Source organism: Catenuloplanes atrovinosus, from assembly GCF_031458235.1.
GTDB classification, from domain to species: domain Bacteria; phylum Actinomycetota; class Actinomycetes; order Mycobacteriales; family Micromonosporaceae; genus Catenuloplanes; species Catenuloplanes atrovinosus.
In genome coordinates, this window is record NZ_JAVDYB010000001.1 from 3359742 (window position 1) to 3416243 (window position 56502).

Here is a 56502-nt window from a genome sequence, read left to right on the forward strand (position 1 = left end):
ATACCGGCCGGCGCGCCGGTCCCGGCCCGCGACGGGGACCTGGTCGTCGACGTCGACGGGATTCCGCTGGCGCTGCTCACCTGGGTCGACGGCGAGGAGGCGGACGACCGGCGGCTGATCGGCACGACGCTCGGGCGGGTGCACCGGACGCTGCGGGACGTGCCGATGCCCGACGCCGAACGGTTCCACTGGGTCGACCCGCGCGCCGACCACCTGGGCCTCCGCCCGTGGGTGCGGCCGGCCGTGTCCGCCGCCGTCGAGGCCTACGACCGGCTCGGCCCGGAGACGTTGACGTGGGGGCTGCTGCACACCGACCCGAACCCGGACGCGTTCCGGGTGGACCGCGCCCGGGGCGTCTGCGGCGTGATCGACTGGAGCGTCGCCATGACCGGCCCGCTGCTGTACGACCTGGCGTCGGCCGTCATGTACGCGGGCGGCCCCGAGCACGCCCGGGACCTGATCGAGTCCTACCATGCGGAGCGCGTCGTGCCGCGGGCCGAGGTCGACCGGGCCCTGGGGACCATGCTGCGGTTCCGGTGGGCGGTGCAGGCCGACTACTTCGCCCGCCGGATCGCCGGCGACGATCTGACCGGCGGCGCGGACAACGAGCGCGGCCTCGCGGACGCCGGAGCCTGGTTCAGCGCGTTCGGCCGGTGATCGGCGGCAGCGGCAGCGGCAGGCCGGGCAGCCCGTCGATGCTGGTCGCGACGTGGTCCTTCGCGGCGAAGTACGCGCTGAGCGACTCGTCGTCCTCCCGTGCGAAGCGGCGGGCGTGCAGGTCCCGGTCGGCGTCGTAGGTCATGAACGGCACCGCGTAGCCGCAGGTGTCCCGGATCAGCGTCGCGCGGACCAGGATGATCGCCCGCAGGCCGTGCCGGGTGTCGTCGATGGCCGGGAAGCGCGCGTGCAGCGCCGGCCAGCGGGGATCGTCCCGGAACACCGGCTCACCCCGGCCGTGCACCCGCACGATGTTCGGCGGCCCGTCGAACGCGCACCACATGAGCGTGATCCGCCCGTTCTCCCGCAGGTGCGCGACGGTCTCCGCGTTCGACCCGGCGAAGTCCAGGTAGGCGACCGTGTGCGGGTCGATCACGGCCCACGACCCGCGTAACCCCTTCGGCGACAGGTTGATGGTGCCGTCCCCGGCCAGCGGCGCGGTCGCGGCGAAGAACATCGGCTGCGCCTCGATGAACTCCCACAGCCGCGGCGTGATCTCCTCGTACGTCTTCCCCATGCCCCGCAGCCTCGCGCATCGCCCGCACCCCGGACCAGCACCCGCGACGCCGACGTCCGCAAGGATTCCGCCAACCGGCCGACCGGGTAGCACCGTGGGGGTACGGCGGAATGAGCACTGCGGGGTGACGTGGGTGGGGTGAGGGCGGGCCTAGCGTGCGCGGCATGGCGGACGGCGTGCTGGTGCGAAGCATCGAGGCGGCGACGCCGCCCGGGCGGGACCGGGCGGTGGACGGGCTGCGGGCGGTGGCGATCCTCGGGGTGGTGCTGGGGCACTGGCTGGTGACCGCGATGGTGGTGACCGGCGACGGCGTGGGCCTGGCGAGCCCGCTGGCGCACCTCGGCGGGCTGGTCGCGGTCTCCTGGCTCCTGCAGACGCTGGCCGTGTTCTTCCTGGTCGGCGGCCGGGTCGCGGCGCTCGGGCACCGGGGGCGCGATGTGCCGTACCGGGCGTGGCTCGCCGGGCGGCTGGCCCGGCTGCTCCGGCCGGTGCCGGTGCTGCTGGCGGTGTGGGCGGCCGGCACGGTCGGGCTGGTGCTGGCCGGTGCCGGGGAGACGACCGTGCGCACCGTGCTGACGCTGGTGCTGTCGCCGCTGTGGTTCCTGCTGGTCTTCGCGGGCCTGACCGCGCTGACGCCGCTGGCCGTGCGCCTGCACCCGGCCTGGCCGCTGCTGACCGTGCTGGTGGTGGACGTGATCCGGTTCGGGTTCGACGGGCCCGCAGCGCTCGGCTGGATCAACCTGGCGGCGGGCTGGCTGGTCCCGTTCACGCTCGGCGCACGCTTTCCCTCCCGGCGGTACGGCTGGGTGCTGCTCGTCGGCGGTGCGGCCGCCACGGTGGCGCTGGTGCGCTGGGCCGGCTACCCGGCGTCGATGGTCGGCGTGCCCGGCGAGCTGTCCAATCTGAACCCGCCCACCCTGGCCGCGGTCACGTTCGGCCTGGCCCAGTGCGGTGCGGCGCTGCTGCTGCACGGTCCGCTCGACCGTCTGCTGCGGCGCTCGGCGCGCGCCTGGGCCGCAGTGGCGCTGCTTAACCTGTCCGCGATGACCGTGTTCCTCTGGCACCAGACCGCGATGATCGCGGTCACCGGCCTCGTACTGCTGACCGCCGGGCCGCTGCCCGGCCTGCACACCGCGCCGGAGACGCCGGCCTGGGCGGCGGCCCGACTGATGTGGCTGCCGCTGTTCGCGGCGGCGCTGGGCGTCTGCTGGGCGCTGTTCCGCCGGGCCGAGTCCCGGCCAGGTGCGCTGACCGGGACGAAAGGGCGGCCGGCGGCTATCCGGCGGCGGCCATGGAGTCCAGTGCCATGGCGGACTCCAGCGAGACCACCCGCGCGTTCTGGAGGGCCGTGACCTGCCAGCGTTCGTTCTGCCAGACGACGGCGAACAGCTGCATCACGTAGCGGGTGGGCAGCGGTGCGGACTCGCCGGGCAACAGGATGCCGGCGCGGTGGTGCACCACGCCGGCGCCGGGCGCGATGATCCGGGCGAAGCGCACCTCGCCGCGTACCAACTGGGAGCCCTTCATCACGGTGTCGAAGATGGGCTGCTGGGCCGCGATCAGGGTCTCGCGTCCCTTGATGACCGTGCCTTCGAACTCGACGAGTTCGGCGTCATCCGCGAAGTCGGCGTAGAAGCCGGCGGCGTCGCCCCGGCCCCAGGCCTCGCACATGCGGGCCGGGATGGCGTTCATCGCCTCGACGGATTGGTCCATGACATTCACCTCTCTGTGTGTGCGTCACCATCCTCACCGCGCTCCGCGCCGTGCGCCTTGACCATCCGTGCCCGGTTGCTGGACGTCAGCGCCGCGGCGTTGTAGCCGTAGGTGGACTTGAACAGCCGGCTGAAGTGCGCCGCGTCGGCGAACCCCCAGCGAAGGGCGACGGCGGCCACGGTACGGCCGGAGCCGGCCAACTCCGCGTGACAGCGGTCCAGGCGGCGCGTGCGGATCAGTGCGGCCACGGTCAGCGGCTCGTCCTCGAACAGCCGGTGCAGGCGGCGCACCGACATGTGGTGGGCGGCCGCCACCTTCGCGGGGCTGAGGTCCCGGTCGCCCAGCCGTGCCTCGATGTAACCGGCGATCCGCGCGCGCACGTCGTCGTCCGGTGCCGGGCGGTCGTCGCCGAGCTGGGCGGACAACGCCACCGAGATCAGCTCGATCACCGCGGCCGCCGAGCGCGCCTCGTCCTCCGCGCGGAACCCGCCGGCCAGCGTCCGCGTCATGTCCCGGGCCAGCGCGGACACCAGCGCGCCCGGGCCGCGATCACCGCGGATGCGCACGCCGGCCACCCGGGCCGCGTCCCCGGGCGCGAGCCGCAGCGCCCGGCGCGGCACCATCAGCGTCACGCTGCGGGTGGCGGTGCTGGCGAACCGGACGGGCCGCGCCGGATCGATCAGCACCAGGTCGGCCGGCCCCAGTACGGCGTCGCCGCCACCCTGCTCCACCCGTACGTGGCCGCGCGTCAGCACGTCGATCTGCCACATCCCGCCGTCCTCGCCCCGGACGGACCGCGCGTCCCGGAAACACTCCCCCTCCGGCGTGACCAGCTCGGTCAGCCGCATCGGGCCCAGGTCGCGGGTGGCGAGTGCGGCGCGGAACCCGTCACCGCCGGTGTGCCGGCCGGCTCGCAGCGGCGGCAGTCGGTTCGCGTCCAGCGCGTCCAGGAAGGCGTCACCGTCGGTCAGCGGGGTCACGCTCCGACCCTAACGAATTCCGGGATGATCGTCGGATGCCGATCTCCTTCGCGCGCCGGGCGGGCGTGCTCGTCGCGATCGCCCTGTCCGCGTTCATCTTCAACTGCACGGAGAGTCTCCCGATCGGCCTGTTGCAGCCGATGGCCGAGGATCTCGGGGTGTCGCTGCCCGCGGTCGGGCTGCTGGTGACCGGGTACGGCGTGGCCGTGGCCGTGGTGTCGCTGCCGCTCGCGCACTGGACCCGGGCCTGGCCCCGGCGCTGGGTGCTGGCCGGCGTGCTCGGCACGGTGGCCGTGGCGAGCCTGGTGTCGGTGACCGTGGTCGCGTACCCGGTGCTGTTCGGCGCGCGGATCGCGATCGCGGTGGCGCAGGCGCTGTTCTGGGCCGTGATGACCACGACCGCGGCCGGGCTGTTCCCCGCGTCCGCGCGCGGCCGGGTGATGGGCGTGCTGTCCACGTTCGCGACGCTGGCCATCGTGCTCGGCGTGCCGGCCGGGACCTGGCTCGGGCAGCGAACCGGCTGGCGGGTGCCGTTCGCGGTGGCCGGGATCGCGGCGCTGGCCGCGGCCGTGCTGATCGTGGCGCTGCTGCCGACCTCCCGCCCGGAGGACAGCCACGCCGCGTACGGGTCCACGCCGGACCGCCGGCGGTTCGCGGTCGCGCTGGCCACCACCACGCTCAGCGTGACCGCCCTGTTCACCGGTTACACGTACGTGACGGAGTACCTGACCGGCGCGGCCGGCTTCGCGCGCGAGCTGGTCGGTGCGCTGCTGTTCGTCTACGGCGCGGCCGGCCTGGCCGGGGTCGCGCTGGCCGGGCAGCTGCTCGACCGATGGCCGCGGGCCGTGCTGCTCGCCGCGCTGGGCGGGCAGGCGGTCGCGTCGGCGCTGCTCTACGCGTACCCGCGCGAGGGTTTCCTGGTGGTCGGCGGGCTGGCGCTGCTGGGCGCGGCCGGCCCGCCGGTCTTCATGGCCACGCAGGCGCGCATGCTGCAGTTCGCGCCGGGCCGCACGGAGATCGGCTTCGCGGCGAACTCGGGCGCGTTCAACGTCGGCATCGCGTGCGGCGCGCTGCTCGGCGGCGTGCTGCTGTCCGGCGCGGGCGTGCGGGTCGCGTTCCTGGCCGGCGCCGCGGTGGCGCTGGCGGCGCTCGTGCTGGTGCTCGCGGAGCCGCGCCCGCGCGTCCCCGGCCGGCTGTCCACCGGCACGGCCGGCTAGAGCAGGTCAGTCCAGGTCGGACATCCTCTGCTCCAGCACCAGTTCCAGGCAGCGCAGGCGGGCCGGGGAGAAGTCGTAGGGCATCTTGCCGGCGGCTTCGAGCACGCTCATTCCCCGCCGGCCGGGGACGGGGCAGGCCTCGTCGGTGGGTGGGTACAGGACGTCCCAGGCGTCGAAGAGGGCATCTTCCTCCTTGTCCAGGCCGGACTCCACGAAGGCGGCGTGCAGGGTGCGCTCGAAGGCGTTTCGCTCGGCGGCCACCTGCGCCACCCGTGGATCATCGACCGGGACGCTGTCGTCCAGCGCCTCCTCGGCGGCATCGATGCGGTCGGACTCCTCCCGCAGCGTGGGATGCGTGGCCAGGACGATGAAGCGGCCGGCCTGGACGGCCGCGCCGAGCGGGCCGAGGATTCGCTCGGTGACCAGCAGGGCGTCCAGGTCCGCCTGGCGCAGGGAGCCTTCGGGCAGGTTCCTGAGGCGCTGGGTGACGAAGTCGGAGAGCAGGCCCATCCGGCTGCCTACGGTGCGCATCCGCTGCACGGCGGTCCGTTGCCGCCGCAGTTCCGCCTCCTGGTCGGCGAGTGTCTCCTCCAACCGCTCCAGGATGCCCGCGATGCCGTCCTCGCCGTCCGTGCCGGCGGAGGCCGTGCCGGTGGTGAAGGCGTCGCGGATGTCGTCCAGGGCGATCCCGGCGTCGGCCATCTTGCGGATCCACAGCAGACGGATCATGTCCTCGTACCCGTAGCGGCGGCGGCCGTCACCGCCCCGCTCGGGCTCCGGAAGCAGGCCGATCTCGTGGTAGTGGCGGATCGCCCGTGGCGTGCTGCCGACGAAGGCCGCCGCGTCACCGATCTTGACATAGCGGGGTGACGTGAAAGACGCGTACATGAGCGGGGACCTTCCCTCCGGCGATCGGGACGTAGGTCCACTTGACCATATGCCGCTACGGAAGGTGCAACCCCGTACGCACTACACCGCCGGGAGCGTGAAGTTGAAGCAGGCGCCCTGGCCGGGGCTGCCGGTCGCCCAGATGTGGCCGCCGTGGCGGTCGATGATGCGCCAGACCGTGGTGAGGCCGATGCCGGTGCCGGGGAAGTCGTCATTGGTGTGCAGGCGGCCGAACGGGCGGAAGAGCTGGTCGGCCTTGTCCGAGGGGAAGCCGGCGCCGTTGTCGCGGATGTAGAAGACGCCGTCGTCGCAGCCGATCTCGATGCGGGCGTCCGGGGTGCGGCTGGTGAACTTCCAGGCGTTGCCGAACAGGTTGACCAGTACCACCCGGATCAGCTCCACGTCGCCGGACGCGGTCATGCCCGGGGCGATGACGGTGGTCACGGCACGGTCCGGGAAACGGAGCCGGAAGTCGTCGACCACCTCGGCCGCGACCGTGGAGACGTCCACGGTGTCGCGGCGGATGTCGCCGCGGCTGGCGCGCGCGAGCAGCAGCAGCGACTCGACCAGCGCGGCCATCCGCCAGGCCGCGCCGTGCACGCGGGTCAGGTCCTGGCGGGCGCGGTCGGAGGTGTCCGGGTCGTCGAGCAGTTCCTCGGTGAAGCCGAGGATGGTCTGCAGCGGCGCGCGCAGGTCGTGGGAGACGCTGCCGCTGAACGCCTCCAGCTCGCGGTTGCGCCACTCCAGTTCGTCGACCATGCGCGCGCGGGCCTCGGCGGCGTCCCGGGCGGCGCGCTCCTCGGCCGCGACGATCTCCCGGGTGAGCAGTTCCTCGCGGATCCGGCGGGACTCGTCCTGGAGGTGCTTGCGGCGCAGGTGGGCGCGGACGTGGGCGCGCAGCGTGCCGGGACCGTCGACGGTACGGACGTAGTCGTCCGCGCCGGAGGCCAGCGAGCTGAGCATCACCTCCCCGTCCTCCTGGCCCACCATGATCAGCGGGATGTCGCGCAGCCCGGGCACGCCCTTGATCCGCTCGCACGCCTGCCGCGCCTCGGCCACGGCCTGTTCCGTCGCGGTCGCGCCGAACGCGGGCACGGCCCCGAGCACCACGCAGTCGGCCGGCTGGTGGGCGAGCATGACCATGGCGTCGTCCGCGTGCCGCGCGTGCACCACCTCGTAGCCGTCCTCGCGCAGCGCCGCCTGTGCCTGGGCCAGGTAGGCGGGGTCGACGCCGATCATGAGGACCTTCTTCGGCCCGTGCATGCCGCGCGGCGCCTCGATCGGCAGCGCGGCCGCGGTCTGCCGGAGCACGGCGGCGAGCTTGGCCAGCAGCACCGCGAAGTCGTCCTGCTTGCGGACGAACGCGTCCGCGCCCGCGTCCAGGATCTGCAGTTCGGTGGCGTAGTCGTCGGAGGCGGTGAGCAGCAGGCAGGGCAGGTTGCGCAGCGCCGCGTCCAGGCGGATGCGGCGGATCACGGTGGCGCCGTCGATGCCGGGGAGCATGCCGTCGACGATCACCGCGCTGGGCCGGCGGTCCGCGGCGACGCGCAGGCCCTCCTCGCCGGTGCCGGCGGTCAGCACGGCGTACCCGGCGTCCTCCAGCGCCTCGGTGACCACGGCGCGGAACGTGGCGCTGTCGTCGATGACCAGCACGGTCCGCGCGTGCGAGGAGGGCGATCCCCGGCTGCGCAGCAGTTCCCGGCTGCGCGCGACGACGAGGTGGCCGTCGTAGGGCTTGCCGACGTACTCGTCCGCGCCGGTGGCGAGGCCGCGGACCCGGTCCTTCACCTCGGCCTCGCTGGAGAGCAGGATGCGCACGGCACCGGCCTGGAGCGGGATCTCACCGGCGTCGCGCAGCAGGTCGACGCCGTCCGCGTCGGGCAGCAGCACGTCCAGGAGGATCACGTCGAAGCGCTCCCGGTGGAACGCCGCGCGCGCCTCCGCGCCGGTCGCGGCCAGCACGGTGCGGAAGCCGGCCTCCTCGAAGACCTCGTGCAGGTCCATCCGTACGGTGAGGCTGTCGTCGACGATCAGCACGGTGGGGGCAGCGGTCATACCAGCGCCGCCAGTCGCTCCGCGATCTCGGCCGGCGGCAGCGACTCGGCCGCGGCGCCGAGTTGCACGGCCTCGCGCGGCATGCCGTAGACCACGCTGGTCGCCTCGTCCTGCGCGTACGTGCGGGCGCCGGCCCGGCGCATGGCCAGCAGCCCGGCGGCGCCGTCGCGGCCCATGCCGGTGAGCAGCGCGCCGGCCGCGGTCGGGCCGTACGCCTCCGCGACGCTCTCGAACAGCGTGTCGACGCTCGGGCGGCAGGAGTGGCGCTCCGGCGCGTCGCTGAGGTGCAGCGTGCCGCCGCGGACCAGCAGGTGGCGGTTGGGCGGCGCGACGATGATCCGCCCGGCGCCGGTCGAGACCGGGACGCCGCTGGCCGCGTACGACACCGGCCGGCGAACCTGACCGGCGAGCCAGTCGGTGAACGCGGTCGCGAAGGCCTCGTTCGCGGACAGGTGTTGCACGTAGAGGATCGGCAGCGGGAAGGTGACCGGCAGCCGGCTGAGGATCTGGGTGATCGCACCCGGCCCGCCGGTGGACGCGCCGATCACCACCAGCCGCGTGCCCGTGGCGCGGTTCGCCGGCTCGGTCACGGGCGTGGGCTCCGGCGCCGCCATCCGCCGCCGGGTCACCACCCTGATCCGGGAGACCACCTTCACGGCGGTACGCAGCCGCGCGCCCCAGGTGTGGTCGGAATCGTCCCCGCGCGGCTTCTCCAGCACGTCCACCGCGCCCGCGGCCAGCACGTCGTAGGTGCCGAGCGCCTCCCGCCGGGCCGCGGACGACACCACCAGGATCGGCGTCGGGCAACTCTGCATGATCTGCTCGGTGGCCTCCAGCCCGCTCATCCCGGGCAGCATCACGTCCATGGTGATCACGTCGGGGCGCAGCCGGCGGCACTTCTCCACCGCTTCCGTGCCGCTCACCGCCTCGCCGACGATCTGCACGCCGGGGTCGAGGGTCAGCGCCTCGCGCAGCGCCGCGCGCACGGTCGCCGAGTCCTCCACCACCAGCACCCGGATCACGCGGCGCCCACCAGGCCCTTGATGTAGTCCAGCAGTTCCTCCTGGTCGAACTCGCTCTTGACCACGTACGCGCTGGCGCCCACGTCGAAGCCGCGCCGCCGGTCCTCCGGCGAGGAGCGGGAGGTGACCAGGATCGCCGGGGTCTCGCGCAGCACCGGGTCGGCGCGGGTCAGCTCGACGAACGTGAACCCGTCGATGCCGGGCATGTCCACGTCGACCAGGAACAGCGCGTACGACCGGTGCTTCGCCCGCTCCAGGCCCTCCTCGCCGGACGCGGCCAGGTCGACCTGGTAGCCGGCCGACTCCAGGATGGACTGTTCCAGCATCCGGGTGGTGAGGGAGTCGTCGACGACCAGGATCGGCCGGCCCCGCGCACCGGCGGCGGACGGCAGCGCGACCGGCTCGGCCGCGTGCTGGGCGGTGGCCCGGCCGCCCGCCGCGACCAGGCCGTGCGGGTCCAGCACCGGGCGCGGGTTGCCCTCCGCGTCCATGGACAGCCCGCTGATCACCGGCCCGGCCGGAGCCAGCTCCGGCAGCGGGCGCACGATCAGCACGGACGTGCCGAGCAGCCGCTCCACGCACATCGCCACCAGGTCCGCGCCGGCCTTGACCACCACCGCGACCGCCGCGGTCTTCGCGGCCGGTGGCGTGCCGCCGAGCGCGCGGGCCAGCGGGAGGAACGGGATCACCCGCCCGTCGTGCGTGATCACCTCGGCGGCGGCCGCGGCCGCGACCTCCTCGCCGGTGAGCCGCAGGCAGGTCTCCACCGCGTCCAGCGGCACGGAGGCCAGCGATCCGCCCGCCTCCACGGTCAGCCCGTGCAGCGAGACCAGGGACAGCGGCACCACCAGTTCCAGGCGCGTGCCCTCGCCGGGCGTGGTGTCGATGCCGACGTCGCCGCCGAGTTGCTCGGCCACGTCGCGGACCGCGTCCAGGCCGATGCCGCGGCCGGACACGCCGGTGACGGACGCGGCCGTGCTGATCCCGCCGCGCATCAGCAGTCCCATCAGCGTGCGCGCGTCCGCGGGCTCGTCCGGCGCCAGCAGCCCCTGCGCCTCCGCGGTGCGCCGCACCGCGGCCAGGTCGAAGCCGCGCCCGTCGTCCCGGCACTCGAACGCCGCGAACTTGCCGCGGTGCGTGACGGTGACGGTCACGTGCCCGTCCGCGGGCTTACCGGCCGCGAGCCGCTCCTGCTCCGGCTCGATGCCGTGCGCGACCGCGTTGCGTACCACGTGTTGCAGGGCTCCTGAGGTCTGGCTCAGCACCTGCGGATCGAGCCGCAGCTCACCGCCGTGGCCCTCGAACACCACGCGTCTGTTGTGGACGGTGGCGGCGTCGTGCACGGCGCGGTGCAGCGTGGTCAGCACGGCGGCGACCGGGACCAGGCGCAGCCGCTCGGCCCGGCCGCGCACGTCGTCCAGCTCGCGTTCGACCTGTTCCACGGTCTCGGTGAGCTGCCGGCCGAGCGCGCCCAGCTCCGCGGTCAGCCGGGACGCCATCGCGCCGGCCTGGTCGGTGTAGCGCGGCTCGCCGCCGCCGTGGCCGAGCCCGGTGACCGGGTCGATGTGGGTGACCGCGCCGGTCCGGCCCACCCGCAGCTGGTCGGCGAGCGCGGCCGCGGCCCGGTGCGCGCGCTGCACGGTGGCCAGCTGCCGGCGGATCGGCCCGAACCGCGCGTGCGCCTCGTCCACGGCCTCCAGCAGCTCGTCCACGTCGGACGTCTCGCTGCGCACCGGCTGCGCCGCCGCGGGCGCCTCGGCGAGGGCGGGGACCTCCGGGGGGACGGCCGGCGGCTCCCGCGGCTCCGGCGCCTCCGCCCGGGGCGGCGACGTGCGTGGCGGCGACGTGCGCGCGGGCGACGTGCGCGGCGGCGGGGCCGGTGCGGGCGCCGCCGCGTCGCCGCCCAGCCCGTGGACCCGCGCGGTCATCGCGTCGGAGAGCGCGAGCAGCCGGGAGATCTCGGCCGGCGGGACCGGCGTCGCACCGCCCCGGAACGGGATGAGGATCTCCTCCAGCGCGTGCGCGTCGTCCGCGATCTCGGTCTGCCTGACCACGCGCGCCGCGCCCTTGAGCGTGTGCGCGGCCCGCAGCAGCCGTGCCACCGGCTCCGCGCCGCCCTGCTGCGTCAGGTCCAGCACGCCCTGGCTGAGCGCGTCGACCAACTCCCGGGCCTCGACCCGGAAGTACCGCAGCGGGTCCTTGCCGCCCGTCACTTCGCCGAACCCGCCGTCACCATCTTGAGCAGCGAGCCCGACAGCGTGGTCAGGTGGGCCGCGGTCTGCCGCGTCTGCGACGCGCTGGTCTCCGTCTCCCGGGTCACCCGCGCGGTGTCGGCCACCGCGGCGTTGACCTGTTCCACCGCGGTGGTCTGCTGTTTGGTGGACAGCTCGATCTCGCGCGCCGACTCGGTGGTGTTCCCGACCAGCGACACGATCTGCTGGAACGACGCGGTCACCTCGCCGAACTGCCGGGTGCCGGCGTCCACCGCCTTCGCGCCGGTCTCGGTCGCCATCACGGTGGTGTTCACCGCGCCGCGCACGTCGTCGATCAGCGCCCGGATCTCCTTGGCCGATGCCGCGGTACGGTCGGCCAGCTTGCGGATCTCGTCCGCCACGACCGCGAACCGCCGTCCCCACTCCCCCGCGCCGGACGCCTCGATGGTCGCGTTGATCGCCAGGATGTTCGTCTGCTCGGCCAGCTCGGACACCAGGTCGACCACGCCGCCGATCTGCTGCGAGCGCTGCCCCAGCTCCAGCATGTGCTGCACGATCAGGTCGACCTGCTGCCGGATCGCGGTGATCGACGACTGGGCCTGCTCGATCGTGGAGTCGCCGGACGCGGCCGCGGTCGCGGTCTCCTCCGCGATCTGCGCCACCCGCTGCGCGCCCTCGGAGATCTGCCGCGACGTGATCAGCAGCTCCTCGATGGTGGTGGTGATCTCGTTCATCGCGGTGGCCTGGTCCCGGGTGCCGGACGCCTGCTGCGCGGCCGCGGCCTCCAACTGTGCCGACGAGCTCTGGATGTGGCCGACCGCGCCGGCCACCTGCCGCTTCAGCGCGCGGTTGAGCACGATCGCGGCCACCGTGCTGAAGACCGTGGCGCCGATCGCGATCACGATGACCACCCAGATCGCGATGCTCGCGCGGTCCGACGCCTCGTCCTGCCGGGCGGACACGTCGTCGCGCATCAGGTTGTTGAGCGAGGCGATGTCGCGGTCGAGCACCTCCCGCTTGTCCGGGACCGTGGCCTCCCACCGCTCGGTCACCTCGGTGATCGGCACGCCCGCCTGCCGGGCCGCGATCACCGCGTCCAGCGCGGTCTGGTGCTCCTGCTCGGCGGCCACCACCGCGTCCAGCGTGGTCCGCTCCCGGTCCGTGGTCGCGCTCGCGCGCAGCTTGCCGATGCTCGCCGTGAACGCGGCCCGCGCGTCGCTCGCCGCGGTCAGGAACGTCTCGTCGCCGACCAGCAGGTAGCCCCGGGACGCGCTCGCCTTCGCCTCCGCGGACGCGCGCAGCGCCTGCGCCTCCACCAGGCCGTTGATGCCGAGCGTGATGACCCGGTCCTTCTCGTCCACGACCGTCTTCAGCGCGGCGATGCCCACCAGGCCGGTGAGCAGCGTCAGCGCGATGGCGACCGCGAAGCCGGCACCGAGTTTCTGACCGAACGTCCAGTCCCGTCCCACCGGAACCTCCTCAACTCTGCATCAGGGCTTGGATGGCGGCGCGGACGGCGGCGACGTCGACGATCGGCCGGGCGCCCTCCGGCCGCCGCACGATGCCGCGCAGGCAGCCGCGCGGGCCGTGCCCGACCTGCTCCTCGATGACATCGCCGGCCGGGATGCGCAGGTGCCCGTCGAGCGCCTCGAACGCGAGCGCGACCGGGGGCGCGCCGGCGGCCAGCACCAGCCACCGCGAGTCCGGCTGCGGCGGCTGGCCGAGCACGGCCGCGAGGCTGTAGACCGGCACGATCGAGCCGCGGAACCCGGCCACGCCGAGCAGCGCGGAGATCGGGCCGGGCAGCGGCGTGACGCGGCGGTTCGGGAAGAGGCCGGCGGACTGGGCCAGGCGCAGCGCGTACCGGCGGCCGCCGACCGCGATGGCGAGCAGATCCTGGAACTGCGCGACCTGCTCCCGCGGCGGGTCGGCGAACGACCGGTCGAACGAGGCGCGCAGCTCGCCCAGCCGTTCCCACATCTCGCGCTGGGCGGTCCCGCCGGCCCGCTCGGTGACGGAGGCGCCGTCCCGCTCGATCGCGCGGTTGCGGGCGGCGAGGTCGGCCATCTCGGCGGCCGGCGCGTCGGTGAGCGAGGTGCCCCAGGTGTCGCTCGGCGGGGTCCAGGTCATGACCGCGCTCCCACGGCCTGCAACTCGCTGCGGCAGAGCGCGATCAGTGACTGCCGGCCGAACCCGCCGCCGAACAGCAGGATCCGATCGTCCGTCTCGCCGCGCAGCAGCGTGACGGCCCGGTCCAGCTCTCGCGCCGCGGTCTGCCGGTCACCGGCCTGCTTGGCCAGCATGCCGAGCCGCATGCGGGGCATGGCGAAGCCGGGGTCCAGGTACGCGGCGAGCTGGTGGTGCCGGCCGGCGGCGGCCGGGGACGCGTCGCCCTCGTGGCAGACGCCGATCACGTAGTGCGCGTCCGCGTTGAGCGCGTCCTCCGCGACCAGGCGCTCGCACAGCGCCGCGGCCCGCCCGGTGTCGCCGGCGTGCGCGAGCAGCGCGCCCCGGAGCACCAGCACGCGCGGCAGGCGCGACTCCGGCGCGGGCACCGACTCGACCGCGGTCAGCGCCTCGTGGAACCGCTCCTCGCGGAGCAGGGAGAGCGCGCGTTCGTACCCGCGCAGGGGTGGGGCCGTGGGCGGCGTGGCGGGCGGGATCCGCGGTTCGCGCACGGCCGGCGCCGGTGCCATGGCCTGCTCGGTCCGGCGGTAGTAGAACGTGCCGTGCGTGTGCCGGACCTCCAGGCCCTCGGGGCGGCTGCCGAGCGAGTCGGTGTGGCCGAGGAAGAGGTAGCCGCCGGGCGCGAGCGCGCGGGTGATCCGGGCGATCGTGCCGCGCCGGACCTCGTCGGTGAGGTACATCAGCATGTTCCGGCAGAAGATCACGTCGTAGCTCTGGTGCGCCCACAGCACCGGGTCGTCGTTGACCACGTTGTGCTCCACGAACTGCACCCGGGCGCGCAGCCGCTGGTCGACCTCCACGCCGCCGTCGCGCGCGTGGAACCAGCGCTGCCGGATGCTGGCCGGCGTCTCCCGCAGCGACCAGCTTCCGTACCGGCCGGCGGCCGCGCGGCGCAGCACCGCGCGGTTGATGTCGAGCCCGACGATGGAGACGTGCCACTCCGACGGCACCCGTTCCAGCGTGACCGCGGCCAGCGTGTACGGCTCCTCGCCGGACGAGCAGCCGACGCTGAGCAGCCGGAGCGCCTTGACGGACGCGCGGGCCCGCATCCGGTCCGGGATAGCCACCTCGGCCAGCGCGTGGAACTGCTCGATGTTGCGGAAGAAGTACGTCTCGTTGATCGTCACGACCTCGGCCAGCGCGCGCAGCTCCGCCCGCTCCGGGTCGGCGGTGAGCCGGTCCAGGTAGTCGCGCTCGCTCATCCGGTGCTGCTCCGCGCGCGTTCGCAGCACCTCGGCCAGCAGGTCGTCACGCTTGGCGTCGAACGTCATGCCGAGCCGCTCGGCCAGCAGGCTCCTCAGCCGGTCCAGATCAGCCCGCATACGCCGCCACCGTCCGGGTCACGCCGTCCGGGTCCAGGAACATCAGCGGCTCCGCGTCCAGCACGCCGACCGCCGCGACCACGCCGCCCATCGACGGCGTCTCCCGTCCCGGCTCCGGGCGCACGTCCCGGACGCCGACCACCGCGCCGATCGCCAGCACGCCACCGGCCTTGGTGCTGATGAACCGTTCCGCCGCGGTGTCGAAGTCGCCGAGCAGCCGCCCCAGGTCCAGCACCGGTACGGCCGTGCCGCGCACCACGCTGACGCCGCGCACGTAGTGCGGGCTGCCGGCCAGCGGCTGGATCGGCAGCGGCCGCATGAGCTCCACGACCTCCCCGAGCGGCAACGCGCACAGCATCGTGCCGACGCGGAAGATCAGCGACAGCTCGGACACGGATTCAGGCTAAATGCCGCTTTATCACCATGAGACTGAAAACCAAGCAAAGGCCGTGCACGGGTACGGTTTACCGCTCCGCGTCCGGTTTCCTCGTGGCCGCATGCGGCGCTATCGTGCGCAGCATGAACGATCTTGACGGCGGGACGGCCACCGTGCGGCTGGTGGTCAGCGGGCTCGGCGCGATCGGCGGCTCGCTGCTGCGCCTGATCGCGGACCGGGACCACGGCGTGGACCTGCGCGTGGTGGCCGCGGTCGACTCGTCCGGCGCGATCGTCGACGACGGCGGCATCGACCCGGCGCGGCTCGCGGCGCACAAGGCCGCCGGCGGCCGGGCCGTCGACCTGCCCGGCGTCACCGTGGCCGGCACCACGGTCGGCGACGTGCTCGCCACCGGCGTCCGCGCCGACCTGCTGGTCGAGGCCGGCCCCGGCGACCTGGAGACCGGCGGCGCCGGGCTGGCCGCGGTCCGGGTGGCACGCGCGGCCGGGATACCCGTGGTGCTCGCCGCCAAGGCGCCGCTGGTACTCGCCTGGGACGAGTTGACCGGCCCCGGCCCGGCCGTCGCCTACAGCGCCTGCACCGGCGGGGCGCTGCCGACCGTGACGCTGCTGCGCGCCACGCTCACCTCCGCGCGCGCCCTCCGGGTCGAGGCCGCGCTGAACGGCACCAGCGCGTACGTGCTCCGGCTCGTCGAGGACGGCCTCGACCTGGCCACCGCGGTCGAGCGCGCCCAGCGGCTGGGCATCGCGGAGCCCGACCCGTCCTGGGACCTCGACGGCTGGGACGCCGCCTGCAAGCTGGTGCTGATCGCGAACGCCACGCTCGGCGCGCGCGCCCGGCTCGGCGACGTCGACGTCCGCGGCGTCTCCGGCGTCACCCGCGACGAGCTGCTCCGCGCCCGGGCGAACGGCCACCGCATCGTCCCGCTCGCCACCGCCGTGCCGGAGGCGGACGGGTGGCGGCTCGCCGTCGGCCCCGCCGAACTGCCCGACGCGCACCCGCTCGCCCGGATGGACCCGGAGGAGATGGGCATCGTGGTCCACACCGACATCGCCGGCCGCCTCGCCGCCACCACCCACGAGCCGGACGCGATCCCGTCCGCCGCGGCCGTCCTCCGCGACATCCTGACCCTCGCCCGCGCCGCCTGACCCGTCCCGCACCGCACGCTTCACCGCCGCCCCGCTACAGCGGGTTGGTGAGGATCAGGTCCGCGACGTGCTCGGGGAGGCCGGGGGCGAAGAGGCCGTGACCCATGCCGTCCACGATGGTCAGTCGCGCGCCGGGGACCAGCGGGGCCAGCGCCTCGGCGTGCGCGGGCGGGAACAGCGGGTCGGCGCTGCCGTGGATGACCAGCGTGGGGGCGGTGATGGTGGCCAGCGGCGCCCGGCGCGCGTCGGTCCACCGGCGGCCGGCCAGGTCGTGGTTGCGGGCCGCGCCCGGGTCGGTGGCGCGGGCGAGCGTGCGCTCCACGAAGGACCGGGCGGCCGCCTCGTCGAACGGCAGCTCCTCGCCGTGCAGCGCCCGCTGGGTGTCGAGCGGCGATCCGCCGCCAGTGGCCAGGTGGCGCAGCAGGGCCGGGGCCGGCGGCGGCAGTTCGCCCGGCAGTGGCGGCTGCCCGGCGAACGCGCGCGCCCACGTGGGGCCGGGGTCGTTCCCCATCGGCGACGTCATGATCGCGGTCAGCGACCGCACCCGCTCGGGGCGGTGCACGGCCAGCCACTGCCCGATCGCGCCGCCGAGCGAGGCGCCGGCCAGGTGCGCCGCCTCGACGCCGTGCGCGTCGAGCACCGCGAGCGCGTCGAGGGCGAGGTCGTCGAGCGTGTAGGGATGCGTGGCGAAGTCGCGGCACTCGGACAGCCCGGTGTCCCGGTGGTCGTAGCGGATCACCCGCCGCCCGCCCGCGACCAGCCGGTCCACCAGCGGCTCCGGCCAGCCGATGGACTGCGTGGCCGTGCCCATGATGAGAAGTGTCGGAGCGCCGTCGCCGCGCGACTCGCTCCACAGTCGAATCCCGGTCTGCATGGCCGCAGACGTTAGCCCGTCGCTGAGCTGCCGAAACACGCCACCACCGGCGGGTACGCATCGATGGCATGGGATAATGGAGTCCCGATTGACAACCGGTTGCCGCGCCCTTAGATTACCAATCGGTTATGAATGAGACGGAGCTCGACACCACGTTCGCGGCGCTGGCCGATCCCACGCGCCGCGCGATACTCACCCGGCTGGCCGCCGGCGAGGCCACGGTCACGGAGCTGGCCGCGCCGTTCGTGATGACCCAGCCGGCGATCTCCAAGCATCTGCGGGTGCTGGAGCGCGCCGGACTGGTCTCGCGCGACCCGGGCACCCGTCGCGCCCCCTGCCGGCTGGAGGCGCGTCCGCTGAAGATGGCGGTCGACTGGCTGGAGAACTACCGCGATTACTGGGAGGAGTCCTACCAGCGCCTCGACGCGCTGCTGAGGGAACTGACGGACGAGCCGTGACCGGCGTGGAGGTGGTCGCGCGCGGCGACCGGGAGCTCGTGACGACGCGCGCGTTCGCGGCCCCGCCCGCGCGGGTCTTCGACGCGTGGACCCGGCCGGAGCTGCTCGTCCGGTGGTACGGCGCACGCGGCTGGCGGCTCGTCGAGTGCGACGTGGACCTGCGCGCCGGCGGCGCGTGGCGGTTCGTCTCCGAGGGCCCGCGCGGCGCGCGGATGACGCAGCGCGGCGTCTACACCGGGGTCGAGCGGCCGCACCGGCTGAGCTGCACGGAGCGGTTCGACGACCAGTCGTACCCCGGCGAGACCTTGATCTTCCATGTGTTCCGCGCCGACGGCGCCGGAACGCTGCTCACCACCACGCTGCGGTACGCGACGCCGGCGGGCCGGGACCGGGTCCTGGCCTATCCGATGGCGCGCGGCCTCGGCGAGGGCTACGCCAGACTCGACACCCTGTTGGGAGAACACCCGTGAACTGGACGCTCGAAGTCGTCATCGTCCCCGTGTCCGACCTGGACCGGGCCAAGGAGTTCTACGCGGACCGGCTCGGCTTCCACGTCGACCACGACACCGACCTCGGGACCGGCCGCCTGATCCAGCTCACGCCGCCCGGCTCCGGCTGCTCCATCGTGATCGGTCACGGTCCGGTGCCGGAGATGCCGCCCGGCTCGCTCAAGGGCCTGCAGCTCGTCGTCCCGGACATCCGCAAGGCCCACGCGGAGCTGGTCGCACGCGGCGTGGAGTGCACCGGCGTGCAGACGGTCGGCGAGAATCCGCGCCCGGTGCCCGACCCCCTGGACAACGTCGGCTTCGTCTTCTTCAGCGATCCGGACGGCAACTCCTGGGCCGTCCAGCAGATCTCCTCCCGCGGCTGACCGGTTAGTCGATCAGCTCGTCGTAGTCGACGAGCGTGAGCGGGCCGTCGGAGAGGGACAGGTCCGCGCGTGGCACGCTGATCGGCTCGCCGCCGCTGGTGAAGGTGACCGTGCCGATCTCCGGGCGGCTGGTGAGCGTGCAGACCACCTGGCCGAAGGCGAGCACCTCGTCGCTGCGGTTGTACGCGGTCCAGTCGCCGATCTCGACGGTGGCGGCCGCGCCGTCCAGCGTCAGCCGCGGCGTGATCGCCGAGCCGGTGAGCGCACTGGTGTAGCCGTCCGCCTGCTCCTTCGCGTTCGGCCCGGCGAACAGGTCGGCGAGCTGCTCCGCGGCGTTGCGGCCGGTCGGCAGCCGGCGCTGGATGCGGGCGATCCGGCTGTCCTTGATCAGGCAGAGGCGCTCCACCGCGGAGCCGACGCCGGGCGCGGTGGGCGTGCCGGACCGGTACGGCCGCGGGTCGTCCGGCTCGCGCGGGGCGTCGTCGAGCGGGATGCCGCAGCCGGCCAGCAGCAGCGGCAGCACCAGCGCCAGGCGTCTCACAGGCACTCCGGCAGGTCGATCCGGAAGCGAGCACCGCCGCCGGGTCGGTCCAGCACCTCCGCGGTGCCGTGGTGGGCGGCCGCGTGCTGGGCGACCAGCGCGAGGCCGAGCCCGGTGCCGCCACCGTCCGCGCGCGACGAGCTCTGCGCCCGGCCGCGGACGAACCGGTCCCAGATCAGCGGCTTGTCCTCCGGGCTGACGCCGGGGCCCTCGTCGTCCACCTCGATCCGGCAGCGCTCCGGCCCGGCCGTGAGCCGCACCTCGGTGGCGCCGCCGCCGTACCCGGCCGCGTTGTCCAGCAGGTTGTCCAGCAGCTGCCGGATGCGCCGCCGGTCCACCGACCAGATCACCGGGCCCGCCACCACCGTCACGATGCCCGGGTCGAAGCCGTGGTCGCGGCAGGCCTGCCGGGCCAGCTCCGCCACGTCCACCTCGCGGCGGTCCGCGGGCCGGTCCGTGCGGGCCAGCTCCAGCAGGTCGTCGACCAGCCGCTGGAACCGGTCCACCTCCGCGACCACCAGGCCGGCCGCCAGCGCGGTACGGTCGTCGAGCGAGTCGCGCCGCCGGTCCAGCACGCTCGCGGCCGCGGCCAGCGTCTGCAGCGGGGAGCGCAGCTCGTGGCTGACGTCCGCGGCGAACCGGCGGTCCCGCTCCATCCGCGCGGAGAGCTGGTCGACCATCAGGTTGAACGAGGTGGTCAGCCGCGCCAGGTCCGGCTCCGCGGCCGGGTCCAGCCGGGCGAAGTGCCGGCCGGCCGTGATCTCCTGCGCCGCGTTCGCCACCCGGGTGAGCGGGCGCAGCACGTACCGGGTGGCGTTCCAGCCGATCAGCGCGCCGGTGCCGGCCGTGCCGAGCGCGACCACGGTCAGGATCAGCGCCAGCAGCCGCAGCGTGCGGTCCAGCTCGTCCATGGCGTCGATCTCGTAGAAGACCGCGCCGCCGCGCAGCGGCACGGCCACGACCAGCGCGGGGCCGCCGCCGGCGCGCACCCGCTGCACGCCGACCCGGCCCGTGGCCGCGTGCCGCTGGAGCTCGGCGGGGATCGCGGCGGTCAGGCCGAGGTCGGCGCTGCGGGCGTGCCACTGGCCGTCGAGCTGGAGGACGGCGCGGCGGCTGTCACCGGTGTCGAGCGAGCGCAGGACCGTACCGATGTCGGGGGTGGGGGTGTTGTTCACGCCCGCCTCCACGATCGCCGCGTCGTAGTAGGCCGCGCGGACCGCCGTGTTCTCCCGCTCGGTGATCAGCGATCGGCGCACCAACTGGTACGAGACGAACGCCATCACCAGCGACAGCACGAGCGCGCCGGCCGCGAACCCGGTCGTGACCCGCGCCCGCAGCCCGGCCCGGTCGAGAAACCTCATCCCGGCTCCGCCGGCACGTCGGGCTTTCCCGGCCGGACGGACCCCGCCGGCGACCCGGCCGCGGGCTCGCTCATGACACGAGGAGTTTGTATCCGAGCCCGCGCACGGTGACCAGGTGACGCGGCGCGCCGGAGTCCTTCTCGATCTTGGCGCGCAGCCGGCCGATGTGCACGTCGACCAGCCGCTCGTCACCGCCGTCGTAGCCCCACACCCGCTGCAGCAGCTGCTGCCGGGACAGCACCCGGCCGGCGTGCTCGGACAGCTCGCAGAGCAGCTGGAACTCGGTGCGGGTGACCGGCACGGTGGCGCCGCCGACGCGCACCTCCCCGGCCTCCGGCACGATTTGAAGATCACCGAACGTCAGCACCGGTACGGGATCGAGCGCGACCGGCCGGGCCCGCCGCCGCAGCGCGCGCAGCCGCGCGGACAGCTCCTTGATCGCGACCGGCTTGACCACGTAGTCGTCCGCGCCCGCCTCCAGCGCCGCCACGATGTCGTGCGTGTCGTCGCGCGCGCTGACCACCACGATCGGCACGTCGTCCACTCGCCGCAGCTGCCGAATGCACTCGAAGCCGTCGATGCCCGGCAGCATCAGGTCGACCAGCACGGTGTCGGCCGCCCGCGTGCGCTGCGCGGCCAGCCCCTCCTCCGCGGTCGCGGCGCCCCTGGCGTCGTACCCCTCGTCCTCCAGCGCCATCACCAGCGACAGGCGGATGCGGTCGTCGTCCTCGATCACCAGTACGCCCGACATGCCCCCCATCATGCCCGGACCTCCGCGTGCCCACCGCGGTGGCACCCGCCGGCCCCACGGCTCCCGTCTGGGGGGATGAGTCGAGCCGCGGGACCGACGGCATGATCATCTTTCGGGTGGTTCATGGCAACGGCTTCCCGGACAGGTGACGGTTTCATGACGAGCGCCGCCGTCAGGACGAGCGCTGGGCCGGCGCCTGGCGCGGCGCCGGCGGGTGCGCGGCCAGCCAGGTCAACGCGGACGGCAGGTCGTCGAAGACGGGCAGCGCGTCGTCCAGGCGCATGGTGTGCAGCACGGTCAGCACGAACCGGCTGGGCGCGGCCAGGCAGAGGTGACCGCCGCGCTTGCGGGCGCGGACGTGCCCGCGGACCAGCACGCCGAGCCCGATCGGGTCGACCAGTTGCACCGCGGACATGTCGAGCGCGATGTTGCGGTGCAGCGCCGCCGCGCGGCCGAGCGCGGCCTGCATGGTGGAGACCAGCAGCCGGTCGATGTCGCCGCGCACCTCGACGATCGCGGCGTGCGGATCGTGGCGCAGCTCGACGCTGCGCGGGATGTGCTTGCGCACCGGCCAGGCCGCGGCGGCCGCCGACCGCGACTCCCGCAGCTGGCCGACCACGCATCCCGGGCAGGTGTGCTGCCCGGTGGCGAACGGCGAGCCGGCCCACCCCTGGTCGGTGAGCAGCGGCCAGACCACCTCGAGGTCGCGCAGGTGATCGGCGCGGCAGCTGAGCACGTTCCCGCAGCGGTCGCAGATGAGGTCGATCATGTTGGCCACCTGCCCGGGCACCGCGGTCATGGCAAACCACCCATCGTCAGCTCGCGTCGATCTCCAGCACCTTGGTCGCGTGGGAGATCTCCAACAGGCGCAGCACCCGCGCCGTGGGCCGGCGCAGTGCCAGCCGTCCTTCGCTGCGCCAGAGTCGCCGATGCGTACTGAGCAGCAGTTCTATCCCCGAGGCGTCGATCGTCGGGCACTCGGCCAGATCGAGCACGAGCCGGGCGGGACGCCGGGCCAGGGCCTGCTCGATCAGTAGCCGGACCGCCGGGAGCCGTTGGCGCACCAACTCGTGGGCGATCGTCAGCTCGATCAGGGCGGCCTGCCCCAGCTGCATGTCCGGCCTCCCGGTCGCCACGACTCCACTTCCGTCAGGCTGCCCGGAGCTTTTGACGGACCACCGGCTGCGATGTGTCAGTTCCGTGACGATCCTTCCTCGGCGCTCAGATCACGATCGTCCCACGTCCGGCGTGGGCGCGGGCGGTTTGCCACCGCCGGCCAACGCTCCGCGTGCGCCGATATGATGCGCGTGCAACTAATCTGTGGCAGGATCGTCGCCATGTCTAGTGTTCCCCAAAGTCACGCCGATCTGCTGGATCGCCCGGTCTTCGCGCACCTGGCCACCATCCGGCCGGACGGGTCGCCGCAGTCGAGCGTCATGTGGTTCGCCTGGGACGGCGAGGTCATCCGGATGACCCACACCAAGACGCGGCAGAAGTTCCGCAACCTGGAGCGGGAGCCACGGGTCGCGCTGTCGATCCTGGACCCGCAGGACGAGTACCGGTTCCTCGAGGTGCGCGGCGTGGTGGAGAAGATCGAGGACGACGACGCGGAGGCGTCGTTCTACGCATCGCTCCAGCAGCGGTACGGCAACGTCTACCCGATCCCGGACGCCGACGTGCGCGTGATCATGACGATCCGGCCGACCGGCTTCGTCGGCGTCGAGAACGGCACGGTCACGGTCCGCACCTGACCGACCCGGGGCGCCGGCGACCGGCGCCCCGGGAGCTCAGGCCGCGACCTCCGGACTCCACCGCGGACCGGCGACGACCGGCGACTCGCCGTCCACCCGGACGGCGAGCGCCACCGCGATCGGCAGGATCAGCGCGGCCACGCCGGGGACGGACGAGAGGCCGTCGTGCGAGTAGCCGCCCCCCTCGATCGCGAACAGTGCGGTCGGCACGAAGCTGAACAGCAGCGTCCCGATAACGAGGATCACCACGGCGGCGGGCAGCGCGGCCACCGTGAACGCGGCCCACAGCGCGGCGGTCCGGCCGCGGGCGCGCGACCGGTGCCGGCGCATCAGCGCCATCGTCACGACCGCCAGCGGCAGCCCCAGCGCGGCACCGGCCGCGCCACTGCCGGTGGCGTGCTCCTCGGTGCCGGCCGGGATCGCGGCCGCCACCACGGTCACCACGACCGGCAGCCCGATCAGCGCGATCGCGGCCGGCACCGGTACCCGGCGGCGGGCGTACACCACGGCCGGGACCGCGGCGAGCAGCACCCCGGCGACCGCCAGTCCGACCGTGGTCACCTTCAGGCCGAGCGGCAGGTACGGATGGTTGATGCCGGACGCGCCCTGCAACAGCACCATCGGCATCGCCACGGCCGCGGTGAACACGCCCACGACGACGTACCGGCGGGCCGGCCAGTTCCGGGCGCGGCCCGCGACCGCCCAGCCCGCGACGATCGCGACGGCACCCAGCAGCAGCGCGATCCGCAACCCGGCCACGCCGGTCAATTGCATCCGGTACAGCGCGGCGTTCGCCGCCAGCAGCCCGCCGCCGGCCACCAGTGCGGCCGCGGCCGGGTACCGCCGGTCCGCGGTGGCGATCAGCAGGCCGAGCGCGGTCAGCAGGATCGACGTGATCCGCAGCTCGGACGTCCACATCATCAGCTCACCGTCGATGACGATCGGCGCGGCGGCCGCCACCTCGGCCATCCCGGGCGTGAGGATCGCCAGCGTGTACGCCCAGGCGACCACGCCCACGGCGGCGCACCCGGCGCCGATCGCGATCACGGGCGTGCCGTGCGCGGCGTCCACCTCCTCGGCCGGGGCGGCCCGTGCCGTGCGCGGCACGGCCGGCGCGAGCCCGTAGGCGAGCGCGAGCGCGGTGAACCCGGCCATGAGCAGCGCCCACGGCCCCAGGTAGGAGAACGGCCGGCTGGTCAGGTCGATGATCACGGTGAACTCCGCCGGCGGCGTGCCGATCAGCAGCGACGCCGCGCTCGACCGCCATCCCGCCTCCGTGGTGAGCGCCACCGGCACCGTCCCGGTCACGCCGGCCAGCAGGCCCGCCAGCGGTGCGCCGAGCACGACCAGCAGCGCCCGGATCACGCCGCGGGTGCGGACCGCGGCCAGCAGCAGCGCGCCGGCGGCGGCCGCCCAGACCAGCACGCCGAGCACCACGCCCGCCATGAAGACCGGGTCGGTGTCGTAGAAGAACGGCAGCGCCGGTACGGGCGCGAGCACGAACGGCGCGGCGAACCGGGCGGCGCCGCGCATCGGCCACCGGCGGCCGACCCAGCGCCCGGCCGCCACGCACCACAGCAGCGTGAGCACGGCCTGCGCGATCGCGATCGGCCACTCCCAGTCGAGACGGTACTCCGGGCCGGTCAGCCGCAGCGTCAGCATCACCAGCATGTCGGCGAGCTGGTCGACGCCGAGCGTGGCCAGCGCGGTCACCAGCAGCGCGAACACCGGCGTGAGCGGCAGGAACGACTCGCCCCAGCCGCGCTCCGGACGCGAGGCGAACAGGCTCACCGCGTAGCGCAGCCGCGCCATCGCGGTGCCCGGCTCGGCCTCCAGCGCGGCCAGCTCCGCCAGCCACTCGCGCTCCATCTCCGCGCGCACGTCCTCCGGCCAGCGCGCCGCCGCCCGCCGCAGACACCACCTGGTGAGGGACTTCATGCCGGACCTCCCTGCCCGCCGCGGTACCGCCGTGGTCGGCGCTGAGCCGATGATTCGCTGGCAGGTCCGCTCATGCCGTCTGCGCCTTGGTCTGGCCGCCGAGGGCGCGGCTGAGCTGGGCCTGGAGCGCGGCGAGCTCGGTGCGTGCCTGGATCAGGCCGTCCGGGGTGAGGCGGTAGTAGCGGCGCGCGGGGCGGCCGGCCACGGCCGGGTCGATCTCCTCCCAGTGGGTCTGGACCCAGCCGGCCTTCTGCAGGCGCAGCAGGATGGGGTAGAGCGTGCCGCTCGGGTGGCCGCTGGCCCGCATCAGGTCCAACCCGTACCGGTCGGCCTCCGGGTCTTCGAGGAACGCGGCCAGCACCGTCGACACGGCCGTGGTGACACGCACAGGTGTGGGCATGGCGTCACGCTAGCCGACCCTCGCTAGTTTCTCTACATAGGGGTCGACCCGGCCGCCTGCCGCAGGTCGATCTCGTCGATCAGCTCCCGGGCCACCTCCTCGGACAGCGTCCCGTCGCGCATGGCGATCCGTACCGCCATGCGCTGGTCATCGAAGTCGCGACCCGCCAGGAGCGCGCGGCCGGCGGCGCGCGCCGCCTCCCGCGCGGCCCGCTCCCCCGCCAGGTCGAAGGTGAGCGCGCGGGCCAGCGCGCCCACCGTGGTGCCCTGGATGACCAGCGTGCCCAGCGTGACGATCAGCGCGATCGCCTGGATCGCGTCCCGGCCCGGGAACGGCGCGCCGGACGCGGTGGTCTCCGGGATCGCGGCCGCGGCGGCGAGCGTCAGGATGCCGCGCATGCCGGTCCAGCCGACCAGCAGCGTCTCGCGCTGGGTGGGCGGGTCCAGCGGGCGCGCCCGGCGGCCGGAGTAGCGGCGCTCGAACGCGGCCCGGTACGCCGGGTCCCGCTCCAGCCGCCGGGACGTCATCCGGGCCCGCAGCATCCAGCGGCCGAACAGCCCGTACACGCCGGCCAGCCGGAGCACGATCGCGGCCACCAGCAGCACGCCGCCGGCCAGCAGCGTCCGGCTCAGGCCCGGCTCCTCGGACTCGGCCAGATCCTCCAGCACGAAACGCAGTTGCAGTCCGATGTAGGCGAAGACGAACGTCTCCAGCAGGAAGTCCAGCACCGGCCAGACCTCGTTCTCCCGCACCCGGGCCCGGTACGCGCCCGGGTACTCGTGGTTCGGGTCGAGCGAGAGGTTCACGCTGACCAGGAACGACGCGGCGACGACCGCGAGGATGCCGGACACGTGCGCCGCCTCCGCCGCCAGGAACGCGGTGAACGGCAGCAGCAGCACCAGCGCGGTCTCCAGCGTGGCGTGGCGCAGCCAGCGGCGGATCAGCAGCGTCGCGGCCGACAGCAGCGCGCCGATCGCGACGCCGAGGAACGCGGACCGCGCGAACTCCTGCACACCGCCGGCGAACGTCGCATGCTCGCCGTTCACGGCCGCGACCGCGATGCTGAACAGCGTGAGCGCGGTCGCGTCGTTGACCAGGCTCTCGCCGGTGAGGACGGAGGTGGCGCGCTCCGGCAGGCCGATCTCCTCGCCGTGCGAGACCGTGGTGATCGTGTCCGGCGGCGCCAGGACCGCGCCGAGCACGAACGCGGCGGCGCCGATCGACGGCAGCAGCCACCCGGCGATCAGCCCGAGCGCGCCCGCGGTGAGCACCACCAGGATCACGCCGAGCGAGACGATCGGCCGCAGGTGGCGGCGGAAGCCGGAGAACGAGGCGCCGCGCGCCGCGGAGTAGAGCAGCGGTGGCACCACGATCGCGAGGATGACCTCGCTCTCCAGTTCCAGTCGCGGCATGCCGGGGACGAACGAGGCCGCCGCCGCGAGGATCACGATGAACATGCCGGGTTCGAGACCCTTGCGCCGGGCGACCGCGGCGATCGCGATCCCCGCGCCGGCGATGAGCAGGAGTTGTACGCCGTTCACGGCGCTCAGGCTAGACGCGTCCCCTCGTCGGTGAGCGTGATCGGCGCGCCGGACGCGGCCGACCTGTTCGCCGCGACGCCGGTGAGCACGCTGCGGATGCCGTCGCGGTACCCGGCCTGACGTGCCAGCGGATCGCCGGACGGCCCGCGGAACACGTCGTCGAGCAGCAGCCGATCGCCGCCGCCGTGACCGCCCTCACCGCGGATGATCGGCACCTCCTCGCGCTTGCCCCACTGCTCCTGCACGGTCAGCCGCTCCCAGGACGAGTCGGCCGCGTGCAGGCCGGCGCTCGGGTCGATGGCCGCGTTGACCGGCGTCCAGGCGCGCTCGCCGACCTCCAGCTCGATCCGGCCGCGGGTGCCGGTGAACGCGACCCGGTAGCCCTCGAACGGGCTGTACGCGGTGAGCGAGTAGGTGACCAGCGCGCGGCCGGCGTACCGGATGAGCACGGACATGGTGTCGTCGATGCTCACGCCGGGCGCGAACACGTCCTGGTCGCGCAGGTAGCCGTCCTCGTGCTCCGCGTCCAGGTAGAGCGCCTTGAGCCGCGGGTCGGCGGCGGCGTCCAGCAGGAACGGGTCGGTGCCGAGCCCGGGCGCGCCCTTGGCCCGCGCCGGCCGGCCCGCCGCGGCGCCCGCGCCCGCGGCGCCGTAGAACCGCAGCGCGGTCTGCGCGAAGACCAGCTCCGGGTGGCTGGCGATCCACCAGTTGATCAGGTCGAAGTGGTGGGTGGACTTGTGCACGAGCAGGCCGCCGGAGCGGGACCGGTCGCGGTGCCAGCGGCGGAAGTAGTCGGCGCCGTGCGCGGTGTCCAGCGCCCACTCGAAGTGCACGGCGGTGACGTCGCCGATCCGGCCGGAGGCGATCAGCTCGCGCACCGCGGAGTTGCGCGGCGAGTAGCGGTAGTTGAACGTGACGACCAGGTTGCCGCGGGACCGCTCGGCCGCGGCCGCGATGCGCGCGCAGCCCTCCTCGTCCACGGTCAGCGGCTTCTCGCAGACCACGTCCAGCCCGGCGTCGAGCGCGGCGACCACGTAGTCCGCGTGGGTGGCGTCCACGCTGGTCACGATCAGCGCGTCGGCGCCGCTGAGCATCTCGCCGAGACCCTCGGGACCATACGTGGGTACGGGCGAGGGCAGCCGCGAGTTGTGGTAGTCCATCCGGGTGCGGTTGGTGTCCAGGAACGCGGCGATGGTGCCGGTGTCGCTCCAGTCGCCGAGCAGCGCGTCCACGTACATCTGGGCGCGATGCCCCAGTCCGGCGATGGCGTAGCGGCGGGTCATCGAGCGCCTCCGGGGTTCTCGGGATTGCGGACGTCGTGGGTGCGGAGCCGGCCGCACATGCCCCAGCCGGCGGTCTCGCTCGGCGGCGCGGCCAGCACGCCGCCCTCGCGCAGGTGGGTGGCGTCCCCGGCCTCGAGGGCGGCCAGCATGCCGGCGGTCCGGCCGGCCTGGGCCGCGACCGTGCTCTCCCAGATCTCCCGCCACCGCGGGACCCGGTCGCGCACCAGCCGCGCGGCGGCGGCGTAGAAGGCGTGCAGCGGCGCCGGATCGCCGCTCAGCGTGGCCGTCCGGAGGGCCAGGAAACCCTCGACCGCGAGATCCCGGCGGTACGCGACCGCGGCGTCGGTCTCGGCGGTCAGCACCGCGGCGGCGCGGTAGGACTCGGGCGTGGCCAGCACGTCCGGCGGGAACGTCATCACCGCGTCGCCCGCCTCGGGCAGGCCCGCGTTCGACATGACGACCAGCACCTCGAGGTCGCCGTGGTTGATCGCGCGGTGGATGACGCCGGGCGTGAACCAGACCAGCGAGCCGGCCCGCAGCGGCGTCTCGCGGAAGCCGGAGGCGTCCAGCGTCTGCAGCGCGCCGGTGCCGCCGGTCACCACGTACGCCTCGGTGGAGACGGTGTGCAGGTGCGGTGTGCCGCCGGCGAAACCGTCCACGCACAGTCCGGTGTAGACGGCGAGTCGGCTGACCGAGGTGCCGCCGGGGAACGTCATGGCGTCCCCAGCAGGGTGCGACCCCGGTCGGCGAGCTTGTGCGTACCCTCGTCGCCGTGGTCGCCGGACGCGATGACCACCGCGTAGCGGAACGTGAGCGTGCCGCCGGCCTCGAACGGCAATTCCTCGCTGAAGAACGGCGCCGGGCAGAGGCAGGCGAACTGCTCGCTGCGGGTGAACCACTGCGGCGGGTGCCGCGGGTTGCGGGTGTCGTCGACCATCACGATCGTGGACGCGCGGCCGGTCTCGTCGTGCTTGCCGCGGTAGGCGAACCATTCCGCGCGCGTGCCGCGCAGGTCGTCCGCGCCGATGCCGTCCGGGGATTGCGCGATGCCGTTGGTGAAGCTGCGTGGCCCGCGCCAGAACAGGCCGCCGTAGCCCGCGTTCTCCCGGCCCTTGGTGGTCGGCGATCCGATGTGGAGCGTGGCACCGGAGACGTTGGTCATCCGGGTCTCGAAGCGCAGCGCCCAGCTCGACCCGTCGATCAGCGAGAAGGTGAGGGCGCGCGTCTCGTCCACCACGGGGTCGCCCTGCTGGGAGCGCCAGTCGAGTTCGTGGGTGAGCGCGGCCGTGTCGCCGTCCGCGGTCAGCGAGGTCATCCGGCGGTGCAGCGCGCTGCCGTTGTTCTCCCGCTGCACGTAGAACTGGCCGTGCACATAGGTCGGCCCGCCCCAGAAGTTGTGCTCCCCCAGGTGCGGCAGCGACCAGGCGATTCCCTTGTGCCACACGTGGTCGTGCGGGCGGAACAGCGTGACCAGGTCGCCGGCGAGCGTGCGCAGCGGGTGCAGGTACGGCTTCGGCGACTCCAGTCGCACGGTGTCCGGCCGGTAGACGTAGGTGGCGATCGGCAGGTCGCCGGCGCTGACCGTGACCTCCCGGTCGAGCTTGTGATCGACCTCGAGCGTCATGCCGCACGGACTCCTTCCCAGGGGGCGTCGACGCCGTTCATCCGGCGGAAGAACGGATCGTCCGGGCCGATGTCGCCGCTGCGCACCGGCGCGCCGGTGAACGCGGACCGGTAGAGCGCGGCGACGAACTCCATGGTCCGGCGCGTGTCGGCGAGCGTGACCGGCGGTGCGGTGCCCGCGTCGAGCGCGTCCAGCACGGCGGTCAGTTGCCCGGCATGGCCGGACTCGGTCGCGCTCCAGTCCGCGTACCAGCGGCCCTTGACGTCGCCGCAGCCGGGCGCGGGGGTGATGGACCAGTGGTCGTCGGTGTAGCCGTACAGGTGCGACAGCTCGACCGTGGCACGCTCGAAGTCGAAGCGCAGCGCGGACACCTGGCGGGGCGAGACCACGGAGTTGACCACGGAGGCGAGCGTGCCGTCCGCGAAGGTCACCAGCGCCATCGACACGTCCTCGGTGTGCACCTGGTGGCGGGCCTGCCGGCCGGCGACCGCGGTGACCTGCTGCCACGGGCCGAGGACGGACAGCAGCAGGTCGAACTGGTGGATGCCGTGCCCCATGGTCGGGCCGCCGCCCTCGGTCTCCCACCGGCCGCGCCACGGCGCGGCGAAGTAGGCGTCGTCGCGGAACCACAGCGTGTCGCAGGTGGCCAGCAGCGACCGGCCGAGGTGCCCGGCCACGGCCAGCCCGCGCAGCCGGACCGCACCGGCGCCGAAGCGGTGCTGGAAGACGGTGGCCACGTGCCTTCCGGTCTCCTCGGAGACGCGCGCGATGTCGTCCAGTTCGGACAGTGAGAGGGTGGGCGGCTTCTCCACGAGCACGTTCGCGCCGGCGCGCAGGCACTCGATCGCCAGCGGCGCGTGGGTGGACGGCGGCGTGCACAGGTGTACGAGGTCGACGTCGTGGCTCGCCAGCAGCTCGGTGAGGCTCGGGGCGACGGTGGGCGCCTGCCACGCGGCCGCGAACGCGCCGGCCCGGTCCGCGTCGAGGTCGACGACCGCGGTGAGCGTCGCCCGGTTCGGGTGCGCGCGCAGCGCCTGGGCGTGGGCGGCGGCGATCGCGCCGGTGCCGACGATGGCCGCGCGGTAGGGGGTCTGGGTCATTCCACGCTCCTCGTGAGACGGGCCGGCGCCGCGCGGCGCCGGCCCGCTGTGCGGTGACTCAGGCGGCGTCGATCTCTGTCTGCAGCTCCTTGATGAACGACTCCGCGGCCGCCTGCGGCGTCTTGCGCTCGAACAGCACCTCCTCGGTGTGCCGCTTGAGGATCTGCTCGATGCCGCTGGCGCCGTTCGGCGTGACGCGCGGCGCCGGGCCGACCTTCACCGTGTCCAGGTAGTCGGCCGCGGCCTTGTCGGTGGCGGTCAGCTTCGGCGCGAGCGCGGCCCGGATCGTCCTGTTGCCGGGCACGCCGCGGTCGGTGAGCAGCACGTCCGCCGCCTCCTGCGTGTTGAGCAGGAAGTCGACGAAGAGCGCGGCCTCGGCCGGGTGCTCCGACCGGGCGGAGATCGACCAGTACATGGACGGCTTGTAGTAGGCGCCCGGCGTACCGACCTGGCTCTCCCCCGGGATGTTGACCAGCCGCAGATTCTGGCCGCTGGCCGCGCCGATCGAGGTCAGCTGCGTGTTCCACGACGTGCCGATCGCGGTGGCGTTGGTGGCCATGCCGGACTGGTCCAGCGCGGCACCGGCCCGCTCGATGGTGACCGACGGCGACGGCCCGATGCCGGACTTCGCCAGGTCCAGCAGGTACTGCCAGTAGCCGGCGAGCAGCTGTGCCGGCACCGCCACCTTGCCGTCCTCGGAGTAGAGCGACGCGCCTTGCTGACGAATCCACACGTTGACCGAGCCGGTGTCGAAGCCCCACAGCTGCACGCCGTTGACCTTGCCGCCGCTGGCCTTCGAGACCTGGTCGCCGACCGTGCGCAGATCCTCCCAGGACCAGGCCGCGGTGTCCGGCAGCGTCACGTTGAACTGCTTGAGCAGATCGTCGTTGACGATGAAGGAGTACGCGGTGAGGCCGGTCGGGATCGCGTACAGCTTGCCGTCGACCTTGCCGGTGTCCAGCGCGGTGGCCTCGATGTCCGCGGTCTTCAGGTGCTTCTCCGCGGTGCCCAGGTCGAGCAGCGCGCCGCGCTCCGCGTACGACGCGAGGTAGAGCTCGTCCATCTGGATGATGTCCGGTGCGTCGTTGGCCGCGACCGTGGTGGCGAGGCTGTCCCAGTAGCCGTTCCAGTCCTTGAACTCACCCTTGATCGTGATGTTCGTGTGCTTGGCCTGGAACAGGTCGATGGCCTGCTGGGTGCGCTTGTGCCGCGCGTCCGAGCCCCACCAGGTGAACCGCAGCGTGACCGGCTCGGTGGAGATGTCGCCGGACGCGTCGCCGCCCCCGCCGCCGCAGGCCGCGAGCGCGCTCGCGGCGCCGACGCCCGCGGCGAGCGACAGGACGTTACGCCGGGATATGCCGTTATTCATCGAATGTGCCCTTTCGATGGTTACTTGATACCGGTGGTGGCGATGCCCTTGATCAGGTACCGCTGGCCGATCAGGAAGGCGAGGAAGATCGGCAGGAGGGAGACCACGCTCATGGCGAACATCGAGCCCCACGACGTGGCGACCGTGGCGTCCACGAACGAGCGCAGCGCGACCGGCACCGTGTACATCTCCGGGTCGGTCAGGTAGATCAGCTGCGAGAAGAAGTCGTTCCACGTCCAGATGAACGTGAAGATGGTGGTGGTGGCCAGCGCCGGCAGCATCAGCGGCAGGATCACCTGGAGGAAGATGCGCGGATGGCCGGCGCCGTCGATGCGGGCCGCCTCGTCCAGCTCGCGCGGCAGGCCGCGGATGAACTGGACCATCAGGAACACGAAGAACGCGTCCGTGGCCAGCAGCTTCGGCACGATCAGCGGCAGGAACGTGTTCACCCAGCCGAGGTTCGAGAACATGATGTACTGCGGCACGATCAGCACGTGGATCGGCAGCATGATCGTCATCAGCATGATCGCGAACCACAGCGTCTTGCCGGTGAACTCCAGCCGGGCGAACGCGTACGCCGCCATCGAGCAGGAGACCAGGTTGCCGATGATGCAGCCGAGCACCACGATCGCGGAGTTCAGCATGTAGTGCCCGAACGGCTCGGCGAGCGCGTTCCACCCGTCGCCGTAGTTGGAGACCTGCAGGCTGTCCAGCACGATGCCGGGCGACCGGAAGATCTCGTTGTTCGGCCGCAGCGAGCTGACCACCATCCAGATCACCGGGTACAGCATCACCAGCGCGAACACGATCAGCGCGGCGTGCTTGAGGGTGGACCTCACCCACCCCGGCAGCACGAACCGCGGCGGCGGCGGGTCGTCGGTGGTGTCCACCGGGACGGTGCGTTCCCTGAGATCAGTCATCGTAGAAGACCCATCGCTTGGCGGCCCAGAAGTTGATCGCGGTGAACCCGGCGATGATGATCAGGAGCAGCCAGGCGAGGGCGGAGGCGTACCCCATGTCGAAGCGGCTGAAGCCGCGCTCGTAGAGGTAGAGCGTGTAGAACAGCGTGGAGTCCGACGGGCCACCGGTGCCGCCCGAGACGACGAACGCCTGGGTGAACGACTGGAACGCGTGGATGATCTGCAGCACCAGGTTGAAGAAGATGATCGGCGACAGCAGCGGCACGGTGATCTTCCGGAACTGCGTCCACTTGCCGGCCCCGTCCACGGACGCGGCCTCGTAGTACATCGTGGGGATCTGCCGCAGGCCGGCCAGGAAGATGACCATGGGCGCGCCGAACGTCCAGACGTTCAGCACGATCAGCGTGGACAGCGCGGTGTCCGGGCTGGAGATCCAGCCCTTGCCCGTGACGCCAACCAGCGCGAGCAGCTGGTTGAGCAGCCCTTCGGCGCCGAAGATCTGCCGCCACAGCACCGCGATCGCCACGCTGGAGCCGAGCAGGCTCGGCAGGTAGAAGGCCGAGCGGTAGAACGGCAGGCCGCGCAGTCCCCGGTCGAGCAGGATGGCCAGGCCGAGCGCCGCGAGCAGCTGCAGCGGCACGGAGACGAAGACGTAGATGAAGGTGACGCCGAGCGACCGGTGCAGGCGCTCGTCGCCGACCATGCGGCTGATGTTCTCGACGCCGTTGAACTCCGGCGGCTGGATCAGGTTGTAGTCGGTGAAGCTGAGCCCGAGCGAGGCCACGATCGGACCGGCGGTGATGAGCAGAAGTCCCGCGAACCAGGGCAGCAGGAACAGGAAGGCGGCCCTGTTGTCCCGCTTCCGCGGCGGGCCGCCCTTGGAGGTGCCGAGCCGTTGGAGCTCGCCGAGAGCACTCACACGACCCTCCCTTCACACATGCGGAGTCACAGACACGGCACGAATCCCCCTAAACCGGGGTGCCTCCGGCCGAATCACATCGAAGGGGGAAAGCGCTTTCCGCAGTCTGCATCGATGGTGTGACGCACGTCAAGTGTTTCGGGGCGATGACAATGGATCGTTTCAGCGATCCGTGACCGCGTCCGGCATCGGGGCTATCGATACGGTTCTTTAAACCATTCAATGGGCGGGTCACGGCCCTTCACCGAGGTGACGCCGACCGTCGAATCCGCACCTTTCCGGCGAACGGCCGGGTTCGGCGGGCCCGGCGCGCGGCGCGATCAACGACGTGCACCCGGCTGGCGGGCACAGTATCCGAGCCGGTCGGCCGGTGACGTGCGTGCCGCCGGCCGGTCGGCCGGCGGCACGCACGCCTGCCAGCGGCGCCAGCCCACCAGCGGCCTCAAGCGGGGCCATCGGCCGCCGGCGCGCGAGCCGGGCCGTCGGCCGGTGAGATGCGAGCCCGGCCGGTCGGCGAGGCGGGCCGGGACGGGTGAACCGGCCGCGGACTCGGGCCGTATCGGGGCTGAGCATTCAGTCGAGGAGGCACGGGATGGCGGGAAGCGACGGGTACCACGTCCGATCGGACGATCTTCTGGCACACGGCGGGACGCTGGATTCGTGGTCCGCGGAGGCCACGGCGATCGCGGGGACGCTGCGGCAGGTGACGGCCGATACCGGCCGCGCGGACAGCGACGACGAGGGGCGCGGCGGACCGGCCGACGCGGCCGCCCTCCTGGAGACGGTGGCGGCCGCGCTGACCGCCACCGGCGGACGCGTGCGGACCTGCGCGGCCGACTACACCGCCTGCGATGTGGAGGTCGGCGGCGAGTACGCCACCGTGGGCGCCGAGGGTGTCTCCTGATGGCCCGGTACCTGACGGCCGAGGCGGCGATCGGCGGCGACCCGGCCCAGTTGAACGGTGCCGCCGACACCCTCGACGCGTCCGGGCGAAGGGCTACGCGGCTGGTGGACACCGTGCGTGACGGCGCCACCGGCACCACGGAGTTCTGGCGCGGGCCGGCCGGCGACGCGTACCGCGGTGCGATGGGCCGCACGACCGGCACCGTGCGGGATTTGCCGGACCGGCTCACCGCGATGTCCGGCGAGTTCCGCACGCTGGCCGGCGAGCTGTCGTCCGCGCAGGGCCAGGCCCGGGACGCCATGCGAGCGTCGGTGCGCATCGGCATGGGCGAGGGCGATCTGATCGGCCGGCCGGACCGGGTGGCGGCGTTCGTGTCCGCGTTCCCGGCGTACCACGAGACCGTGGCGCACCTGCTCGGCCTGGTCGCCACCGCGCGAGGGCGGGCCGAGCGGGCACGGACGTACTTCTCCGGTCGCATCCGCACCGTGCGGCGGGCCATCAGCGAGGCCGGCGGTGGCGACGACCGGCGCGAACCCGACGAGCGTGGCGGTCGCCGGATCGAGGACGACCGGCGCCGAGGACGGCCCGAGGGCGGCGACCCGGACCGCGGCGACGACTTCGACTCGGACTGGGCCGGACGAGCCATTCTCGAGCGGTACCTGCGCGGCGGGCCGGACTGGCACATCGACAACGACCCGCGATGGAATCGCTACATGATGGACGATGTCCCGCTGCGCGAGCAGGTCGAGCTGTGGACCCGGGACGAGGCACGGCGGGCGGTGCAGGACTACCAGGGCGGCCTGGGCGACACCCGGACGTTCGACCGGCGGTTCCACGCCGAACTCGCCAACGGTGAGGCGGTCGTCGGCTCGCAATTTCTGCACGGCACCCACCGCGGCGTGGGCGGCTTCGAGTTCAGCGGGGACAGCGTCGTCACACCGCGCGCGGACGGCGACTTCGACGTGACGATCAATGGTTCGTACACCTGGCACGACCGGATCGACCCGAACTTCGGGTACGGCTCGGACCGGGACAAGAGCCTTCTCGCCGACATCTTCACGCTGGGCCAGGCCGACCCCTACGACATACACATCACCTGGCCGCAGACGAGCACCGTCGTGGTCGACCGCAACGGCTTCTTCGTCGGCAGCCGTGGCGGGTGGCCGTCCCCGCCCCCGTAGGGATCACGCGGGCCCCGCCGGCGGGTATGCGCCCACCGGTCACGGGCGTGCCCGGGGCGCGGCCGGCCACCGGCCGGACGGTGCGTCGTCCAAGTCCGTCGGCGATGCGCCCGCCGCGGGCGCGGTGTGCCCCGGCGCCGCCGGCGCGCCGGGCGCGGGCGACGGCCCGGCCGGCGCGACGGGACCGCGACCGGCGAAGACGACGTGCCGTTGCATCAGGTAACCGGCGGTCACCAGCAGCGCCTCGGTGATGAGCTTGGCGATGAGCGTGGAGCCGGTGGCCGGGGCCAGCACCGTCAGAAGGGTCACGTTGGCCACCAGGATCGCGCCCGCCAGCAGTGCGTAGTCGCGTGCGGCCCGACCGAGCGGGGCGGCGGTACCGAACACGCAGCGGCGGTTCAGCGTGAAGTTGAGGACCGCGCTGACCAGCCGCGCGATGACCGCCGGGACCGCCACGCCGCCGGTGAGCGTGGCGAGTCCCAGGAACAGCGTGGCGTCCAGCACGAACGCCAGCAGCGACGACGCGCCGTAGGCGAGCAGCGGCCCGTACACCCGGGCGGAGTCGCGCAGCGGCCGGAAGTGCGACGAGGCGTTGCCGGCCAGGTAGACGGTCGCGATCGGGACCTCGGCGATCGTCCAGCGGTCGCGGACCGCCCGCAGCAGCAGCCGCTGCTCGTACTCGAACCGCGCGCCGGCCACCGCGCACAGCCGGGGCAGGTGGCGGGCCGCGTACCCACGCAAGCCGGTCTGGGTGTCCGCCAGTCCGCGGCCGGTGGCCAGCCGGAACACCGCGCGGGTGCAGGCGTTGCCGACGCGGCTGCGCGCCGGGACCCGGCCGGTGAACCGGCGGGCTCCGAGCACCAGATCGGCGTCGCCGGCCGCCAGCCGTGCGGCGACGGCCTCGATGTCGCCCGGCCGATGCTGGCCGTCGCTGTCCGCGCAGACCACATCACACCCCGGACGGTACGTACGGATGTGCGCGAATCCGGTCTTCAGCGCCGCACCCTTGCCCCGGTTGCGGTCGTGCGTGACCACGTCGGCACCGAGCGCGCGGGCCGCGGCGAACACGGTGGCGTAGCCGGGTCCGCTGCCGTCGTCGACCACGACCACGTCGTACCCGGCGAGCCCGACGAGCAGATCGGTGAGCTTCCCGTCCGGCTCGTAGGCGGGAATCAGGATGACCGCGCCCATCAGCCGGCCACGTACAGGATGTCGCTGGTGCCACGCTCCTGGCCCCGGCCGAGCGGGTTGTGACCAGTGCACCGTTGAACATCATGGATCGGCGAGGCGAACGCGGACGCCAGCGTCCACATCGGCCGCTCGGCCCGCAGGTACCGCAGGGTCAGGTAGCCGAGCACCACCGCGCTGAGCGCGAACCAGGTCCGCGGGTTGCCCGCCCAGCCGTCCAGCCCCAGCGCGTGCGGTAACCCGAAGATCGTCAGCGGCGGGCCGTACGGGTTGAGCGACTCGGGCCCGGTCAGCTGATCCTTCGGCAGGTACGGGCTGCCGTGCTCGACCAGCAGCCGGGCGGCGCGCGTGACCACGGTCAGCGCGCCCATCCCCACGGTGGACATGTGCCGGCCGCCGGTCACCATCCACACCAGCGGCGCCACGACGGCACCGAGCAGGGCGGCCGAGGTCGCGGTGGTGCGCGCGGCGGGGTGCCGCCACAGCAGCGTGATCAGCGCGGCCAGCACGTATCCGCCGGCCGCCCAGCGGCCCCAGGACGCCTGCACCTGCTGCCCGGCGAACGCGCCGACCCCGGCCGCGAACCCGGCGGCGACCGTGTAGCCGGCGATCCGCCACGCCCGCTGGCCGGGATGGTGCCGCGCGGCGGGGGAGTTCCTTGTCTGGTCGGCTGTCCCGGCGAAAACCATTCGACGATCATGGTTATCCCGCCCCGGTCCGCGCATCCGGCTTCCGCCGGACCTCGGCGGCCGCCACGGTACGACTTTCGGCTGATACCGGTGTCCCGTCGCGCGCGACCCCGCCGGTCAGGGGATGTGCCGTGGCGCCGATCAGCGGCTATACGGCGGAGGATGATGCGTCACACCGGTCGAACGCCGGAGGGGTGTGCCGGTCGAGGAGCCGCCCCCGTCCAGGTTGTACGCGACGGACGCGCCCCGGTCCGCGAAGATCTGCGCGAAGCCGCTCATCGTGACGCCCGCGCTCTCGTCGCTGCGGCCGTCGACCACCACGAAAGCCAGTGATTCGCCTCGATCAGCCCGATCCCGGTGCGTGGCTGGTCGCCCTGCACGGAGTGGTTCCCGACGTTCGTGTCGATTTCGACGGAGTCGATGCCGTCCAGGACGACACCGTTCTCCACCAGGCCGGGGCCGAACGACAGCGTGTGCCAGACCCCGTCCGCGAGCAGCGTGTCCGCGTCGGTGGTGGCCTCGTCGTGGAGCCGCGCGGTGCCGTCGGCGTAGATCGCGAGCCCCTGCCGGGCGCCGCGGTCACGGAACGCGACGCCGTTGCGGATGACGATGCCGGTGTCGCGGAACCCGTAGTAGTCGCCGTTGATCGCCAGGACCGCGCCGACGTCCGCGGCGATCTCGGACGGGTACGCGATGATGTTCTCGCCGAACTGGTCGTTCGCGAACGCCGCGCGCATGATCGTGTCGTCGGTGACCGTGACGTCCGCGACGACGTACCGCACGGTGCCGGTGTCGACCCGCTCGATCGTGATCGCCGCGGTATCGCTGGTGTAGCCGGTCGCGGTGGCGGTGCCGTGCCGGAGACGTCGGCCAGTTCGGTCAGCGCGGACGCGTTCGCCACCTCGACGTGGTCGACGACGTACCGGTCCAGCGCCCAGGCGCCGGTGCTGGCCGGCGGCCGCGGCGCACACGCCCAGGCCACCGGCCAGCACCGCCCTGCGGCAGAGTCGCCCGGTCATCCGCGCCGCCCACCCCGGTCGCCGCCGCCGAACCCGCCCGCCGGCACCTCACCGGCCGTGACCGTGGCAATCTGCGTCGCGGCGCCCAAGGCACCGGCCTCGGCCAGCACCGCCCTGCGAGAGAGTCGCCCGGTCATCCGCGCCGCCCACCCCGGTCGCCGCCGCCGAACCCGCCCGCCGGCGCCTCACCGGCCGTGACCGTGGCGATCTGTGTCGCGGCGCCCAGGGTACCGGCCTCGGCCAGCCCGCCGGTGCTGGTGCCGGTCGCGGTGCCGCCGCTGTGCACGGTGTACTGGTCACCGCTGGTGATCGCCGCGGCGGAGTAGACCAGGTTCTGGATCGACTTCGACGTGGTGAACGTGGCGACCACCGCGCCGTCCGCGTCCACGATCTGCAGCGTCGTCCCGGCCGCGACCGCGGACTCGAACGTGACGGACAGCCAGCCCTGGGACGACTCGGTGGACGGCGTGACGGCCATCCCGGAGCTGCCGGCCGCGACCAGGACGCCGCCGGTGACGGTGAGTGAGCCGTTGACGTCCAGCGCGCCGTTGCCCTGCCCGGCCGGCCCGTTGACCACGACGGTGCCGCCGCTGATCGTGGCCGTGCCGTTGGAGTCGAGCCCGTCACCGTCCGCGTCGATGATCAGCGTGCCGCCGGTGACCGTGACGGAGTAGTCGCCGGCCGCCATCTCGCCGCCGCCACCCTGTGCGCCGGTGGACGTGCCGCCGGCCGCGTTGAGCCCGTCGTCCGCGGAGACCACGTGCACGCTGCCGGACGCGATCGTGATGTCCGCGGCTTCGAGCCCTTCGTTCGACGCCGTGACCTCGACCCGGCCGCCGTCGACGAGCAGGGCGTTCTCCGCGTGTACGGCGTCGTCGCCGGCCGCGAGCGTCAGCGTGGCGCCGGACAGGTGCACGGAGCCGTCGCTGTGCACCGCGTCGTCGGCCGCGTCGGCCGTGATCGCTCCGCCTTCGAGGATGGTCACCACGCCCGACTTGAGCCCTTTCACGGAGGTGTCCTCCGAGACCTGACCCCCGTGCCCGCCACCGGACGCGACCGCGACCGTGCCGCCGGTCACCACCAGGTCGGTGACCGCGTCGAAGCCGTCGCCCCCGGCGGTGACCGTGACCGTTCCGCCGCTGACCGCGATGTACCCGGAGTCCGCGTCCGTGTCGTTGTCGGCCTTGACGCCGTCGCCGCCGGCCGTGACCGTGACCGCGCCACCGGTCACCGAGACGTAGTCCTTGCCACGGACGCCGTCATCCGCAGCGTCGACCGTGATCGTCCCGCCCGTGATCAGCAGCCCGTCCTTGCTGGCGATGCCGTCGTTGCCGTTCCCGCGCACGACCAGCGCGCCGTTCCCCGCGATCGTCAGATCCGCCGCGCTGAACAGCGCCGCGTTGACGTCGGCGTCCTCGGCGTAGCGGGAGGTGTCGGAGAGTGCGCTGGTGGTACCGTCCGCGAGCACGACCACGACCCGGTCGGCCGCGGTGACCGCGAGGGCCGCCGTGGTGCTGCTGGAGACGGTGGCGCCGTCCAGGACGAGCGTCACCGTGGCACCGTCCGCCGCGACCACGACCTGCCCGTCACTCAGCGTGCCGCTGAACCGGTACGTCCCCGCCGCCGTGATCGTGACCGTTCCGCCGTCGACCGTCACGCCGTCGCCGTCCACGGTCGCGGTATCACCGGCGAGCGCGATCCCGACCGCGGCCGACGCGTCATAGGCGGCGTCCGCGCTGTGTACCGCCGTGTTCGCCGCGAGCACCTCCTCGGCCGTCTGCGCACCGTCCACATAGGCGGCCGTCGCCGCTGCGCTGTCGGCCGCACTCTCGACCGAGCCAACCGCCGCGGAACAGCCGGTCAGCATCGCCCCCGCCAGAACCAGCGACGTCACGGCTGCAACCATCTTCTTACGGGACGACTTCATGCCCGTCCACCCTTTCACATTGCTCGACGAAATCGATATCTACTGAAGTCCACGCCTCGACTGCACAAGACGTGTTGACTGCACGGGACGCATTGACTGCACGCCATCCCGACCACACCCGCCGCCCCGTCTCGACGCGACGCGTCAACCCGAAGCAACGTCTCGACCCGACGTCGCAGGCCATGGCACCGTGTTGACCGACAGCAACGTCCCATCTCGACGCGACGCATCAACGGCACACGACGCCTTGACCGCACGCCGCGATTCACCGCGGCACGTTGATCAGAAGCGGCGTCCCGTCTCGGCGCGACGCATCGACGGCACACGACGCCTTGACCGCACGCCGCGATTCACCGCGGCACGTTGATCAGAAGCGGCGTCCCGTCTCGGCGCGACGCATCGACGGCACGTGACGCCTTAACCGCACGCCGCGATTCACCGCGGCACGTTGATCAGAAGCGGCGTCCCGTCTCGGCGCGACGCATCAACGGCACACGACGCCTTAACCGCACGCCGCGATTCACCGCGGCACGTTGATCAGAAGCGGCGTCCCGCCTCGGCGCGACGCATCAACGGCACACGACGCCTTGACCGCACGCCGCGATTCACCGCGGCACGTTGATCAGAAGCGGCGTCCCGCCTCTACATGACGCATCGACGGCACGTGACGCCTTAACCGCACGCCGCGATTCATCGCGGCACGTTGATCGGAAGCGACGTCCCGTCTCGACGCGACGCATTGATCGGACGCGCGGCTCGGACCCGGCGTGGTTCCTCGTCTCGGCACGGTGCGTCAACCGGAGACGGCCTCCGAACCCACGGAGATGTCCCGGCTCGTCGCGACGCGTCGGCCGGAAGGGATATCCCGGCGCGACGCGACGACTGGGGCGGGAAACGCGTTTCGTGGCTCGCCAGGGTGCCGCAACGGGAGGTGAGGTCGGGCGTCAGGCGGCGAAGGACCGCGAGCCAGCGGTTGGCAGGCAGGGTGGGGTGGAGTGCGGCCATGCCGGTGGCGTACTTGGAGACCGGGCACGGCCGGTGGCCGAGTGACCACAGGAGGCGGTCGGCCTCGGACGCGCCGCCCGGGGATTTGGTCTCGATCACGAAGCGGTCGGGAACGTGGCGGGTGGTGCCGTCCGGCAGTTCCCAGCTCAGTTCCTCGTCGACGGTGACGCGGGAAGCGGAGCGGGGCAGGAAGAACGTGGTGCGGCGGTAGCGGGTGGTGAGCGCGTGGCGCAGGTCGATGCCAGCCGCAGCAATACCACCCGAGGCGATGCCGGCCCCAGCGACGCAAGCCCTGGCGGCGCCGTCCTCAGCGCCGCCGTGTGCGGCCATACCAGCCCCGGCGAAGCCAGTCCCCGCGACTCCGGCCGTGCCAGCGCTGGCACCGGCAACGCAAGCGCCAGCAACGCCGACCGTCGCACTACCAGCCCCAGCGGCGCCCTCAGCGACGCACGGCGCGGCCACGCCAGCCCCGGCGAAGCCAGCCCCCGCGACTCCGGCCGTGCCAGCGCCGACCCCAGCAACGCAAGCCCCAGCAACGCAAGCCCCAGCGACGCAAGCCCCAGCGACGCTGGCTGCGTCGATGTCGGTTGCGGGGACGCCGGCTCTGGTGACGCCGATCCCGGTGACGCCAGCCCCAGTGACGCCAGCCCCGGCGATGCCAGCCCCGGCGGCGCCGGTCCCGGCGGTGCCGGAGGTGGTGAGGATGGAGGTGATGTAGGCGAGGCCGTCCGGGGTGAGGTTCGGGGCGGGGTGTGGGATGCGCTGTTTGACCGTGTCGCCCCGACGGCCGCGGGTCTTGACCTCGAGGTAGCGGGCGCCGCTCTCCTCGTACCGGCGGAATCGGATCTTGAATCTGTGGCGGCGGCGGTAGGCGGCGCCGAGGTAGCTGGTCAACGTCGGCGTGTCCAGGTAGTCGGAGCGGTAGCGGAACGTGTGGCGGCCGTCGATCTCGAGGATGCGCGTGTCGTCGGCGAGTCGGTCGAGGAACGTGGCGAGGTCGGCGGCGGGGACGACGTATTTTCGGTCCACGCGGTGCAGCAGCGCGGCGCGGGCGACCAGCTCGTCCAGCGTGATGGGCCTCATCGTCCGGCCTCGATGCGCTCGATGGCGGGGCCGCGGTCGGTGACCGGCGGGCGGCGTGGTTCGAGATAGCGGACCTCGGCGAGCGTGGTGTCGTTGACCAGGTCCACGCTCTTGATCGAGACGTTGAGGACGCGCGCGTCGAGCAGCACCTCCAGGTGTGCGGCGAGCGCGGTCTCGTCGGTGTGCGCGGTGTCCAGCCGGACGGTGCGGGCGCGGTGCCGCCGGAACAGGGCGGGGTGATCACCGGCGGCGAGCGCGACCACGATCAGGGCCATCAGCGCGGCGGTGAGCGGGGTGACGGTGCCGCTGAGGCCGGCGAGCAGGCCCAGGGCCAGCGCCGCGAAGTAGTAGGCGACCTCGTGCTGCGCGATCTCGTCGGATCGCAGCCGGATGATGGACAGCACGCCGAACAGGCCGAGGCCGAGGCCGACGCCGACGGTGGAGGAGGCGAGCACCAGGGACACGGCGAGCACGCCGATGTTGACGCCGAGGAACGCCGCGACCAGGTCTCGCCGGTGGTGGCGGGGGAAGTAGACCGCGAAGACCAGGACGGCTATCGCGACGAGGTCCACGGCGATGACGATGAGCTGTTGCACGGGCCGTTCCTTAAGCTCGGATTCATGACCTGTTCATTGAGCCCGCCGTGCCTAAGAACGACCTGTGCACCGGCAATGATCTCCATGGCAGGCTGAGGGCATGGCAGGCGGCACCCCGTTCGGCGCGGTGGCCGGACGGTACGACGAGGCCCGGCCCGGTTATCCGCCGGAGATCGCGGACGCGATCGTGGCGTACCACGGCGGCGTGCCCGCGTCCGTCGCGGAGATCGGAGCCGGTACGGGCAAGGGCACGGAGGTGCTCGACCGCATCGGCGCACCGCTGATCTGCGTCGAGCCGGACGCGCGGATGGCGGCGGTGCTGGCCGCGCGGTTCCCGCACGCGCGGGTGGACGTGGCCGGGTTCGAGGAGTGGACTCCCCCGGCCGGCGGCGCCGGCGTGCTGGCGTGCGCGATGGCCTGGCACTGGCTGGATCCGGCGACCCGCAACGGCCGCGCCCGGCACGCCCTCGCCCCCGGCGGCACGCTGGCGATCTTCGGGCATCGGTACGGCTACGCGGACGCCGCCCTGGGGGACGCGATCTCCGCCGCGCTGCGGTCGGTCGACCCTGCGGTCCGGGAGCGGCCGGTGGACTGGTTCCACGCGGACGTCCTCGCGCACCGCGAGTTCACCGACGTGCGGAAGGAGATCTTCCGTCGCGAGCTGCCGCTGGGCAGGGCACGTTTCCTCGCGCTGGTCAGCACGTTCGGGCCGTTCCTGTCCCGGCCGCCGGAGCAGCGGCGGCAGGCGCTGGCCGCGCTCGACCGGCTCGTCGACGATGCCGGCGGCACCGTGGTGCTCGACCTGCGTACCACGCTGGTGCTGGGCACCGGTTGATCGTCGCGTCGCCGGTCAGAACGACGACACCACCTCGATCGGGCCCGCCAGGTGCGCGTTGAGCTCGACCACATCCTCCGCCGGAATCCACAGCTCGGCGATGTCCCGGCCGCCGGCCTGACGGCTCGGGTAGCGGCGGGCGAAGCCGGTGCCGACGCGGAAGCGGGTCACGTGGCCGGAGCCGGACGCCTCCACGTTCCATTCCGCGGCGATCCGGGCCGCGTAGTCCTCGGTGAGCACCGGATAGAAGATCGGCTGGTCCGGCAGGCGGGGCGGGAACGCCGCATAGCCGGATTCGGCGATCAAAGCCAGTTCGGCGGGGCCGACCGGGCGCCAGAGCGTGGTGGTGCCGTCCGGGTTCTCCTCGCGGCCGGCGAGCAGCCGGGCGGTCAGCGCACCCACCGCGGGGTCGGGCGACTCCCCGAGCGAGGCGAGGAAGACCGCGGTCAGGCCGTCGGTGCCGTGCAGCCAGCGCCAGACGGCCAGGTTCGGGTGCGGCATGGCGGTGCAGGCCTCGGCGGGGGTGAGCATCGCGACCGCGCGGTCGAGCGTGGCGGCGTCGAGCGGGTACGACGCGGTGCCGCCGGCGTGGCCGAGGAGCGTGGCGAGGATGACCGCGGGCAGCAGCCCGTCGCCGACGTTGACGCGCGCGAAGTCACCGCCGGGCAGCATGATCGCGTGCGCCATCGGCGGCAGGTAGCCGGGGATCGCGTCCTCGAACCGCCGCCGCGCCGCGCCGATCTCCTCCGGCGTGGCCCATCGCTCGTCGCTCATGGCGTCACCGTAACGGGGACAGCGTGATCCAGTACCGGCGGACCACGTCGGGCGGGGTGTCGAGGACGCCGCCGTGGCGTTCGATGAGGCGCGCGGAGGCGGTGTTGTCGGCGAGGCAGACCAGCAGCACGCGGTCCAGGCCGAGTTCGTCGCGCGCGTGGGCCAGCATCCGGGTGAGCGCCCAGCCGCCGAGGCCGCGCCGGCGGGCGGACGGGCGGATGCCGTACCCGATGTGGCCCATCGACGCGACCGCGCCGCTCAGCTCGTGGCGCAGCGCGATGCCGCCGAGCACCTCGGAACCCTCCACGATCCATCGGTACGTACAGTGCTGCGACCCGGCCTCCAGGCGCGCTATCCACGCGGCGAACCCGGCGGCCGTCTCCGGCCGGTCGATCGGCAGCAGACCGAAGCCGTCCTCGTGCGAGCCCGGACCCCACTCCCGGTGCGCGACCAGCCATTGCGCGTGCAGCGCGGTGGTGGGCGGGATCAGCTCCGGCATACGGCGAACGATATCCGGCAGCGGCGCGGGTCAGTCCACGTTGCCGCTGCCGACGGACATCTCGATGTCGGCGACGGCGGAGCCGACCGCGAAGCAGAGCCCGCCGACCAGGCCGCCGATCAGCGAGTCGACGAGCGTGGCGGAGGCGTCGTTGCTGACGATGTTGAGCAGCAGCGGCAGGAGCAGCAGCACGACCGTGTTGACCACGCCGGCGGCCAGGCCCCAGAGCGCCTGCCGCCGCACGAACTGGGCCGGGGACGGCCAGGGCAGGATGCGCAGGGACAGGTCGTAGACCGCCTCGACGCCGCTGTTGACGAAGCCGACGATCAGCGCGGCCGCGATCCACGCCCACGTCGACCCGAACGTCAGACCGTCCGCCACGGCCGCCACCACCAGCACCGACAGCGCGGGCAGCACCGAGGCCGGGACGATCGCGATTCTCGCGCGCCAGCTCACGAGCGCAAGTCTGGCAGCGCCGGGCGACTCTCAGCCAGCGTTCACCTGAACACCCGGCGTCGCGCCGACAGCCTGAGGGGACGGCCGGATGAACCGGCGCCTAGGGTTTCGTCATGCCGAGTGTGGAGTCCCGGACGACCGGCCTGGTCGGCAGGCGCGCCGAGCGCGAGCGGATCGACGCGGTCGTGGCGGGTGCGCGGGACGGGCGGGGCGGCGCGCTGGTGCTGCGCGGCGAGCCGGGCATCGGGAAGACCACGCTGCTCGACCACGCACAGCGCGCCGCCGGCGCCTTCCGGGTGGTACGCGTGTCCGGGTCCCAGTTCGAGGCGGAGCTGCCGTTCGCCGCGCTGCACGCGATGTGCGCGCCGCTGCTGGGCGCGCTGGACGCGATCCCGGAGGCGCACCGCGACGCGGTGCGGGCCGCGTTCGGCGAGGCGGAGACCGCGCCCGGCCTGTTCCGCGTCGGCCTCGGCGTGCTGCACCTGCTGGGCCACGCGGCGCGGGAGACCCCGCTGCTGCTGATCGCGGACGACGCGCAGTGGCTGGACGCCGCCTCGGCCCGGGTGCTGGCGTTCGTCGCCCGGCGGATCGGCGCGGAGCCGATCGCGGTGGTCGCCGCGACCCGCGGCCCCGGACCGGCCGGCCTGCTGGACGACCTGCCGGCGCTGGAGGTGCGCGGGCTGAGCGACGCCGAGGCGCGGGCGCTGCTGGCCGCGCCCGGCCACGGCCCGCTGGACGGGCAGGTCCGCGACCGGCTGGTGGCGGAGGCGCGCGGCAACCCGCTGGCGCTGCTCACGCTGCCCCGCGCCGGCGGCTTCGGCACCCCGGACGCACCGCTGCCGCACCGGATCGAGGAGGGCTACCGGGCCCGGCTGGACGGCCTGGGCGCGGACGCGCGGATGCTGCTGACCGTGGCCGGTGCGGACCCGACCGGCGACCCCGGCGTGCTGTGGCCGGCCGCGACGCTGCTCGGCCTGGATCTGGCGGCGGCCGGTGCGGACGCCAGCCGCACCGGGCTGGTCACGTTCGCCACCCGCATCCGGTTCTGCCATCCGCTGGCCCGGTCCGCCGTCTACCGCGCCGCCGCCCCGGCGGCACGCCGCGCCGCGCACCGCGCGATCGCCGAGGTCACCGACCCGGTGTCCGGCCGGGACCGGCGTGCCTGGCATCGCGCGCACGCCTGCGCGGGCCCGGACGACGAGGTCGCCGCCGAACTGGAGCGCTGCGCGGACCGGGCCCGGTCGCGCGGCGGCATCGCGGCCGCGGCCGCGTTCCTGGAGCGCGCCGCGGCCATGTCCCTGGACCCGGCGGTACGCACGGCCCGCACGCTCGCCGCGGTGGAGGCGCACCTGGATGCGGGCGCCACCGACGCCGCGGACGCGCTGCTGTCCACGGTGGACACGACGGACCCGGCGGAGGCGCGGGCGGCGGCGGATGACGCGGACGGGGCGGATGACGCGCACCCGGCGGAGACACGCCGCCTCGCCCGGGTGGATCAGCTTCGCGGCCGGATCGCGTTCCTCCGGCACGCCGACCTGAACGGCCCCGGCCTGATGCTCCGCGCCGCCCGCCGGCTCGCGCCCGTGGATGCCGCCGCCGCCCGCGAGTGCCGCCTCGACGCGCTCGACATGGCCCTGGTCGTCGGCCGCCCCGCCGGCATGGTGGACGCCGTGCTGCGGGACAGCACCACGACCACCCCCCATCCCACGGATCTGCTCGACGTCCTGCACGCCCTGACCCATCCCGACCCGGCCGGCCGGACCCGAGCCGCCCACCTGCTGCGCGCCGCCGGCACCGCGACCTGGCTACGACACCCCGCGCTCGCCGTGGAGCTCGCGGCCGAGCTGTGGGACATACCCACCCACACCGCGATCATCGACCGGCTGCTGACCGCCGGTCGCGAGTCCGGCGCCGCCCACCTGCTGCGCCTCGCGCTGGCCCAGCGTGCCGGCGTCGCCGCCCTCTCCGGCGACCCCGGCGGCGCGATGGACGCGATCGCCGAGGAGGAGGCGATCGCGGACGCGACCGGCGCGCCGCCGGTGCTCTACCCGCGACTGTTCCTCGCCGCCGTGCGCGGCCGTCCGGCCGAGGCAGCCGAGCTGTTCCGCACCGCCGCCCGGCTGTCCGCCACCGGTCACCTGGTCGCCAACGAGCTGCTGGCCGCCGCGATCCTGGCGAACGGCACGGCCGACTATCCGGCGGCGCTGGCCGCGGCCCGGGACGCGGTCGCGCGCGACGACCTGTTCATCGCCGGCGCCGCGCTGCCGGAACTGGTCGAGGCCGCGGTCCGGACCGGTGAGCACCGGGCCGCCGCGGAGGCGCTCGACGCGCTCACCGCGCGGGCCACCGCGTACGGCACCCCCACGCTGCTCGGCATCGCCGCGTACTCGCGCGGGCTGGTAACCGGCGCCGAGGAGCACTACCTCGAGGCGATCTCGCTGCTGGACCCGGTGGAGTTGCGCATCTACCCCGCCCGCGCCCGGCTGCTCTACGGCGAGTGGCTGCGCCGGGCCGGCCGCCGCCGTGACTGCCGGGAGCAGTTGCGCGCCGCCCACGACGTCTTCGCCGCCGCCGATGCGGAGGGCTTTGCCGCGCGCGCCGCCGCGGAGCTGCGCGCCACCGGCGAGCGCGTGTCCGCCCGGTCCGCGTCGATCTACGACAGCCTGACGGTGCAGGAGGTCTCGATCGCCCGGCTGGTCGCCACCGGTGCCACGAACGCCGAGGTGGCGACCACGCTGGTGATCAGCCCGCGGACGGTGGAGACGCACCTGCGCCGCATCTTCCGCAAGCTGGATCTCACCTCACGGCGGCAGTTGCGGTCCCATCCGGAACTCGCCGCCAGCTCTGCCAGCCACGGCACAGGATGAGCGCGGCCACGGTCACGGCGGTGACCGTGCCGTCGATCCAGGCGGTCAGCACCGCGCCGGGCAGGTGGAGGAAGAGCAGCGCCTGTACGGTCACCACGCCCTTGTGCAGCAGGATCAGTTCCCAGACGCCCCGCTGCGCGCGCGGCGCCCAGGCCAGGAGCACCCACAGCCCGGTGAACACCAGGTATGCGACGGTCCGCCAGAACTCGGTGAGCAGGTAGTCGTCCGGCGCGCTCGCGACGCGGGTGATGCCGTTCGCGAACGCGACCATGGTGGCCGCCGCGCAGAGCGCCAGCAGTGTCCGCCCGATCCGGTCCGCCGTGCGCGAGGGGGCGTGGGCCGCGATTGTCATGGATGTCCTCCAGGGAAGCGTCGTCGTCGCATCGATGCTCCCCGCGGCGGCCCGCGCACCGCGTCGGTGAAAACTACGTACCTTTCACGGCGCCGGCTCCGGCGGCAGCCGGCTGGTCAGCCATTCGAGCTGGTGGGCGACGTGGAACGCGTCGCCGCCCTCGTGGCCGTTGAACGGGTACGGGTGGATCTCCTTGTCCGTGCGCGGCCCGCCGTAGGCGTTGAACGCCGCGTACGTGCCCTGCGGCGGGCAGACGTCGTCTCGCAGCCCGACGCCGAAGCACGCGGGTGCGACGGCCTGTGACGCGAACGTGACGCCGTCCATGTAGGACAGCGTGTCGTAGGCGGCCGGGGTGAGGTCGCGGCGGACGGCCAGGTAGGCGGAGATCTCCGCGTACGGCGAGGTGGTCACGGTGGACAGCGCGTGGTGGATGTCGCACAGGAACGGCGCGGTGACCAGCAGCGCGGCCAGGTCCGGCACCAGGCCGGCCACGGCCAGCGCGAGCCCGCCGCCCTGGCTGTTGCCGGCCACGGCGACCCGGTCCGCGTCGACGCCGGGCAGCGCGCGGACCGCGGCCACCGCGCGGACCGCGTCGGTGATCAGGCGGCGGTAGTAGTAGGTGTCCGGCGAGCCGATGCCCCAGGTGACCGGCCACGGCGCGTCCGGGACCGCGCCGGGGTCGGGGGTGTCGCCGCCGTTGCCGTACCGCCCGCCCTGGCCGCGCACGTCCATCAGCAGGTGCGCGTAGCCGGCGCTGACCCAGGTCAGCCGCTCGTGCGGGAAGCCGCGGCCGCGGCCGTACCCGGGGAACTCGACGACCGCGGGCAGCGTCACGTCCTCGACGAACGACGGGCGGGAGTACCAGGCGCGGATCGGGTGACCGCCGAACCCGGCGAACGACACGTCGAACGTGGAGATCAGGCGCAACCGGTTCGGGACCGGCTCGACGGAGAGCACGACCGGGCCGGGGCGGCGCAGCGACGAGGCCCAGAACCGGTCGAAGTCCGGTGGGACCGGGACGTCCGGCGCGTACTCCTCGAAGGTGTTGTTCATGGCGGCGGTGCCGTGGTCTCGCGCAGCACCAGCGAGGTGACGAAGTCGATGCGGTCGGCCGGCACCGGGACGCCGCGGGCCAGGTCGAGCAGCATGCGGGTGGCGGCGCCGGCCATCTCGCGCAGCGGCTGGTCGACCGTGGTCAGCGCGGGCCCGGTCCAGGCCGCGGTGGGCAGGTCGTCGTAGCCGATCACGGACAGGTCGCGCGGGACGGACAGGCCGAGCCGGGCGGCGGCGCGGAGCACGCCCATGGCCTGCATGTCGGAGCCGGCGAAGATCGCGGTCGGCCGGTCCGGCCGGTCCAGCAGCCGCACGCCGTGGAACAGCCCGGCGTCGGCGGTGAAGTCGCCGTAGCGCACCAGGTCCGGGTCGACCGGCAGGTCGGCGGACTCGTGCGCGAACCGGTAGCCGGCCACCCGCGCCTGGCTGCACAGCACGTCGCGCGGGCCGGTGACGACCGCGATCCGGCGGTGGCCGAGCTCGATCAGGTGGCGGGTGGCGAGCAGGCCGCCGTTCCAGTTGTTGGCGCCGACCGTGGGCACGCGCGCGGACGTGGCGCTGTCGTCGTCGACGAGGACGACCGGGATGCCGCGCCGGGCGAGTTGGCGGTGCTGGGAGTCGGCGACCGCGCAGAGCACCATGATGATCCCGAGCGGGCGGCGGGACAGCAGGTGGTCGATGTGCGCGCGGTCGGGGCGGTGCCGGCCGTCCAGGTGGGAGACGACGACCGGCGTGCCGTCCGGGCCGGCGACCGCGCTGACGCCGCGCAGGATCTCCATCGCCCAGACCGAGTCGAGTTCGTGGAAGACCAGGTCGATGTGGCCGGCGGCGCGGCGGGCGGTGCGGCGCTGATACTGGTGCCGGCGCAGGCTGTCCTCGACCCGCTCGCGGGTGGCGGCGGCGACGTCCGCGTGGCCGTTGAGCACCTTGGAGACGGTGGTGACGGAGACGCCGACCTCTTCCGCGATGAACGCGATGGTGGGCTGGGTCATCGAAAGCCGCACCGGAAGTTTCGGTGACGATCACAACCCATGATCAACCCCAAGAGCCATTGACGGTACGAATAGAGCCTGTCTACACCCGATACGGACAAATATCGAGGCCTTGACATGCGTAAATGTCACGCCTAAATTCCGGGCAGATATACCGGTGATGTAATCGAAAGTTTCGGAGGGGCGATGACCACGCTGCTGAAGGCGCCGCCCACGGTCGCGCAGCGGCCTCCGAAACGCGCGAGACGACCGCTGTCCCGCGACTGGCAGCTGTACTCGCTGGCCGTCCTGCCGCTGCTGTTCTTCGCGATCTTCAAATACCTGCCGATGCTCGGCAACGTGATCGCGTTCCGCCGCTTCCGGCCGGGCGGCAGCGTGTTCGGTGAGTACTGGGTGGGCCTGCGCTACGTGCGGATGTTCCTGGTCGACCCCACGTTCTGGCAGGTCTTCTCGAACACGCTGATCATCGGCACGCTCACGCTGATCATCTGTTTCCCGCTGCCGATCGTGCTGGCGCTGATGCTCAACGAGGTGCGAATCCGGACGTTCAAGCGGTTCGTGCAGTCCGTGTCGTACCTGCCGCACTTCCTGTCGGTGGTGATCGTGGCGGGCATGGTCGGGCAGCTGCTGTCCGTGGACGGCACGGTGAACGCGCTGGTCCGGGCCGCGGGCGGGGAGGCGATCCCGTTCCTGCAACGGCCCGAGTGGTTCCGCACCATCTACGTGGCGTCGGAGGCGTGGCAGACCGTCGGCTGGGGCACGATCCTCTACCTGGCCGCGCTGACCACGCTGGACGAGGACCTCTACGACGCCGCGAAGATCGACGGTGCCGGGCGGTGGCGGCAGACCTGGCACGTCACGCTGCCCGGCATCCGGCCGACCATGATGACGCTGCTGATCCTGAACATCGGCACGTTCCTGGCGGTCGGCTTCGAGAAGATCCTGCTGCTCTACAACCCGCTGACCTATCCGACCGCGGACGTCATACCCACGTACCTCTACCGGCTCGGCGTGGTCAGCGGCAACTTCAGTTACGGCGCCGCGATCGGGCTGTTCGAGGCCGTGATCGGGCTGATCCTGGTGTTCTCGGCGAACGCGATCAGCAAGCGCACGGTGGGGACGAGCCTGTGGTGACCTCGCCGGGCCGCCGCGCCTTTCACGTGCTGAACGCGATCATCCTGACCGGGGTCGTGGTGGTGACGCTCTACCCGTTCCTCAACATCGTGGCGCGCTCGTTCTCCCGGGAGGACGAGATCATCGCCGGGCGGGTCACGCTGCTGCCGCGCGGGTTCGACCTCACCACGTACCGCCTGGTGATGTCCGATGATCTTTTCTGGACCAACTATCGCAACACCGTCATCTACACGGTGGTCGCCACCGCGATCTCGATCGTGCTGACCACCTGCTACGCCTATGTGCTGTCCAAGCGGCACCTGCGCGGCCGCGGCGCGCTGGTCGGCATCGCGGTCTTCACCATGTTCTTCTCCGGCGGGCTGATCCCGAACTATGTGCTGATCAACGAGCTGGGCCTGCGGAACACGCTGTGGGCCGTGGTGCTGCCGAACGCGATCAACGTGTTCAACCTGCTGGTGATGAAGGCGTTCTTCGAGAGCCTGCCGGTCGAGCTGGAGGAACAGGCCGCGGTCGACGGGCTCGGCACGTACGGCATCCTGCTGCGGATCGTGCTGCCGCTGTCCAAGGCGATCGTCGCCACGATGGTGCTGTTCTACGCGGTCTCCTACTGGAACTCGTGGTTCACCGCGTTCCTCTACCTGGACCGGGCCGAGCTGTTCCCGGTCACCGTCTACCTGCGGAACCTGATCGCCGGCGCGACGGACGCCACCTCCACCGGCAGCGTCGACACGGACGTGGCGCAGGTCGCGGCCAACATCAAGGCCGTGACCATGGTGCTGACGGTCGTGCCGATCCTGACCATCTACCCCTTCGTCCAGCGCTACTTCGTATCCGGGGTCATGCTCGGCGCCGTCAAGGGCTGACCCCGCCCTGGTGTGAAAGGCCGTCATGAAACGCATAGCAGCCCTCGTGACCACCGTGGCCCTCCTGGCCGCCTGCGGGTCGAGCAGCGAGGACACCAACCTCGACCAGAACCGGGCCGGCGCGATGGAGAACTACGCGGTCGGCACGCAGTTCAAGGCCACCGCGCCGGTCACGTTCACCATGCTCTACAGCGACCACCCGAACTATCCGATCAAGAACGACTGGCTGTTGTGGAAGGAAATGGCCGCGCGGACCAACGTGACGATCACGCCGTCCGTGGTCCCGGCCAGCGACTACAACCAGAAGCGCAACCTGGTGGTCTCCGCCGGTGACGCGCCGTTCATCATCCCGAAGGTCTACGCCGGGCAGGAGACGCCGTTCGTCGCGTCCGGCGCCGTGCTGCCGGTCAGCGACTACCTCGACCTGATGCCGCACTTCAAGGAGAAGATCGAGAAGTGGGGCATGGCGCCGCAGATCGACCGGCTGCGCCAGGAGGACGGCAAGTTCTACATGCTGCCCGGCATGCACGAGAAGGTCTGGCAGGACTACACGCTGGCGGTGCGCACGGACGTGATGCGCGAGCTGAACCTGCAGACGCCGAAGACCTGGGACGAACTGCACACCGTGCTCAAGGCGATGAAGGCGAGGTACCCGGACTCGTACCCGTTCTCCGACCGCTTCTCCATCCCGGACCCGGGCGGCAACCTGCTCAACATGATCTCCGTGGCGTACGGGACCACCGGCGGCTGGGGATACGACACCACCACCTGGGACGCCGCGCAGCAGAAGTTCGTGCTGACCGGCGCGATGCCGCAGTACCGGGACATGCTCACCTACCTGCACACGCTGGTCGCCGAGGGGCTGCTCGACCCGGAGAGCTTCACGCAGACCGACGACCAGGCCAAGCAGAAGCTCGGTGCCGGTAAGACGCTGGTGATCAGCAGCAACGCGCAGTCGCTGCCGACCGACTACCGGCCGCTGCTCAAGGACGGCGCCGAGATGGCGAAGATCCCGTTCCTGGCCGGGCCGGCCGGCGAGGTGACCAGCTACAACCGGCTGGAGAGCGGCATCATGATCACCGCCAAGGCGCGCGAGTCGGAGAACTTCGTGGCGCTGATGCAGTTCATCGACTGGCTGTTCTACTCCGACGCCGGCCAGGAGTTCGCCAAGTGGGGCGTCGAGGGCGTCACGTACACCAGGGACGCGGCCGGCAAGCGCACGCTCGCCGACGACGTGGACTTCGCCGGTCTCAACCCGGACGCGCCCAAGCACCTGCAGAAGGACTTCGGCTTCCAGGGCGGCAACTTCTCCTACGGCGGCACCACCGAACTGCTGCACTCCATGTTCTCCGCGGAGGAGCAGGCGTTCCAGGCCGCGATCGCGCACAAGCAGCCGATCCCGGTGCCACCGCCCGCGCCGCTGTCCGAGGAGGAGCGCGAGCAGGTCACGCTCTGGGAGACGCCGCTGGACGACTACGTCACCCAGCAGACGCTGCGGTTCATCCTCGGCCAGCGCGACCTCGCCGAGTGGGACGCCTACGTGGCGGAACTGGCCGCGAAGAACGGGACCGCCTACGTCGACATGATGAACGAGGCCAGGACCCGCTACGCGGACAAGAACCGATAGACCGCCATGCGGGTACGTCCGGGAGCACCCGTCCTCGACTCGGCCTTCGCCCGGGTCTGCGCGCTCGTCCATCGCCTGCTCACGGTCGGCGTCTGGACGGTCGTGGCCTGCTCCCCCACCGTCGCCGCCGGGCTCGCGCTCGGCGGCGACGTCCGCAACCTGCCGCTGCTGGCCGTGGCCGCGCTGCCGGTCGGCCCGGCGGTCGCGGCCGCGCTGCACGCGCTGCACGCGCACCGGCCGGACCTGGCCGACCTGCACCCGTCCGCGGACTTCCGGCGCGGCTACGCGCGGCGCTTCGGCGGCGCGCTGCGGATCTGGGCGCCGTTCCTGGCGCTGCTCACCGTCCTGGCGATCAACCTGACCCACCTGGAGGTGGCCGGGGTGCCGGGCTGGTGGGCGGTGCCGCTGACGCTGATCACCGTGGCCGCGTGCCTGTGGGTGGCGGTCGCGCTGGCGCTCACCGCGCTGACCGCGCGGCCGGCCCGGCAGGTGGCGCGGCGCGCGGCGGACACGCTGATGACCCGGCCCGGCGTGACGTTCACGGTCGCCGCGCTGCTGGTGGTGGCCGCCGCGGTCACGCTCGCCGGGTCCGAGGCCGCGCTGCTGATCGCCGCGCCGGTGCTGCTGCTGGCGCTGGTGCGCACCGTCGCGAAGGGTGTGATCGGGTGAGGGTCCTGTTCGGTGGCGACTACAACCCGGAGCAGTGGCCGGAGCGGGTGTGGAAGGACGACTACCGGCTGTTCGACGCCGCCTCGATCAACACGGTCACGCTGGGCGTGTTCACCTGGGCGCTGACCCAGCCGCGCGAGGACGCCTACGACTTCACCGCGCTGGACGCCGCGGTGACCCGCGCCGTGGCCGAGGGCCGCACGATCTGCCTGGCCACCGGCACCGGCGCGCACCCGCCGTGGATGGCGCGGGCATACCCCGAGGTCACTCGCGTGGACTTCGAGGGACGCCGGCACCGGTACGGGCAACGGCACAACTCCTGCCCCTCCTCCCCCGCGTTCCGCCGGTTCTCCGCCGCGGTCGCCGGCCGGATCGCGGCCCGGTACGCGAGCGTGGTCACCGCGTGGCACGTCGGCAACGAGTACGGCGGCGCCTGCTACTGCCCGCTCTGCGCGGCGGCGTTCCGCCGCTGGCTGCGCGAGCGCTACGGCGGCCTGGACGCGCTGAACGAGGCCTGGTACACCCGGTTCTGGTCGCACACGTTCACCGACTGGGACGAGATCGAGCCGCCGAACGCGCTGACCGAGCACTGGCGCGGCCCGGACCACACCGCGTTCCAGGGCATCACGCTGGACTACCTGCGGTTCACGTCGGACGCGATGCTGGCGAACTTCCGCGACGAGAAGGCCGCGATCCGGGCGTCGTCGGACGC

At 73.1% G+C, this 56502-nt stretch carries 55 protein-coding genes and 1 pseudogene (2 of these 56 running past the window's edge); 17 read left to right on the plus strand and 39 right to left on the minus strand.

Translation table 11 applies throughout. The features are described from left to right. Positions 1-657, plus strand: partial view of a phosphotransferase enzyme family protein gene (locus J2S41_RS15090; protein ID WP_310368227.1) — the 3' portion only. It extends 210 nt beyond the left edge of the window; the window shows 657 of its 867 coding nt (coding positions 211-867); its start codon lies beyond the left edge, outside the window; it ends in the stop codon at positions 655-657. Here J2S41_RS15090 and J2S41_RS15095 read toward each other — a convergent pair. Then, the gene (locus J2S41_RS15095; RefSeq protein ID WP_310368230.1) at positions 638-1234 is read right to left on the minus strand and encodes a pyridoxamine 5'-phosphate oxidase family protein; all 597 of its coding nucleotides are present in this window, start codon (positions 1232-1234) and stop codon (positions 638-640) included. The two genes, J2S41_RS15090 and J2S41_RS15095, sit on opposite strands and share 20 nt — an antisense overlap. 164 nt (positions 1235-1398) lie before the next feature. Between J2S41_RS15095 and J2S41_RS15100 the strand changes: the two genes are divergently transcribed. After that, a complete protein-coding gene (locus J2S41_RS15100; protein WP_310368232.1) occupies positions 1399-2586 on the plus strand; it encodes an acyltransferase family protein in 1188 nt (395 codons plus the stop codon). Here the strand turns inward: J2S41_RS15100 and J2S41_RS15105 are convergent. After that, complete coding sequence (locus J2S41_RS15105) at positions 2510-2947, minus strand: SgcJ/EcaC family oxidoreductase (RefSeq protein WP_310368234.1); 438 nt, start codon at positions 2945-2947, stop codon at positions 2510-2512. The genes J2S41_RS15100 and J2S41_RS15105 overlap by 77 nt on opposite strands. Positions 2948-2952: 5 nt before the next feature. Next, on the minus strand, positions 2953-3927 hold the full coding sequence (locus J2S41_RS15110) for an AraC-like ligand-binding domain-containing protein (protein ID WP_310368236.1): 975 nt from the start codon (positions 3925-3927) through the stop codon (positions 2953-2955). Positions 3928-3962: 35 nt separating this feature from the next. On the opposite strand from J2S41_RS15110, the gene J2S41_RS15115 reads away from it, so the two are divergent. Then, a complete protein-coding gene (locus J2S41_RS15115; RefSeq protein ID WP_310368238.1) occupies positions 3963-5144 on the plus strand; it encodes an MFS transporter in 1182 nt (393 codons plus the stop codon). Positions 5145-5150: 6 nt separating this feature from the next. Here the strand turns inward: J2S41_RS15115 and J2S41_RS15120 are convergent, their stop codons facing one another. The 8 genes from J2S41_RS15120 to J2S41_RS15155 form a co-directional block, all read right to left on the minus strand. After that, positions 5151-6032, minus strand: coding sequence for a MerR family transcriptional regulator (locus J2S41_RS15120; protein ID WP_310368239.1), 882 nt, complete (start codon positions 6030-6032; stop codon positions 5151-5153). Between the two features lie 81 nt (positions 6033-6113). Further along, a complete protein-coding gene (locus J2S41_RS15125; protein WP_310368241.1) occupies positions 6114-8087 on the minus strand; it encodes a response regulator in 1974 nt (657 codons plus the stop codon). Continuing rightward, the gene (gene cheB, locus J2S41_RS15130) at positions 8084-9109 is read right to left on the minus strand and encodes a chemotaxis-specific protein-glutamate methyltransferase CheB (RefSeq protein ID WP_310368242.1); all 1026 of its coding nucleotides are present in this window, start codon (positions 9107-9109) and stop codon (positions 8084-8086) included. The genes J2S41_RS15125 and cheB overlap by 4 nt, the downstream gene beginning before the upstream one ends. Beyond that, a complete protein-coding gene (locus J2S41_RS15135) occupies positions 9106-11322 on the minus strand; it encodes a hybrid sensor histidine kinase/response regulator (protein WP_310368243.1) in 2217 nt (738 codons plus the stop codon). Before J2S41_RS15135 ends, cheB begins: the two co-directional genes overlap by 4 nt. Next, entirely contained in the window at positions 11319-12791 is a 1473-nt protein-coding gene (locus J2S41_RS15140; protein ID WP_310368244.1) for a HAMP domain-containing methyl-accepting chemotaxis protein, read from the minus strand. The genes J2S41_RS15135 and J2S41_RS15140 overlap by 4 nt, the downstream gene beginning before the upstream one ends. 10 nt (positions 12792-12801) lie before the next feature. Next, positions 12802-13452: a chemotaxis protein CheW gene (locus J2S41_RS15145; RefSeq protein WP_310368246.1), complete on the minus strand. Its 651-nt coding sequence runs from the start codon at positions 13450-13452 to the stop codon at positions 12802-12804. Next, entirely contained in the window at positions 13449-14831 is a 1383-nt protein-coding gene (locus J2S41_RS15150; RefSeq protein WP_310368248.1) for a CheR family methyltransferase, read from the minus strand. Before J2S41_RS15150 ends, J2S41_RS15145 begins: the two co-directional genes overlap by 4 nt. Continuing rightward, complete coding sequence (locus tag J2S41_RS15155) at positions 14821-15225, minus strand: chemotaxis protein CheW (protein ID WP_310368249.1); 405 nt, start codon at positions 15223-15225, stop codon at positions 14821-14823. The genes J2S41_RS15150 and J2S41_RS15155 overlap by 11 nt, the downstream gene beginning before the upstream one ends. A 125-nt stretch (positions 15226-15350) precedes the next feature. On the opposite strand from J2S41_RS15155, the gene J2S41_RS15160 reads away from it, so the two are divergent. Next, positions 15351-16376, plus strand: a complete 1026-nt coding sequence (locus J2S41_RS15160; RefSeq protein WP_310368251.1) for a homoserine dehydrogenase — start codon at positions 15351-15353, stop codon at positions 16374-16376. Positions 16377-16410: 34 nt separating this feature from the next. Here the strand turns inward: J2S41_RS15160 and J2S41_RS15165 are convergent, their stop codons facing one another. Next, complete coding sequence (locus J2S41_RS15165) at positions 16411-17187, minus strand: alpha/beta fold hydrolase (RefSeq protein WP_310368253.1); 777 nt, start codon at positions 17185-17187, stop codon at positions 16411-16413. 191 nt (positions 17188-17378) lie between these two features. On the opposite strand from J2S41_RS15165, the gene J2S41_RS15170 reads away from it, so the two are divergent. Genes J2S41_RS15170 through J2S41_RS15180 form a run of 3 tightly spaced genes read left to right on the plus strand, consistent with a single transcriptional unit; the run spans position 17379 to position 18579 of the window. Beyond that, the gene (locus tag J2S41_RS15170; protein ID WP_310368255.1) at positions 17379-17708 is read left to right on the plus strand and encodes an ArsR/SmtB family transcription factor; all 330 of its coding nucleotides are present in this window, start codon (positions 17379-17381) and stop codon (positions 17706-17708) included. Continuing rightward, the gene (locus tag J2S41_RS15175) at positions 17705-18178 is read left to right on the plus strand and encodes an SRPBCC domain-containing protein (protein WP_310368257.1); all 474 of its coding nucleotides are present in this window, start codon (positions 17705-17707) and stop codon (positions 18176-18178) included. Before J2S41_RS15170 ends, J2S41_RS15175 begins: the two co-directional genes overlap by 4 nt. Then, positions 18175-18579: a VOC family protein gene (locus J2S41_RS15180; RefSeq protein WP_310368259.1), complete on the plus strand. Its 405-nt coding sequence runs from the start codon at positions 18175-18177 to the stop codon at positions 18577-18579. The genes J2S41_RS15175 and J2S41_RS15180 overlap by 4 nt, the downstream gene beginning before the upstream one ends. Positions 18580-18583: 4 nt before the next feature. Here the strand turns inward: J2S41_RS15180 and J2S41_RS15185 are convergent, their stop codons facing one another. From J2S41_RS15185 to J2S41_RS15205, 5 genes are all read right to left on the minus strand, one after another. Continuing rightward, positions 18584-19120 (minus strand): GerMN domain-containing protein, encoded by a 537-nt coding sequence (locus J2S41_RS15185; protein WP_310368260.1) that lies wholly within the window; start codon positions 19118-19120, stop codon positions 18584-18586. Further along, a complete protein-coding gene (locus J2S41_RS15190) occupies positions 19117-20481 on the minus strand; it encodes an ATP-binding protein (protein WP_310368262.1) in 1365 nt (454 codons plus the stop codon). The genes J2S41_RS15185 and J2S41_RS15190 overlap by 4 nt, the downstream gene beginning before the upstream one ends. A gap of 70 nt (positions 20482-20551) precedes the next feature. Continuing rightward, positions 20552-21232 carry a response regulator transcription factor gene (locus J2S41_RS15195; protein ID WP_310368264.1) on the minus strand — a complete coding sequence of 227 codons (681 nt, stop codon included), beginning with the start codon at positions 21230-21232 and terminating at the stop codon, positions 20552-20554. A 172-nt stretch (positions 21233-21404) separates the two neighbouring features. Next, on the minus strand, positions 21405-22031 hold the full coding sequence (locus J2S41_RS15200) for an STAS domain-containing protein (protein WP_310368267.1): 627 nt from the start codon (positions 22029-22031) through the stop codon (positions 21405-21407). 16 nt (positions 22032-22047) lie between these two features. After that, complete coding sequence (locus tag J2S41_RS15205; protein ID WP_310368269.1) at positions 22048-22368, minus strand: STAS domain-containing protein; 321 nt, start codon at positions 22366-22368, stop codon at positions 22048-22050. 201 nt (positions 22369-22569) lie between these two features. On the opposite strand from J2S41_RS15205, the gene J2S41_RS15210 reads away from it, so the two are divergent. After that, positions 22570-22983, plus strand: coding sequence for a PPOX class F420-dependent oxidoreductase (locus tag J2S41_RS15210; RefSeq protein ID WP_310368270.1), 414 nt, complete (start codon positions 22570-22572; stop codon positions 22981-22983). A gap of 36 nt (positions 22984-23019) precedes the next feature. Here J2S41_RS15210 and J2S41_RS15215 read toward each other — a convergent pair whose 3' ends face one another. The 10 genes from J2S41_RS15215 to J2S41_RS15260 form a co-directional block, all read right to left on the minus strand. Further along, positions 23020-24921, minus strand: coding sequence for a hypothetical protein (locus J2S41_RS15215; RefSeq protein WP_310368272.1), 1902 nt, complete (start codon positions 24919-24921; stop codon positions 23020-23022). 70 nt (positions 24922-24991) lie between these two features. Further along, positions 24992-25321, minus strand: coding sequence for a PadR family transcriptional regulator (locus J2S41_RS15220; protein ID WP_310368274.1), 330 nt, complete (start codon positions 25319-25321; stop codon positions 24992-24994). A 32-nt stretch (positions 25322-25353) separates the two neighbouring features. Further along, positions 25354-26862, minus strand: a complete 1509-nt coding sequence (locus J2S41_RS15225; RefSeq protein WP_310368276.1) for a cation:proton antiporter — start codon at positions 26860-26862, stop codon at positions 25354-25356. Positions 26863-26867: 5 nt separating this feature from the next. Beyond that, positions 26868-28145, minus strand: a complete 1278-nt coding sequence (locus J2S41_RS15230) for a Gfo/Idh/MocA family protein (protein ID WP_310368277.1) — start codon at positions 28143-28145, stop codon at positions 26868-26870. Then, the gene (locus J2S41_RS15235) at positions 28142-28861 is read right to left on the minus strand and encodes a cupin domain-containing protein (protein WP_310368279.1); all 720 of its coding nucleotides are present in this window, start codon (positions 28859-28861) and stop codon (positions 28142-28144) included. The genes J2S41_RS15230 and J2S41_RS15235 overlap by 4 nt, the downstream gene beginning before the upstream one ends. Then, entirely contained in the window at positions 28858-29769 is a 912-nt protein-coding gene (locus J2S41_RS15240) for a DUF6807 domain-containing protein (RefSeq protein ID WP_310368281.1), read from the minus strand. Before J2S41_RS15240 ends, J2S41_RS15235 begins: the two co-directional genes overlap by 4 nt. Further along, positions 29766-30869, minus strand: a complete 1104-nt coding sequence (locus tag J2S41_RS15245) for a Gfo/Idh/MocA family protein (protein ID WP_310368282.1) — start codon at positions 30867-30869, stop codon at positions 29766-29768. Before J2S41_RS15245 ends, J2S41_RS15240 begins: the two co-directional genes overlap by 4 nt. Positions 30870-30927: 58 nt before the next feature. Then, positions 30928-32238 (minus strand): ABC transporter substrate-binding protein, encoded by a 1311-nt coding sequence (locus J2S41_RS15250; RefSeq protein ID WP_310368284.1) that lies wholly within the window; start codon positions 32236-32238, stop codon positions 30928-30930. A 20-nt stretch (positions 32239-32258) separates the two neighbouring features. Further along, positions 32259-33158: a carbohydrate ABC transporter permease gene (locus J2S41_RS15255; protein ID WP_310368285.1), complete on the minus strand. Its 900-nt coding sequence runs from the start codon at positions 33156-33158 to the stop codon at positions 32259-32261. After that, positions 33151-34077, minus strand: a complete 927-nt coding sequence (locus tag J2S41_RS15260; protein WP_310368286.1) for a carbohydrate ABC transporter permease — start codon at positions 34075-34077, stop codon at positions 33151-33153. Before J2S41_RS15260 ends, J2S41_RS15255 begins: the two co-directional genes overlap by 8 nt. Before the next feature lie 592 nt (positions 34078-34669). On the opposite strand from J2S41_RS15260, the gene J2S41_RS15265 reads away from it, so the two are divergent. Then, the gene (locus tag J2S41_RS15265) at positions 34670-34981 is read left to right on the plus strand and encodes a hypothetical protein (protein ID WP_310368288.1); all 312 of its coding nucleotides are present in this window, start codon (positions 34670-34672) and stop codon (positions 34979-34981) included. After that, positions 34981-36162 carry a WXG100 family type VII secretion target gene (locus tag J2S41_RS15270; protein WP_310368290.1) on the plus strand — a complete coding sequence of 394 codons (1182 nt, stop codon included), beginning with the start codon at positions 34981-34983 and terminating at the stop codon, positions 36160-36162. Before J2S41_RS15265 ends, J2S41_RS15270 begins: the two co-directional genes overlap by 1 nt. 39 nt (positions 36163-36201) lie before the next feature. Here the strand turns inward: J2S41_RS15270 and J2S41_RS15275 are convergent, their stop codons facing one another. From J2S41_RS15275 to J2S41_RS15300, 6 genes and pseudogenes are all read right to left on the minus strand, one after another. After that, positions 36202-37353 (minus strand): glycosyltransferase, encoded by a 1152-nt coding sequence (locus J2S41_RS15275; protein ID WP_310368292.1) that lies wholly within the window; start codon positions 37351-37353, stop codon positions 36202-36204. After that, positions 37353-38039, minus strand: a complete 687-nt coding sequence (locus tag J2S41_RS15280; RefSeq protein ID WP_310368294.1) for a hypothetical protein — start codon at positions 38037-38039, stop codon at positions 37353-37355. Before J2S41_RS15280 ends, J2S41_RS15275 begins: the two co-directional genes overlap by 1 nt. 141 nt (positions 38040-38180) lie before the next feature. Further along, positions 38181-39058 (minus strand): annotated as a pseudogene (locus J2S41_RS15285) (phosphodiester glycosidase family protein). Between the two features lie 133 nt (positions 39059-39191). After that, complete coding sequence (locus tag J2S41_RS15290) at positions 39192-40952, minus strand: carbohydrate-binding domain-containing protein (protein WP_310368298.1); 1761 nt, start codon at positions 40950-40952, stop codon at positions 39192-39194. A 723-nt stretch (positions 40953-41675) separates the two neighbouring features. Continuing rightward, positions 41676-43073: a VTC domain-containing protein gene (locus J2S41_RS15295; protein WP_310368299.1), complete on the minus strand. Its 1398-nt coding sequence runs from the start codon at positions 43071-43073 to the stop codon at positions 41676-41678. Further along, on the minus strand, positions 43070-43669 hold the full coding sequence (locus tag J2S41_RS15300; protein WP_310368301.1) for a DUF4956 domain-containing protein: 600 nt from the start codon (positions 43667-43669) through the stop codon (positions 43070-43072). Before J2S41_RS15300 ends, J2S41_RS15295 begins: the two co-directional genes overlap by 4 nt. A gap of 100 nt (positions 43670-43769) precedes the next feature. Between J2S41_RS15300 and J2S41_RS15305 the strand changes: the two genes are divergently transcribed. Then, positions 43770-44504, plus strand: a complete 735-nt coding sequence (locus J2S41_RS15305) for a class I SAM-dependent methyltransferase (protein WP_310368303.1) — start codon at positions 43770-43772, stop codon at positions 44502-44504. Between the two features lie 15 nt (positions 44505-44519). Here J2S41_RS15305 and J2S41_RS15310 read toward each other — a convergent pair whose 3' ends face one another. The 3 genes from J2S41_RS15310 to J2S41_RS15320 all read right to left on the minus strand — a co-directional run bounded on the left by J2S41_RS15310 (position 44520) and on the right by J2S41_RS15320 (position 46233). Continuing rightward, positions 44520-44885, minus strand: a complete 366-nt coding sequence (locus tag J2S41_RS15310) for an ADP-ribosylation/crystallin J1 (protein ID WP_310376385.1) — start codon at positions 44883-44885, stop codon at positions 44520-44522. Between the two features lie 397 nt (positions 44886-45282). Continuing rightward, on the minus strand, positions 45283-45777 hold the full coding sequence (locus J2S41_RS15315) for a GNAT family N-acetyltransferase (protein ID WP_310368304.1): 495 nt from the start codon (positions 45775-45777) through the stop codon (positions 45283-45285). A gap of 30 nt (positions 45778-45807) precedes the next feature. Continuing rightward, on the minus strand, positions 45808-46233 hold the full coding sequence (locus tag J2S41_RS15320; protein WP_310368307.1) for a hypothetical protein: 426 nt from the start codon (positions 46231-46233) through the stop codon (positions 45808-45810). A 113-nt stretch (positions 46234-46346) separates the two neighbouring features. Here J2S41_RS15320 and J2S41_RS15325 point away from each other — a divergent pair, with 113 nt between their 5' ends. Next, positions 46347-49100 (plus strand): AAA family ATPase, encoded by a 2754-nt coding sequence (locus tag J2S41_RS15325; protein ID WP_310368308.1) that lies wholly within the window; start codon positions 46347-46349, stop codon positions 49098-49100. Here J2S41_RS15325 and J2S41_RS15330 read toward each other — a convergent pair. The 3 genes from J2S41_RS15330 to J2S41_RS15340 form a co-directional block, all read right to left on the minus strand. Then, entirely contained in the window at positions 49030-49452 is a 423-nt protein-coding gene (locus J2S41_RS15330) for a hypothetical protein (RefSeq protein ID WP_310368310.1), read from the minus strand. The two genes, J2S41_RS15325 and J2S41_RS15330, sit on opposite strands and share 71 nt — an antisense overlap. A gap of 84 nt (positions 49453-49536) precedes the next feature. Further along, positions 49537-50505, minus strand: a complete 969-nt coding sequence (locus tag J2S41_RS15335) for an acetylxylan esterase (RefSeq protein ID WP_310368312.1) — start codon at positions 50503-50505, stop codon at positions 49537-49539. Then, complete coding sequence (locus J2S41_RS15340; RefSeq protein WP_310368315.1) at positions 50502-51497, minus strand: LacI family DNA-binding transcriptional regulator; 996 nt, start codon at positions 51495-51497, stop codon at positions 50502-50504. The genes J2S41_RS15335 and J2S41_RS15340 overlap by 4 nt, the downstream gene beginning before the upstream one ends. Before the next feature lie 186 nt (positions 51498-51683). Between J2S41_RS15340 and J2S41_RS15345 the strand changes: the two genes are divergently transcribed. The 5 genes in view from J2S41_RS15345 to J2S41_RS15365 are tightly spaced (at most 46 nt apart) and all read left to right on the plus strand, a layout consistent with a single transcriptional unit that may run on beyond the window. Then, positions 51684-52631, plus strand: a complete 948-nt coding sequence (locus tag J2S41_RS15345) for an ABC transporter permease (protein WP_310368316.1) — start codon at positions 51684-51686, stop codon at positions 52629-52631. Further along, on the plus strand, positions 52628-53494 hold the full coding sequence (locus tag J2S41_RS15350) for a carbohydrate ABC transporter permease (protein ID WP_310368318.1): 867 nt from the start codon (positions 52628-52630) through the stop codon (positions 53492-53494). The genes J2S41_RS15345 and J2S41_RS15350 overlap by 4 nt, the downstream gene beginning before the upstream one ends. 46 nt (positions 53495-53540) lie before the next feature. Then, on the plus strand, positions 53541-55121 hold the full coding sequence (locus tag J2S41_RS15355) for an ABC transporter substrate-binding protein (protein ID WP_310368319.1): 1581 nt from the start codon (positions 53541-53543) through the stop codon (positions 55119-55121). Between the two features lie 6 nt (positions 55122-55127). Next, positions 55128-55790, plus strand: coding sequence for a hypothetical protein (locus J2S41_RS15360; protein WP_310368321.1), 663 nt, complete (start codon positions 55128-55130; stop codon positions 55788-55790). Beyond that, positions 55787-56502, plus strand: the 5' end (the start) of a protein-coding gene (locus J2S41_RS15365; protein WP_310368323.1) for a beta-galactosidase. The gene runs 1267 nt beyond the window's last position; 716 of the gene's 1983 nt are visible here — the first part of the coding sequence; its start codon is at positions 55787-55789; its stop codon lies off the right edge, out of view. The genes J2S41_RS15360 and J2S41_RS15365 overlap by 4 nt, the downstream gene beginning before the upstream one ends.

Excerpts from the sequence above, each read along its gene's own strand:
- J2S41_RS15330 (WP_310368310.1), bottom strand. The coding sequence starts at position 49,452 with ATGACAATCGCGGCCCACGCCCCCTCGCGCACGGCGGACCGGATCGGG.
- J2S41_RS15200 (WP_310368267.1), bottom strand. The coding sequence starts at position 22,031 with ATGACCGCGGTGCCCGGGCAGGTGGCCAACATGATCGACCTCATCTGC.
- J2S41_RS15160 (WP_310368251.1), top strand. The coding sequence starts at position 15,351 with ATGAACGATCTTGACGGCGGGACGGCCACCGTGCGGCTGGTGGTCAGC.
- J2S41_RS15105 (WP_310368234.1), bottom strand. The coding sequence starts at position 2,947 with ATGGACCAATCCGTCGAGGCGATGAACGCCATCCCGGCCCGCATGTGC.
- J2S41_RS15145 (WP_310368246.1), bottom strand. The coding sequence starts at position 13,452 with ATGACCTGGACCCCGCCGAGCGACACCTGGGGCACCTCGCTCACCGAC.
- J2S41_RS15270 (WP_310368290.1), top strand. The coding sequence starts at position 34,981 with ATGGCCCGGTACCTGACGGCCGAGGCGGCGATCGGCGGCGACCCGGCC.
- J2S41_RS15325 (WP_310368308.1), top strand. The coding sequence starts at position 46,347 with ATGCCGAGTGTGGAGTCCCGGACGACCGGCCTGGTCGGCAGGCGCGCC.
- J2S41_RS15190 (WP_310368262.1), bottom strand. The coding sequence starts at position 20,481 with ATGAGGTTTCTCGACCGGGCCGGGCTGCGGGCGCGGGTCACGACCGGG.
- J2S41_RS15245 (WP_310368282.1), bottom strand. The coding sequence starts at position 30,869 with ATGACCCAGACCCCCTACCGCGCGGCCATCGTCGGCACCGGCGCGATC.
- J2S41_RS15360 (WP_310368321.1), top strand. The coding sequence starts at position 55,128 with ATGCGGGTACGTCCGGGAGCACCCGTCCTCGACTCGGCCTTCGCCCGG.
- J2S41_RS15095 (WP_310368230.1), bottom strand. The coding sequence starts at position 1,234 with ATGGGGAAGACGTACGAGGAGATCACGCCGCGGCTGTGGGAGTTCATC.
- J2S41_RS15220 (WP_310368274.1), bottom strand. The coding sequence starts at position 25,321 with ATGCCCACACCTGTGCGTGTCACCACGGCCGTGTCGACGGTGCTGGCC.
- J2S41_RS15120 (WP_310368239.1), bottom strand. The coding sequence starts at position 6,032 with ATGTACGCGTCTTTCACGTCACCCCGCTATGTCAAGATCGGTGACGCG.
- J2S41_RS15195 (WP_310368264.1), bottom strand. The coding sequence starts at position 21,232 with ATGTCGGGCGTACTGGTGATCGAGGACGACGACCGCATCCGCCTGTCG.
- J2S41_RS15125 (WP_310368241.1), bottom strand. The coding sequence starts at position 8,087 with ATGACCGCTGCCCCCACCGTGCTGATCGTCGACGACAGCCTCACCGTA.
- J2S41_RS15340 (WP_310368315.1), bottom strand. The coding sequence starts at position 51,497 with ATGACCCAGCCCACCATCGCGTTCATCGCGGAAGAGGTCGGCGTCTCC.
- J2S41_RS15235 (WP_310368279.1), bottom strand. The coding sequence starts at position 28,861 with ATGACGTTCCCCGGCGGCACCTCGGTCAGCCGACTCGCCGTCTACACC.
- J2S41_RS15305 (WP_310368303.1), top strand. The coding sequence starts at position 43,770 with ATGGCAGGCGGCACCCCGTTCGGCGCGGTGGCCGGACGGTACGACGAG.
- J2S41_RS15210 (WP_310368270.1), top strand. The coding sequence starts at position 22,570 with ATGTCTAGTGTTCCCCAAAGTCACGCCGATCTGCTGGATCGCCCGGTC.
- J2S41_RS15335 (WP_310368312.1), bottom strand. The coding sequence starts at position 50,505 with ATGAACAACACCTTCGAGGAGTACGCGCCGGACGTCCCGGTCCCACCG.
- J2S41_RS15230 (WP_310368277.1), bottom strand. The coding sequence starts at position 28,145 with ATGACCCGCCGCTACGCCATCGCCGGACTGGGGCATCGCGCCCAGATG.
- J2S41_RS15345 (WP_310368316.1), top strand. The coding sequence starts at position 51,684 with ATGACCACGCTGCTGAAGGCGCCGCCCACGGTCGCGCAGCGGCCTCCG.
- J2S41_RS15315 (WP_310368304.1), bottom strand. The coding sequence starts at position 45,777 with ATGCCGGAGCTGATCCCGCCCACCACCGCGCTGCACGCGCAATGGCTG.
- J2S41_RS15215 (WP_310368272.1), bottom strand. The coding sequence starts at position 24,921 with ATGAAGTCCCTCACCAGGTGGTGTCTGCGGCGGGCGGCGGCGCGCTGG.
- J2S41_RS15170 (WP_310368255.1), top strand. The coding sequence starts at position 17,379 with ATGAATGAGACGGAGCTCGACACCACGTTCGCGGCGCTGGCCGATCCC.
- J2S41_RS15280 (WP_310368294.1), bottom strand. The coding sequence starts at position 38,039 with ATGGTTTTCGCCGGGACAGCCGACCAGACAAGGAACTCCCCCGCCGCG.
- J2S41_RS15240 (WP_310368281.1), bottom strand. The coding sequence starts at position 29,769 with ATGACGCTCGAGGTCGATCACAAGCTCGACCGGGAGGTCACGGTCAGC.
- J2S41_RS15100 (WP_310368232.1), top strand. The coding sequence starts at position 1,399 with ATGGCGGACGGCGTGCTGGTGCGAAGCATCGAGGCGGCGACGCCGCCC.
- J2S41_RS15115 (WP_310368238.1), top strand. The coding sequence starts at position 3,963 with ATGCCGATCTCCTTCGCGCGCCGGGCGGGCGTGCTCGTCGCGATCGCC.
- J2S41_RS15275 (WP_310368292.1), bottom strand. The coding sequence starts at position 37,353 with ATGGGCGCGGTCATCCTGATTCCCGCCTACGAGCCGGACGGGAAGCTC.
- J2S41_RS15255 (WP_310368285.1), bottom strand. The coding sequence starts at position 33,158 with ATGACTGATCTCAGGGAACGCACCGTCCCGGTGGACACCACCGACGAC.
- J2S41_RS15165 (WP_310368253.1), bottom strand. The coding sequence starts at position 17,187 with ATGGGCACGGCCACGCAGTCCATCGGCTGGCCGGAGCCGCTGGTGGAC.
- J2S41_RS15250 (WP_310368284.1), bottom strand. The coding sequence starts at position 32,238 with ATGAATAACGGCATATCCCGGCGTAACGTCCTGTCGCTCGCCGCGGGC.
- J2S41_RS15150 (WP_310368248.1), bottom strand. The coding sequence starts at position 14,831 with ATGCGGGCTGATCTGGACCGGCTGAGGAGCCTGCTGGCCGAGCGGCTC.
- J2S41_RS15295 (WP_310368299.1), bottom strand. The coding sequence starts at position 43,073 with ATGAGGCCCATCACGCTGGACGAGCTGGTCGCCCGCGCCGCGCTGCTG.
- J2S41_RS15265 (WP_310368288.1), top strand. The coding sequence starts at position 34,670 with ATGGCGGGAAGCGACGGGTACCACGTCCGATCGGACGATCTTCTGGCA.